This window comes from Exiguobacterium sp. s102 (assembly GCF_018618635.1).
Lineage (GTDB): Bacteria > Bacillota > Bacilli > Exiguobacteriales > Exiguobacteriaceae > Exiguobacterium_A > Exiguobacterium_A oxidotolerans.
The window spans coordinates 683932-737560 of the sequence record NZ_JACSML010000002.1 but is presented as its reverse complement, the minus strand read 5'-3'; the positions used below and the strand labels follow the sequence as shown (position 1 = coordinate 737560).

Sequence of the window (53629 nt, the reverse complement as noted above, 5' to 3'; positions counted from 1 at the left end):
CATCACTTTAATTTTATCCGTCATGCCACTCCTCGCCTGCGTCGAAGAGTTTGCCTATCCGACGCAAACTAAAGCCCTCCCCTTGTTTCTAAAAGAAAAAGAACTGCTGCAAGGAAATTCACTTTTTGCATTTGCTTATCAAGGCGTTGATCTTGTCTTCAATTCATTGGCAGGATTAGCAATTGCCTTCTTTGGTGCCATCACGATGTTTTTCGTCGATTCAGTGACATTCGCACTCGCCGCGATGTTTTTCTCGTTCCTCAACATGGATTTTGTAAAAACGCCAACACCAAAAACGCAACACTCCTTAAAACTTACCTTCATCGACTATATCGATGATTTAAAAGACGGCTTCGCTGTCGTCTTCACGTCATTACTTTGGGTCTTTCTGATTGGTTCGTCTGTCGCAAATTTTGCGATTGGGATGACGGTAGCCGTCCTTCCTGTCTTCGCGGATCAAATCGGCGGTGTACAAACATACGGTATTCTGTTAGCCGCTATGTCAGCGGGTTCGTTGCTCGGTGCACTCCTCGGTTCGACCCTCGGAAAACTTCGCGTCGGAATCGCCACAATCGTTTGCTTTTTAGTCGGATCCATCTGCTGGGTATTTGCCGGGTGGCTCTCAAGTCCATTTGCTACACCGATTTTATTCGGTATCGCCTGGATTCCAATCGGTGCCATAAATGTTTTGTTTGCCGGTGTTACGCAAACCATCATCCCGAACCACTTACTCGGGCGCGTAAATTCAGTCGCGTATAGCTTAGGAATTGCCGCGATGCCGATCGGTTCGTTACTAGGTGGATATGTAGCGACCTTTGTCGATCCTCACTTCATTTTCATGTTCGCCGGACTCGGTATTTCGTTGATTGCATGTGTTTGGTTCTTCCATCCCGAGCTCCGAAAGTTACCACAGGTGGAACAAATGACTGCTTCGACTTTTAAAATCAGTTAAAAACGCCCCCGATCGTCGAGGACGTTCATGATTAACATTGTGCGCGTCACAAATCACCCATGCCGCATCGTCCATTCGGCGACGACCCGCTTCGCCGACCGGAGCGCCCCTTCGACATGGCCGCCAAACGCACTATCCGTTTCCGTCCCGGCAAGATAAAGTCGGCCTTGCCAGTTCGCGTCGACTGCGATGGGCCGATACTGCGGAAATTCCGTTAACGGACGGGCATCTGCAGGCGTCGCCGTATCAAGGTCTTGCGCCCAGTCATAATAGAACACTTCCCGCGGATGACGGGCTGCTTCGCCGTACATCGTGATCAGTTGCTCGAGGATACGGGCTTTAACCGCTTCCGTCCCGAGTGACTGACGCTCTTCTGCCGTCAGCCGTAGGAAACCGAACAAGGCACCCGGTCCGCGCTGCGGTGATGCATCATGAATTTCCTGCATGGCGCCGACCCAGCTCATCCCGAACCCGGACAGACCCGCTTCGCGCCAAAACGGCGTGTCATAGACGACAAGTGTTTTTGCTTGTCCGGCCATCCAGGTCGGGGTCGTTTGCAGTTTCTCCCGCGTCGTCTCGGAAAACGGCGGTTCGATTGCGATCCTCTCGACAAGACGGGGTGGAAGGGCAACCACGACACTGTCATACGTTTCTGAAGTCGTCCGCCCGTCTTTGATTGACGTAACGGTTACTTGCTGTCCCGTCCGCTCAAGTTTCGTGACGCGTGTCTGTAAGCGGAGCGATGCCGCCGGGAGTTGTGACGCAATCGCTGTCACGAGTGCTTCCATTCCTCCCGCTAACCGCTTCGACGGGACGATACTGTCCGGTGCCAGCAGATGATGTTCGATGGCTCCTGCTTGCCGTTCGAGTACCATCGCGCCCGTCGTGTGTTGTTCATATGCCGTCAGGCCGAGTTCGGCGACAAGATCCGTGATGACCGTTTCCGTATCCGGCCAGTACCATGTCGGTCCGAGGTCAAAGCGGTCTGCCTCGTCTCCATGCGTACCCGCCACGCTTACAATACGTCCGCCGATCCGGTCCCGTGCTTCATAGACGGTGACCGCTTGCCCCATCTGTTGTAAAAGCGATGCTGTATAAAGCCCGCTGACGCCTGCTCCGATGATTGCGATGGATTGTGTCATCTTGATTCTCCTTTGCTACGAACGGACGAATTGCTCCTGTCCTTACTTATTGTAGCAAGTGTACCTTGTTCCGACTCAATCCTCCAAACGCTCGAACTCGACTAAACGGACAGGCTTAACATATACTTCCTCGTCGAACGTCGTCAGCGAAACGAATGTCTCGCCTTTGCGATAGAGAATTTTAGCTCCTTCTTGATTCACTTTCTTCCAGCCGTCACGATTCAAGCGTGCTGCATACAGGAGTCCCGGTCCGTCTGTTTCTGAAGCAAGTTGCGTCGCGTAGTGTTGCCCGTTCGCACCCGTTTGCTCCGTCGCAAAGCGCGGAATCGGGAACGAACTGACAGATGTACCTTCTTTGAACAATAGGGATATCACCCCGTAATACGTTCCACCTAGCAAAAAGGCCAGCAAGATGATAGATATTATTCTGTTATTTATACGATCAGCCCCCTGATTGCTCGTTTAACATGACATCCATCATTTCAGATGTCTCTACAAATCAAATCACAAGAATATTCCTAATAATATCCATTGTTGCACCCCCTTTAGTTTTACTCAAGTTATTCTTTGAGGCATTTTCCTGTTCAAGTAGCAAACCAGATGCTACAGTATTTTTATAAACTAACGACCGTTAGGAAGGTGAATGATTTGAAAGCTGCACAATTAATCCCGACCGCTTTGCGCCACTTCGCGAGTCACGGCTACGAAGGGGCCTCCTTAAACGACATCGCCCAGGAAGTCGGTATCAAGAAACCATCCATCTATGCCCACTATTCCGGAAAAGACGATCTCTTTTTGAAGACGATGGCGTACGCGCTCGGTGAACAGAAAAAACACCTCGCGTCCTACTTCGTCGAGACACGGCAGTTGCCGCTCGAAGCATCGCTAAAAGGATTTTTCGACTGGTTCATCGAGGAAAGCAACCAAAACGACCAAATGAAGTTCATCCTTCGCATCGCGTACTTCCCGCCCGTCAAACTGGAGCATGAAGTGACGGCGTTGATCAATCCGTTTTTCGATTCGATCCATCGTCACCTTGCACGCTTATTTCGCGAACGCGACCGGACGGAGCAGATTCTCTACTCCGAAGACTATACGAGCGGCGCACTCGCCTATTTGACGGTTGCGGAAGGAACGATGACAGAACTCGTCTATAACGGGATTGACGCCTACCAACAACGACTCACTGCCGTCTGGCCGATTTTTTGGCGCGGACTCGTCCGTTAAGAAGTCAAATCAGAAACTGAGGTTCAAATCATGCAAAACAACAAACTCATTTTAGGTACACTTTTACTCAATCTGTTTATCGCCTTTTTAGGGATCGGACTCGTCATTCCCGTCACCCCGACGATCATGAATGAATTGAACATCTCCGGCTCGACGGTCGGCTATATGGTGTCGGCGTTCGCCTTTGCCCAACTGATTCTCTCGCCGCTTGCCGGACGCGCCGTCGACAAGTATGGACGAAAGCCGATGATCATCATCGGCTTGTTCATCTTCAGCATGTCGGAACTGTTATTCGGTCTCGGACAGACGGTCGAAGTCCTGTTCGCTTCGCGCATCCTAGGGGGAGTCAGTGCCGCCTTCATCATGCCGGCCGTGACGGCGTTCATCGCCGACATCACGACGAATGAGACGCGTCCGAAGGCGCTCGGCTATATGTCGGCCGCCATTTCGACCGGCTTCATAATCGGACCGGGGATCGGCGGCTTTCTCGCTGACATCGGGACACGGGTTCCGTTTTTCTTTGCCGCGACGTTCGGGATGATTGCGATGATTTTGTCTGTCTTCACGTTACGTGAACCGGAACGTCATTATGCCGATGCGCCGACTATCAAACAAGCGGCCGGCTTCTCAAAAGTCTTTTCCCCCCTCTATTTCGTCGCTTTTTTGGTCCTGTTGATTTCGTCATTCGGTCTCGCCTCGTTCGAATCGCTGTTCGCCCTGTTCGTCGACCGGAAGTTCGGCTTCACGGCGAAGGACATCGCTCTCGCGATTTCCCTCGGAGCGATTGTCGGTGTCGTCGTCCAAGTCGGCCTGTTCGACCGCTTGACGCGGTGGTTCGGTGAAATTCGCCTGATCCGTTACAGCTTAATCGTCTCGACCGCCCTCGTCCTCGTCATGACGTACGTGACGAGTTACTTCGCAATCATCCTTGTGACGATGGTCGTCTTCGTCGGATTCGACTTGATGCGTCCTGCCGTCACGACCTATCTGTCGAAGATTGCCGGCGATGAACAAGGTTTCGTCGGCGGAATGAACTCGATGTTTACGAGTGTCGGGAACATCCTCGGACCGATTGCGGGTGGACTCCTGTTTGATGTCAATCTCAACTACCCGTTTTATTTCGCGACGATCGTCCTGACGGTCGGCATCATCTTGACGTTCTTTTGGCGTCAACCGAAACTGTCGGTCGACTCGGGCGCAACGAAACTGTCATCGTGAACATGAAGAAGCGTTCCCCTGAACTAAGGGAGACGCTTCTTTTTCATGCATTAAGATGATTGCTGATAACTAGTATTCGATAAATTATCTTCGACTGATCTGACCCACTCGACCGGGACATATAATGATTTTGCAATGGCTTCATCCGTTTTTCCAAGCTTCCGTAACGTTTTGACGATGCGCATGCGGCGTGCGAGCTCCCTTTGATCCGGAATACATTCAGGCAACATTTAATTCCCCCCCTTTTTCTGTCCCGATGCCGTCGAAGTGATAAAGTACATATTACCCGAAAGTTGTCAGACTATTCTGTTTTAGTCAGACTCCACGAATTTTCGATAAATGAGACGAAAAAATAAAAAGTATAGTTCACTTTACAAAATGTAAAACAAACTATACAATATGTTTATGAAAGAAAGGAGTGTCCCGATGAAACTTTCGAATCGCGTCAAAGCATTACGGCGCCAAACGGACTGGACGCAAGAACAATTCGCTGACTTGATCGGCGTCACGCGCCAGACCGTCATCTCACTCGAAAAAGGAAGCTATACCCCGTCCTTGTTACTGGCGATGCACATCGCCCGGGTCTTTGACCGACCAATCGAAGACATCTTTTATCTGGAGGAGGAATCACTTTGAAACGTGTCATCATTCAATCGAGCTTAAACATTTGTCTGTTCTATTTGTTAGCTGCTTTCGTCAGTTCTGTACACGATCAACTTGAAGTGTTTAACGATGATCCCGTCCGCGGTACCGGATTCAACATCACATTGGAACTTCCGCTTGTTCTTCCGATGATACTCATCGCTGTTTTACTAACCGTTATGGGGTATCTGACTCGGACCAACAAAAAAAGTACGTTTTCCGAATGGTCCGTCGGGATGACTGAATTTTCCGATCAGGACGAGCGCGAGGAAGTCATCACAGGTAAGGCGACACGTGTTGCCTATTCAACATTTTTGTCCACACTCCCTGTCCTGATGATTCCGTTTTTATTTTACGTCCAACTCGTTGAAGGTTTTCCGAACTTTCCCTTCTACGCCATCGCGACCGTCTTATCGCTCGGCACACTGTCCTATCTGATTGCTTGGATTTATTATTACAAGAAATAAGAATCAACTCATTTAAAGTAATTTTTTGTAGAAGTATTGTGTTATCCCTTCGACCGGATGATCGTCCAAGCGACCGTATTCGACGTACCCGTTTTTTTCATAGAAGCCGGGTGCCTGAAAACTGAACGTGTCGAGGATGACTTTGCTGCAGGCACGTTCGTTGGCATAGGCTTCGACCATGCTCAATAATTTGCTGCCGTATCCGCCGCCTTTGACGGACTCGTCGAGCCACAAGAAAGAGACGTGGACGTGGTTCCAGCTGTATTCACCTGTCAATCCGCCTTTAATCTCGCCACCTTCCTTTAAAAGAAAACAGATTTGTTCCGTCTCATGTTGAACCGCTAGCGGAACTTTCGTTTTGTTGAAGCCGATCAATTGTTCGCGAATGTATTCGCGGTCCTCCGTTGAACCCTGTTGTATCTCTAACATCTCTATCCATCCTTTCCAATCTGTTTCTAGTCTATCATGTGTCGATCTAGACAATCTTCGTTTGTCTTAATGGAAATACTTTACATTTTTAAATTATTTATGGCATTCTTAAGGGGGACGATTTTGATTTTACTAGTTTGGAGGCGAATATGATGGATCCAATTGACGCGAACATTCAATCTGTAACGTACACGATTCGTCCGGTAGAGCCTACGGATGCACGACAGCTTGCTTTACTGCGCGCGAGACTCGATGCAGAAACGGACCACTTTGACCGATTCCCGGGCGAAGACGTGCTGGATGAAAAGGGATTTCTGCAATTGATTCAGCATGAGACCGGTATTCCCCACTCCCTGCTCGTCGCTGAAGTGGATCGTCAACTCGTCGGTTATGCCCGCTGTGTCGGTTTCTCCTTGCGTCGGTTCGCACATAAAGCCGACTTCGGCGTCGGGGTCGTCCGTGACTGTTGGGGGCAAGGCATCGGGCGGGCTCTCTTACAGACGACACTTGACTGGGCACGGACGGTCGAACTGCAAAAGATTCAATTGACCGTCGTCGAGACGAATCAAGGGGCCGTTCGTTTATATCAGACAACCGGGTTTCAAGTCGAAGGACGACTCAAGCACGACCGACTGCTTGCGGACGGCTTGTATTATGATACGATTTTGATGGGCTTACTCCTCGTTTAACAGGCTTCACACTAACTAGCCGGCGACTTCGCTGACTAGTTTTTTCATATTTTTGTTTCGTAAGACATGCCAACTCCTTTTTCATAGCTCCTTGTCATTACTTCTTCATAATTGTTTACATTTTTCTCATATTCCGTTCATATTCCTTCAGTAGGATGATGAATGTAGGCAATACATACTGTTCTTTAAATGACCAAGGAGGAATTATCATGAAACTGAAACGACTAATCCCGATTCTCGCCCTATCGACCTTATCGCTCAGCACGATGGTATCGACACCGGATGCCGATGCCAAAAGCAAATACAAGAAGACGCCGGAAATCCGCAACGTCATCTTTTTAATCGGTGACGGGATGGGTGTTTCCTATACGTCGGCGCACCGCTACTTAAAAAATGATCCGACGACGACCGTCGCCGAAAAAACTGCCTTCGACCAGTATCTCGTCGGTCAGCAAATGACCTATCCGGAAGATCCGGCACAAAACATCACCGACTCTGCCTCTGCCGCAACCGCAATGTCTTCCGGCGTCAAGACGTACAACGCAGCGATTGCCGTCGACAATGATAAGTCTGAAGTCAAGACCGTCCTTGAAGCGGCGAAAGAACGCGGTAAGTCGACGGGACTCGTCGCGACGTCAGAAATCACCCATGCGACACCGGCTTCGTTCGGCGCTCATGACGAAAATCGGAAAAACATGAACGCGATCGCAGATGATTACTTTAAGGAACGGATTAACGGGAAACATAAGATTGATGTTTTACTCGGCGGCGGCAAATCCAACTTCATCCGTCCGGATGTCGATTTGACGAAAGCATTCAAAAAAGACGGTTACGGATACGTGACGGATCTTGACGAATTAAATGCCGACCGCAACAAACAAGTCCTCGGTCTGTTTGCCGATGGCGGTTTAGCAAAACGGATCGACCGTGAAAATAGCGTTCCCTCATTGGAGCAAATGACGAATGCGGCGATTAAACGACTCGATACGAACAAAAAAGGCTTCTTCCTGATGGTCGAAGGGAGTCAAATCGACTGGGCCGGACATGATAATGACATCGTCAGCGCGATGAGTGAAATGGAAGATTTCGAACGGGCGTTTAAAGCGGCAATCGCCTTCGCGAAAAAGGACAAGCATACGCTCGTCGTCGCGACGGCCGATCATTCGACGGGTGGCTATTCAATCGGGGCAGACGGGATTTATAACTGGTTCGCCGAGCCGATTAAAGCAGCAAAGAAAACACCCGACTTCATGGCTGAAAAAATCGTTTCCGGCGCCGATGTCCGCAAGACCTTGACGAAGTACATCGATCAACAAAAATTGGCTTTGACGGAAGAGGAATTCACTTCGGTCGAACGAGCTGCCGCCTCTAAGAACGTGACAGACGTCGATAACGCGATTGAAGAAATCTTCAATCAACGGTCGCACACGGGTTGGACGACGGGCGGACATACGGGAGAAGACGTTCCCGTCTATGCCTATGGACCGGCTAAAGACCGGTTTGCCGGACAAGTCGACAATACGGATCACGCCAAAATCATTTTTGATCTCTTGAAAAAGAATAAATAAGGAGGTCCATCATGAAGCGACTCCTGCTCTCGATCACGCTTGGAACCATCCTCGCCGGATGTAGTGATTCTTCAGCTGATCAACAAGCCGTGCCGGCACCACCCGTCACACATACCTCCGTCGCACTTGAAAAGGCGGACGTCTATGTGCCGAACCCGCAATTGCCGGACGACCGGATGTTGACGAAACGGAATCAGACGGTTCGTGACGATAAAGGTGAATTGACGTTACAACAGATCCAGTCCGTCAAACAAACTCACTCGATTGGACCGATTGACATGACGATCGAGGAAGTAAAAGTTATTCAGACCCGTCCGAGTTACGCGATGATTGATTTCTTTCACGGCTTCACCCATGAAGAAGCATTCGATATGGTGAAGACCCGCGTCACGGTTACGAATACGAGCAAGCAACCGGTCACGTTCAACCCGGTTGCTCATGTAAAAATCAATCAATCGACAGAAAAAACAATTGATGATGACCTGTACCTCGAAGCATTGGCCGGGACATATGAGCCATCGGAACAGCGCAGCGGCAACCTTGGTTTCATCACGGAACGTCCCGTTGAAAAACTCGAGTTTTTGACGAGTGACGTCCTTGATGCGCAGCAGCAGGTCATTAAAAAAGGTCAACCTTTCACAGTGACGCTACACGATTAAATCAATAGACAAGACAAAGAACCACGTTCCGACTAGCGGAGCGTGGTTCTTGCAGACTGTAGACAAAGTGCTATCGGGAGATCGCGCGTCTGTTTTCGTTGCTTTCCTCGGGCGAGGCGCAAGCCGTTGCTCCTTCGTCCTAACGGACAACGAGCAGGGTCTTGCCTGCCTCTGAACGTGCGTTAAAAACGCACTTTTTCCCGTAGGAGTCAACGAAACGTGACGTTTTTAGGGAATATCGTGACGGAAAGCCGGGCATGCAGCTTTGCTGTAGCGGCGCGGAAGATTGCCGCTTTGAAGACGAGGCGAGACAAGGAAGCGCGAACGGATTGCCTCTCGTTATAGCATGTTCACGCTTCATAATAGTTTATCTGCACGCTGAAAGAACCACATTCCGTCAGACGGAGCGTGGTTCCTGTTTATGCGATTTTTGCGCTTATTTCTTAGAAAAACAATGCTTCAGGTGCTGATAGTTCGTATTTCCACCGGACAAGTTACAGACATCCGTAAACCCGAGATTTTTGAGCACGTTTTGCGCTGCATTGCCGGTGACGCCTTTATTACAATAGACGACCGTCGGGATGGATGGATCGAGTTCCGCAGCCCGCGTCCGCAGTTCGCCGAGCGGGATATGAACCGCGCCGTCGACATGATTCTTCTCGAACTGTTTTTTCGACCGCGTATCGATGATTTGAATCGATTCTTCCGTCGCTGTTTGCTCGACCAATGTTTCGGGTGTCACTAAGCGGGCGGTCTTCTTAATCGCATTATCAAGTGCCATCCCCGTGTAGAGGACGGGATCTTTTGTCGTCGAGAACGGCGGGGCATAGGCAAGATCGAGGTGGAACAAGTCTTCCGCTTTCGCCTTGAACGTGATTGCCGTCGCGAGGACATCAATCCGTTTGTCGACGCCTTGCGGTCCAACGATCTGTGCGCCGAGGACCCGTCCTGTTTTTCGATCAGCAATCGCTTTGATGACCATATCCTTTCCGCCCATATACTCAGGACGGTCCGGTTTAATGTTGTGTAAAATCTCAATATCGAATCCGGCGGCAAGGGCTTCTTTTTCCGTCAAGCCAGTTTGGGCGACCGTCAAATCGAATGCCTTGAAAATCCCCGTCCCGAGAATGCCGCGATGTGCCGCCTCTTCCCCGGTGATGACCATCCCGGCAATCCGACCCATCTTGTTCGCTGTAGAACCGAGCGGCCGATAAATCGCTTCGCCCGTAATGACGGAAAAGCTCTCTGCGACGTCACCGACGGCATAGACGTCTTTCACGTTCGTCTGCATTTGCGGATTGACGGCAATCGCCCCCGTCTGACCGAGTGTGACGCCGATTTGCGTCGCCAGTTCCGTGTTCGGTTTGACGCCGACCGAGAGGATGACGAAATCCGTCGCAATTGATTTTCCGCTCGCGAGTTCGACTTGCTCAACGTCGCCTTCGCCCGTCAATGCCGTGACGGATTCATTTAACAACAGCCGGACCCCTTTACTTTCAAGATGATCACCGACACGCGATGCCATATCAAAATCAAGCGGCGGCATGACTTGCGGCAGCCGTTCGACGAGCGTGACGGCAATGCCGCGATACGTCAACTGTTCCGCCATCTCAAGTCCGATGAATCCACCACCGACGATCGTGACCGTCTTCGGATCGTGTTGCTCGATGTACGTACGGATCGCACCGGCGTTCTGGACGTTCCGGACGGAAAAGACGTTTGGTGCATCAACACCGGGAAATGGCGGAATGATGCTTGAGGCACCTGTCGCGAGGACCAGCGTATCGTACGTATCCTCGAAGCGTTCACCCGTTACGCCATTTAAGATGGTCGCCGTCTTCGTCTGATGATTGATTGATTCGACTTCATGTTGGGTCTTGACGTCGATGTTGTAGCGTTTTTTAAAGAATGCCGCGTCCCGTGGTGTCAAGGTATCGATGTCTTCGATCTCACCACCGACGAAGTACGGGATGCCGCAACCCGAGTACGAGATGTCTTGATCGCGGTCGTAAATCGTAATTTGTAATGATTCGTCGTTCCGACGGGCTTTCGCGCCGACCGATGTTCCGGCAGCAACTGAACCGATGATGAGTAGTTTCATGAATAATCCCCCTTAGTAAAGTAACAAGCTGATGTAAAGACCAAGTAAGGTGATCGCAAGCGTCGGAACCGTTAAAATCGTTCCAATCTTAACGTATTGTCCCCACCCGATTTTAACACCTTTCGTCCGTAAGACGTGTAACCAAAGTAACGTCGCAAGACTCCCGATCGGCGTGATTTTCGGACCTAAGTCGGAGCCGATGACGTTGGCATAAATCAAGGCCTCCCGGATCGATCCTGTTGCCTGACTGAGATCGATCGCGAGTGCATCAATCATCACGGTCGGCATGTTGTTCATGATCGATGACAAAATGGCAGCGAGGAAGCCCATCCCGAACGTCGCAGCGGCGAGATTTGTCGCAAACCCATCGATGATGTCCGCTAAAAATTGCGTCAGACCGGCATTTTGCAGACCGTAAACGACGATGTACATCCCGAGTGAGAAGAAGACGATTGCCCATGGTGCACCGGCGATGACTCGTTTCGTCGGGACACTTGGTGAACGGCGGGCCATCAGTAAGAAGAACAAGGCGATGACGCCGGCAACGAGACTGACGGGAATCCCGATGAGATCACTCGTGAAGTAACCGACGACAAGCAGCACGAGGACCACCCATGATAATTTGAACATTCGCTGATCTTTGATCGCCGCGCGTGGTGCGACGAGTTGTGTCACGTCATAAGTCTTCGGAATACTCTTACGGAAGTAAAGATAAAGTACGAGTAAACTCCCGGAAACTGCAAAGACGTTGACGAACACCATCCGTGCCGCATAGTCCGTAAAGCCGATGTCAAAGAAGTCGGCCGAGACGATGTTGACGAGGTTCGAAACGACGAACGGCAGACTTGCCGTATCGGCGATGAAGCCGGACGCGAAGACATACGCGAGGACGACATAATCCGGTAACTTTAAGTGCCGGACCATCGCGAGGACGATCGGTGTCAAAATCAACGCGGCGCCGTCATTTGCGAACAAGGCAGCGACCCCTGCCCCAAGTAGCGTCATGTAGATGAACAATTTCAATCCGCCGCCTTTGGCGATTCGTGCCATATGTAAGGCAGCCCATTCAAAGAAGCCGATCTCGTCTAAAATCAATGAGATGATGATCAGAGCGATGAAGGTAAACGTCGCGTTCCAGATGATGCCCCAGACAGTCGCGACATCGTCCAGATTGACGACCCCGGTCAGTAAAGCAATCAATGCCATCCCCATGGCGGAGTAGCCAATGCCGAGACCCTTTGGTTGTTTGATGATTAAAAATAACGTGACCAGGAAAATCCCGATCGCAAGTAGATGTGTGCCGGTCAATGCGTTCACTTCATTTCTGTATTAAATTTCGATTTACTGTTTAACAGTTGGATGCACCGAGGAGGACGATTTGCGGACCTTGGTCCGTCTCTTCCAGTGCGAGCGTGATGTCATGACTGACATCCGCTAAATTTCCGTCGATCGCCAGCGCCAATCCATCAAAGTCTTTGACTTGATCACCGGTTTCGCCGGCCCCGAATCCGAGTCCGAAACTTGGTCCGCAACAGCCTTGTCCGGCTTGATAGAGACGGATGCCGGGTGCTTGTTCGTGTTCCACTTGTTCTTTCAGGTACATGACTGCTTCAGGTGTGATTTGCATAAAATTCATCCTTTCGAAAGTGCGAGTAGGTGATGATATCCGGAAACCGGTTCGGTCTGCCAGGCGACGACGGTCATCTGCCGGCTCAATCGGTCGACTTCTTCCAACCAAGGACGTTCTGCTTCCGCTTTGTGACCAAGAATCGGATCACGTGTCGCTGTCGCGGCAAACGATTGATTGACAATCCAAGCCATCGGCTCAATCCCGGCACGACGTAAATCTTCCTGCAAGCGTCCGGCTTCAAAGACCGGTGTTGCTTCCGCGAGTGTCGTGATGATGACATGCGTCCGGCTTGCGTCACGCAGTTGCGGTAATAGCGTCTTGACTGCCTCCGGTACATCTCCGGTCGCTCGTTCCATCTCCTGATGATAACTTTCCGTCGCGTCAAGCAACAGTAACGTATGTCCCGTCGGTGCTGTATCCATGACGACGTATCGGTCGTTTGCCCGGGCAACGGTATCGGCAAAGGCGCGGAAAACGGCGATTTCTTCCGTACACGGCGATTTTAAATCTTCTGCAAGTAAAGCATGGGCTTCCTCCGTCAGTTCACCCGCCGCCGCATAGACTTGCGCCGTATAACGGTCAATTTCAACCTTCGGATCAATCCGGCTAATTTCAAGATGCGGGTTTTCGTTCGTCTCAATCGTCAGTTCAAGGTGCGCTGCCGGGTCCGTCGTCGTCAAAACGACATCGTGTCCCCGTTCTGTCAAAGCAATCGCAATCATCGACGCCATCGTCGTCTTGCCGACCCCGCCTTTCCCCATCGTCATGACGACACCCGGTCCTGCTGCATCCAATTGATCAACCAGATGTGACAGAGGCGGAACGTTTTGTTGCTCGCGTTCCATCAATATTTCCGGATGTTCCGTTTCTGTCAACCAATCGCGGAGTTGCGCGACGCCGATTAAACTCGTTGAGGCGTAGGGCAAACTGAACAACGGGACTTCTCGTAAAAAAACTTCAGGTAACGTCGAAAGCGCAGCCTGCTGACGGTGCCAGAAAGCTTGATAATACGTATCCTGACTCGTTGTCTCAGGCAACATGCCGTTGACGATCAAACGGGCATTTTGAATCCCGAGTGCGTGCAGTTCCTGATAAGCGTGGGCTGCTTCCGTCAATGTCGAAGATTCCGCCCGGGCGACCAAAATTAAAGTCGTCTCCGCTGGATTCGCCAACAGCTCCGTCGCTTGTTCGTACTGTGACTTTTTCTCCGTCAATCCTGCTAACGGACCGAGACAAGACGTGCCGGTCGTGTTCTCATCGAGATAGACGTTCCAGGCATTCGGCAGACTGAGCAAGCGTAACGTGTTGCCTGTCGGTGCCGTATCAAAAATGATGTGATCGTAGGTCAGTTTTGCGTCCGGCGCTGCCAATAATCCAGTAAATTGATCAAAGGCGGCAATTTCGACGGTACAGGCACCGGACAATTGTTCTTCCATCGACCGGACGGCCGCATCCGGCAAAATGTCTCGATACGGTCCGACGACCGCTTCCTTGTAGTCCGCCGCTGCTTGTTCCGGATCAAAGTTTGCGACGAACAGGCGCTCGACACCGGGAACCGCAGTCGGTTCTTCTGTCAGGTCCATCTTAAAGATGTCTTGCAAATTACTGGCCGGATCCGTCGAGACAAGCAAAACACGCTTTCCATTGTCTGCCAGTTTGATTGCGAGGAGTGATGCCGTCGACGTCTTACCGACACCGCCTTTTCCGGTCAAAAATAAGTAACGGGTCAATTTTAGTCCATTCAAGGTTAACGGTTCCATCTTCGTCACGTCCTTACTTTAGAGTCAGGCGAATTTTCGGTTTTTGACCATCAACGACCGCGAAACTTTTTTCTTCTACACCGGTCAGCTCCGCAAGTTCCGCATTTGACAAGTAACCGCGACGCCGGACAATCGACCCATTGACAAGAGTGATCGGCAGAGTGTCGACACCGTCCGTGATCGCTTGCTTAATCAATTGATTTTCGACGAATGCATCCGGCTCGTTCACCAAATTAAAGCGCTCGATCGGATAACCATGCTGTTTCAAAACATGAACGACCGTCGCCATCCGGGTCAGCTCCGGATCAATCGAAGGTCCACATAAACCGGTCGGACAACACATCGCTGGATCGTAAATCTCAATTTTCTTCATCTTCATTCAGCTCCTTTTTACATAACCAATTTGTTATATATAACATAACCTTATTGTTATATGAAATACAAGGGAAACTGCCCCCTCATTGCCAACAAATCCTCTCAGCAGCTTTTTTCCGGGATTGTCGGCTGTTCCATCGCGTCCAAGATCGTTAATAGCAAGTCATGATGCGGATGGTCCGGATTGATTCGGAAATGGATCCATTGCCGTTCACGCCGCTCCAAGATAATTTGCGACTGGCGTAATAATTTCAAGTGACGGCTGACGGCGGGTTGTGAGATATCAAACATCTCGACAAAATCACAAACACAATGTTCCCGGACGTATAATCGTCGTAAGATTTCAAGACGTGTGCCATCGCTGAGCAGTTTTAAGAACTGACTCATTTCGTCAACATGGTTCGTTGTCTCAATCATATCTGTTCCTCCTTTCGCTTTTAGTTACTTGCCTCTTTATTAGCGAATCGTTGAATCCGTTCTCCGATTTGATCACGTACACGTTGGAAGACAGACCATTGCTCAGCTTCCGTTCCTGTTGCACGTGCAGGATCATCAAATCCCCAATGTTCTTGACGGACATGTCGAGGAATGACAGGACAGTTATCACGTGCATCCCCACACAAGGTGACAACGATCGTCGCCCACTTCAAAAGATCCGGATCAATCAAATCAGATGTTTGCTTGGAAATATCAATCCCCTGCTCCTGCATCGCCCGGACAGCTTTTGGGTTTAAGCCATGTTTTTCAATTCCGGCTGAATAGACGTCCCAGCCCGGCAAATAGTGTTTCCCAAATCCTTCTGCGATTTGGCTTCGGCACGAATTTCCTGTACAGAGAAAATAAATCAATGGTTTTGTCATGATTAGCCCCCTTTGTTATCTATATAACGATTGTATTATATAACATATATGTTATTCAATAGAATTAACCAATATTTCGGCTTCCACGCGCCAATATTAATGCATCCCGCTATCCGCCGCCGTGCGTCGTAATTTTTAGCGTCTTCCGTCCATCGTGAATTCCGTTCGTTGTTGCACGGTCCATTGACTATGTCTATAGGAAAGACATAGACCGCAACTCCCTCCACCCTCTCGAAGAATCTTTCAAAAACGAATTTCATTTTAATCCGGCCCGCTACGACCGTCGTTTCCTCAATCACGAACACGTCTGCTTTTTCATCTTCCGCCCCTACTTTCATTTATCAATATCCGTTTCAAAAGTAGCATTCCCTTTTTCCGCTCCTTGCAGATATATGTTGCAAAGTTGTCGTCGATCATCTGTCTTCATTTTTCAAATAATCATTATAGGATTTTCTTCATGTGTTACTATTTATTAGTTTGAAGAAATACTTGCAAATTGCAAGTTAATTTATTATAACTAAGGTAATCAATCATAAGACAAAGGAGAAGTTGTTCATGCAAGAACCCCGTGAAGTTTTTCAGACGTTTACACGTCGTTTTGGACTGTTGAATAAAACCTGTTGTTCTGTTCTAGATCAGGAGGTCTCGCTCGTCCAAAGTCATATCCTCTTTGAAATCTCAAAGCGTCCCGGATCGGCAATGCAGGAACTTGCCGACTTGTTAGGTATGGATATCACAACATTTAGTCGGCAAATCCAGACGCTGATCAAACGAGAGCTTGTTTTAAAATCCCCCTCTTCCGAGGACCGCCGGATTCAGTTAATCCATTTAACTCCACTTGGTCAACAGGTGACTGACGGAATCGATACTGAAGTGAACGCTCATCTTGAAGATATCTTTAAACAGATGACGCCGTTTGAGAAAACAGCGGTCTTACAATCTATCACCTTGTTGAACGAAGCCATGCTCAACAGCGATTCCTGCTGTAAAACGTCATCTTAAAGTTTGCAAAATACAAGTAAAAGGAGTGTTTTAAATGTCAAATCAATCTTTTACTCACCCTATTTTCATTATTGGTGCAGGTCCAATCGGACTCGTTGCCGCCGCACATCTTTCTCAAAAAGGTCTTCCCTTTTCTATTATGGAGGCAGGTGCTCATATTGGTACGCATATTAAGAAATGGTCGCATGTGAAAATGTTTTCAAATTGGGAATACAACATCGATCCTGTAGCTGCTGCACAATTAAACGAAAACGGGTGGAATCGCCCAGCAGCTGATGTTTTTCCGACTGGCCATGATTTACTGGAGTACTATTTGCGTCCACTCGCAACGTTGCCGACCATTGCGTCAAATTTGTATCTGCAGCATCAGGTCGTCTCGATTTCGCGTCAAGGCATCGATAAAATGACGACAGCAGATCGGGAGCAGTCGCCATTTGAAATCATCGTTCAAACACCGATGGGCCGCCGCCGTTTTTTAGCCGCTGCTATTTTGGATGCGACAGGTGTATGGGGACAACCCAATTCCATGTACAGTGCGGGACATCCGCACGATTCGCTCATCGAACGCGTCATGCATACGATTCCGAACTTCCGACAAGAAACTGATCGATATGCCAATCAACGTCTTGCGATTATCGGGAGCGGACATTCCGCTCTGACGGCATTAATGGGTGCGGTGGCATTAAAAAAAGACTATCCTGAGACGGACATCCACTGGATTATCCGTAAAACAGACGTAGTCAAAGCGTTTGGTGGAGAAGAGAATGATCAATTGGCCGAACGTGGTCAACTTGGATCAATGGCACGTACGCTTGTCGAGTCCGGTCTCGTCACTGTTCATACCAGCTTTAAAGTCGCGGAAACCGCGCCGACAAATGAGGGCATTTCATTGATTAGTGCTGATAATCGACAGCTGACTGTACAGGAGGTGATTGTCTTAACCGGTAGCCGTCCGGATTTTTCATTCCTTCGCGAAATTCGTATGGACGTGGACTCTATTACCGAAAGCCCACGACTGCTTGCTCCATTAATTGATCCAAACCTGCATAGTTGTGGAACCGTACGTCCACACGGAGAAGCCGAGTTAAGACAGCCGGAGAAGAACTTTTATATCATTGGATCAAAGAGTTATGGACGCGCGCCTACCTTCCTTTTAATGACGGGTTACGAACAAGTCCGGTCGATCATTGCACATTTAACAGGAGATGTACTAAATGCAAAAAACATTCAATTGAAATTGCCAGAAACAGGTGTCTGTAAAGTTTCTTTACCAGACATATCGCCATCTTGTTGTTGACAGCAAAAACACACAATACAGTTACCGATTTCTATCTGGACAACTGTCAATTCTTTTAAAACAAAGGGGGGAAGTGGTTTTCATGACCACTTCCCCCTTTATTCTTTTCAGTTGTTACAGCACGTGATGCGGAAGACTTCAATGTCTGTTTTTTTTATGAAATACGTAGACAAGGAAGACGTATCCGAAAAATGCGAACAAGTAAAAGAAGATGAACATCATAATCTCTTCCCGTACCGGCCAAATCGTTTTGTCATACGTTAATTGTCCTGTCTGCGTGATAAGAACAGGTTGCGTTGCAAGAGTCAAAAAAATCAGTATAAGCAGACATACACCGAGTGTGTAGAGCATGACTTCATTACTGCTCTTTCGATTGCGAAACATGTTTAAGCACCTCTATTCACGAATCATTCTACTAACATTAACATGATATTTTCTTGACGATTAGTGAGGGGAGTGTCAAAAGGTTAGATGCACTACATTTAGATAGATGGACTATAATCTATCCTCACGGTATGAAGACTCGTGATCAGGACGCAGCAAGGAGAACAGCCGCCCGTTATGCGATGTCCCGCCTTGAAACAAATACCCACGCAAGATACCCTCCTCTTCAAATCCGAGCCCCTTTAACAATTGAATTGAAGCGTCATTTTCTAAGAATGTTACAGCACCTATTCGGTACAAACCAAGTGTCTTAAAAGCATAGGTAAGAACAGCTTGAACGGCTTCTGAAGAATAGCCGCGCCGCCAGTGTGCAAAGTCAAGTTCAAATCCGATTTCTGCTTTTTTTCCGTAAAGATTCAAGTGATTCAAACCGAGTGTCCCGATGAACGTTCTGCTGTCGCGGATGACAATCCCCCAACGGATGCCTTGATGACCGTCAAACGTTTGTTTAAATGATTTAATGATGTTCAATGCATCACTTTTTTCTTGTAGTGGATCCATCCCGTAAAAGCGCGTCACTGCCTCGTCCGATAAGATTTCAAATAATGCTTCCGCATGGTCGGGTGTTACTTCGACGAGCTGTAATCGCTCCGTTTGTAAAACGGGAAAAGTCATATTCATTCCTCCGATTTTTCATTTACTGTCCTTAAAAGCATATTACGGCACTCCCATTCAAAATCCCTGCTTTTTCCACAAAAACAATGTTAATTCCTAATAATGAAAGACGAATGGGTTTTTGTTGTGTTATCCTATTTTTGGTCTTTTATTCCCATTTCACAAATTCAATAGTCTAGGAGGTAGATGTGTTTGAATACAAAACTAGCATTCATCTTATGCCTCATGCTTGTAGCTGGATTTCGCGTCATCCATCTGTTTGATTTGCCTTATTGGATGCAGCAATTCTATGGTGTGTTTTATCTTATCACGACAGGAATCATCGCATTCATGTTATGGAAACAAAAAAAAGCGAAACGCGTCCAACCTTAAGGGCGACAATTTATCTATGTAAAGGAGCATCATATGCCATCCATCTCATTTCCCGTTTTCACCCTGCTCGGACTACTCGGATTATTGATGTATGCCGGATTTGATTTCAGAAGACAGGCATTTAATCACTTAGGCAAACGAAGTATCATGTCCAGCTTTCTCGTGTACGCGATTGTCGTCGTCCACTTGACAATTGGTTTCGTTTATTTACCTCCGCAAGCGGGATCAATCGAAATTCAGTTGCGCCCTTTCCACTTTATTAACGATTGGATGCTTGCAGGGCAGCAAGGCCATTGGTTCTTTTGGAATTCAGTAAAGTTGACTGCTTATAACTTCCTTTTGTTCCTGCCGCTCGGCGTCTATCTTGTTGTCCTTTTCAAAATACGGTTCACAACAGGATTGCTGCTCCTTTTCCTTGTGAGTTTTGTGATTGAAACGTTGCAATTCGTCTTCAGTTATGCCGGTCTGCTGTTCCGCCGTACCTTCAACATCGATGATTTATTGCTGAATACACTCGGTGGACTGCTTGGTATGTTCGTCGCTTACATGGCTGTCCGATTCATTCTGACGAAGCCAAACCAGATCCCGAAGCAAACGGATAAAACTAAAATTTCGTAACCAATAAAAACGACGGATGCCTTTCGCTGTAATAGCGTCGCATCCGTCGTTTTTGTATGATCTTATCTTTCACGATCCGAAATCGATTCAAACCTGAAACCGGTCCGCTAGCCCTTTTAAATTCTCTGCCATCGTCGCAAGCGACTGCGAGGCCGATGAGATTTCCTGCATCGATGCCATCTGCTCTTCCGTCGACGCTGAAATATTCTCCGTTCCGGCAGCAGCACTTTCCGTGACGCCCTGGATTTCCCGCATGACGGCCGCAATCTGTTCGCTGCCCGCTGCCATCTCCTGAACGGCACCGGATACTTCTTCGACTTGATCGGTCACGTCGACGATCGAGCGCTCGATTTCCTTGAACGAATCACTCGCTGCTGCGACGACGTGAATCCCGCTCGTCATCTCGCCTGATACCTTCTCCATCGAGACGACGGAATGTTCCGTCTCCCGCTGAATGACTTGAATCAATCCTTCGATTTGCTTCGCCGCAACCGCCGATTGTTCGGCGAGCGCCTTGACTTCTGCTGCGACGACGGCGAATCCGCGCCCTTGCTCCCCGGCACGTGCCGCTTCAATCGCTGCATTTAAGGCAAGTAAATTCGTTTGCGCGGCGATGCCCGTGATCGACGCCGTAATCTGCCCGATTTCTTTTGAGCGACCGCCGAGTCCGACGATGACGTGTCCAAGTTCCGTGACGTCCGTATTGATTTGTTCCATTTGTCGGCCGAGTTTGTCGACGACTTGACTGCCTTGCTCGACTTTCCCCATCGCGTCGCCGGTCACGTCAGACATCTGTTGCGCATTCCGCGCGACTTGGCGGATGCCGGACGTCAATTCCTCGACCGTTCGTGACGCGCCCGAGACTTGACCTAGTTGTTGTGTCGATCCGCTCGCGATTTCTTCCATTGTCACGGCGACGAGTTCCGTTGCTTTCGTCGTCGCTTCCGCGTTCGCACTCAGTTCGTCCGATGCTTTCGCGACGTGGTTCGACGTTCCCGTCATCTCGACGATGACATGATGCAACTGTTCCGTCATCGTATTGAACGATGCCGTCAATTGTCCAAGTTCATCTTTTGAATTGTAATCACCACGTACCGTCAAATCACCATCACCCGACTGTTCCATCCAGCCTTGGAGTGAACGGATCGGTCGCGTGATTAAGCGAATGATGTAGAGCGCTAAAATCGCAAACAGAAGCAACGATCCGATGAAAATTGCCGCCATTAAGTAAAAGGCTGTCTGTTTCTCTGCCTGATTTTGTTCGTTGATCGACTTCGCTTGATTCGTCATCGATTTCATCAAGCTTGCTGCCGTATCGGCGACTTGATCACGAACTTGTTCGAGGCCAGTAGAGTATGTTTGATAGGCTTCTTCTTTATTGCCTTCGATCGCTAAACTTTGAATCGTACTGAGTCCATTGTCGTAGGCGATGACAAGATCATTCAATTCCACGAGTTGTTTTCTTTCACGGGCACCAATGTTCGCCGTCCGCTCAAATTTAGTAATCGATGTCCGGATCTGTGCTTGGCGTTGATCGATTTGTCCCTCCAGTTCTTCGAGTCGTGCCGGATCTTTCGTCAACATCATCTCGGCGAGGAACGAATCGAGCGCCCGGGTATCAATCCGAATCTGTCCGACTTCTTGAACCGGGATTAAGTTTTCTTCGTACATCGCTTCAGATGCATTGGCCATCTGACTTAAAAAGTAGATGCTTGCACTCGTAATCAGGACCATCGCGACGATTGCCGTCGCAACCAACATTTGAATCTTTCTTCGTACCGTCAAATTTTTCATTCATCTTCCCCCTCCCTTTTCTATATCGGTAAAATGAAGCGATATTTAACTCTTTTTACGGAATTTTTCCAATCCATGATGTGTTACCGCCAATGCGTCGGCTACGACTTTTGTTGAGTCGTTCGGTATAATCGGCAGTACGAGAAGCAGAAAGGATGAGTCGTCATGCAACAGGTCGCTAATGAAATCACCCAGTTTCGCGGCACCCACTACGAGTTCGGCCGTGAACAAGGACGGTACGTCAAACAAAATGAATTACTCCATAACCGGGAAGACAACTGGAAGATTCGGGTTCCACGCTTTCAGGTCGACCCGGGCGAAACAAAAGAAATGTTCTTACGGTATGTCCCGCACATGTGGGATGAAATCCTCGGACTCCAGGATGAACTTGAACTGTCGCTTGAAGACACATTGCTTCACTTTGGTCATTACCGCGTCGAAGGTCCGAAAAGCGGCTGTTCGATCATGACGGGCGATAATTTTTTAGTCCGCAATTATGATTATCATCCAATGACCTACGACGGACGGTTTTCCGTTTTCCAACCGACGGACGGCGGGTCTGCCATTATCGGACCCGCGTCCCGCGTGACCGGACGGATGGACGGGATGAACGAACACGGACTGGCGATGGGCTACAACTTCATCAACCGGCGACGCCCCGGAGACGGTTTCGTCAGTTTCATGATTGGCCGGATCATCCTTGAGACATGTACATCGGTCGAAGACGCGATTTCGCTCGTCAAGGAATTGCCGCACCGCGGTTCTTTCACCTACGTCGTCCACGATAAGTCGGCCCGCTCGTTCGTCATCGAAGCGACGGCACGCGACATCGAAGTCCGGGAGACGAATCTCTGTACGAACCATTTTGATTTACTGCAACACGAAAACCGGTTCCATCTCGATGACTCGAAACGACGGATGATGGAAATGAAGTCGCACCAGCACTTGATTCAAGATGCGGAGTCTGCCTTCCGTCTGCTCAACGATACCGATAAAGGGGTCTTTTCCGAGCTCTACTCCCACTGGGCCGGAACGATTCATACCTCGGCATACTTTCCGGAGGACTTAAAGGTCTGGTTCGCGCTCGGTGGTGACCAGGAGCCGGTCGAGTTCGATTTCCGGGACTGGTTGGCCGGGAACGACTTTGCTCTGAAACGCATCGAAGGAGAACTTGAGACCGACATCCAGTTCGCGAACACGTTACAGACGTGGCGCTGAACGAATTCAACTAACAAAAAGCACGAAAGCAGCTGGTACAGTTGCTTTCGTGCTTTCATTTAATCCAACCGTTTTTCCATATGGAGATCCGTCGGCGCGTACCCTGACGATTCATACAGCTTGATCGCCCGCGTATTGTGGGCAAAGACATGAAGTCCGATGATTTTGATGTTCATCCGCCGTGCGACCTGTTCAAGCGCCACCATCGCCTGTCGCCCGTAGCCTTTTCCTTGGTGATGTGCATCAACCGAAAAATCATAGATGAATGCCGTCCGTCCCTGTTTTTTTTCCACGACATGAAACCACATCATGCCGACCGCCTCAGTCGTCGCCTCATCGACTAGCGAGAAAAGATAATTGTCTTTTGACGCGCGTCCGTCCGGTAAGAGTTGACGAAACTCTTCCGTCGACCGGTCGATGGCTTCCGCTTCCACCCACGTTCCGGCTTTCACCTTTTCCGCGGCGTACTCTTCAATTGCCGTCGGTAAATACGTCTGATACGTCGTTTCCGTCATCGGTTCAAAGCGGATTTTCGTCATCGGTTGTCCCCTACTTCCGTTTGTTCGACCTGTATCATGTTCGATTGCCAGTCATCGGCGAGCATCGCGTAGACGATGACATCATGGAAATCTCCGTAAAGACGTTCTGCCGACCGTAACGTCCCTTCTTTGACGAACCCGAGCCGCTCGGGAATCCGTTGACTCCGTGTATTGCCGGCCGCACATTCAATGACGACTCGATTCAAGCCGAGTGTCGTGAAGCAGTATGCTGTGACGAAGCGAACGACTTCAATCATCAAGTTTTTTCCGCGCCCGGCTCCCGTTACGTAATAGCCGATTGATGTCTGGCGTAACGTTTGATTGATTTCGTGCAGGGCGACCGTTCCGACCAGTGCTCCGTCATAATAAATCCCGCAGGCGAAACCGTCCCCGTCCGCATATTGCTTCAGCCAGATCGGAATCACTTCCTCACGGTAGACTTCAGCTCCCGTCGCCCCGTCGACCCAGCCGAGCCACTCCCGTAAGTGGTCCCGGTTGGCGTCGACTAAGGCGAACAGGGCGTCGGCATCTTGCCGTTCAATCAATTTTAATCCGAGTCGTTCTGTGATTTGATGGGTAAACATGTCGTTTCACTCCTTATGTATGTCTAAAGCTATACTTTAGACGTTAAACGTTAAAATACCTGCTTGAGAATCTGTTGCTGTGATGAGTGGGACAGATTTTTGTGAATGACCTGTTTTGGTTTCGTCGTCAGCGCGTTCTCTATGATGCGATCGGCTCCTGGAAACTCAAAGCGAAGGACTTTGCTGCCTTTAACCAAGACAGCGGTGAAGTCCGGTCGTTTTTCGCTTCGCCGTTCGGCATCTTCAACCTGCGGATCAACAACCGCAATCATCGGAAACTTTGTACGATTGATCGGCAAATCGGGTATATCGGCGGTTTTAACGTCGGCTCCGAGTACCTCGGGGAAGACGAACAGTTCGGTTACTGGCGTGATACACATCTGCGGGTCCTCGGCCCCGTCGTCGAAGCACTCGAGTTTCATTTTGAACAGGACTGGGATGCCGCGAGCCGTGAGCGAACCGATTGGTCAACGGCACCGATTCCACCGCTAGCGGATTCGACAGACCGTGTCCCGGCTCAAATCGTGACGTCCGGTCCAACGTCAGAGACGGAATACTTGAAAAACATGTTGATCCAAATGATTCATACGGCGGAAAAATCAATCTATATTCAGTCACCCTACTTTATTCCGGACGCCAGTTTCATGGATGCCTGCCGAATCACCTTAGCGTCCGGTGTCTCCCTGAAGATCATGATTCCGAACCAGCCGGATCACCCGTTCGTCTACTGGGCGACGTATGCGGCGGTCGGCGAAGAACTGGAACTGCTCTTTTTATCGGACGTCGCCGACAGTGCCTTGCTAACTCGGGAAAAATACGCTGCCCGTCCGCGGATGATCCGTTTTAAGGAAAGTATCTCGCGTCTGTTGTCGCCGATCTTATGATGTTAAAAAAAAGTAACAACCAGCATGTAATGGAATAACTAAACAGATGGACGGCAGATCTTGAACTAATTCATTTCTTGCTAAACATACTCATTTTGAGTGATTTTGAGTATGTTTAGCGTATTTGACTATGTTTAATGAGTTCATTTTTCTTCTAAACGGATTCATTTGTTATAAAAATGAGCATGTTTAATGGCATGGAGTGACGTACTGACTAAATTCATGACAGGAGATATAAACGATGAAAAATATAGAAGCTGTCTTTTTGGATCGTGATGGTACCATCGGCGGGGGTACCACCATTCACTACCCAGGAGAATTTGAACTGTTTCCGTATACGGCTTTGGCAATCAATCGATTAAAAAAAGACCGGATTCCATTATTTTCATTCACAAATCAGCCCGGTATTTCTAAAGGGTTAGCAACAATCGAAGACTTTCAACAGGAATTGACTGGATTTGGTTTTGATGAGGTATACATATGTCCACACAATCCTCAAGAAGGTTGCACGTGCCGGAAGCCTGATATCGGCATGTTATCGAAGGCGCAAAAAGCTCATAATTTAACTCTAGAAAATTGTGTCGTCATCGGGGATCGTTGGACGGACATGCTGGCGGCTTCAAAAGCAGGTTGTATTAAAATTTTAGTACGAACAGGTGCGGGGGAAATGTCGTTACGCGACCATCGTGACGAATCAAATAACATCCGTATTGACTACATTGCAAGTGACTTAAAAGATGCCATCAGCTGGTTGTACAGCCAGTATTATTTAACAGACAGAGCATGAGACAAGATATAGTGCCGTTTACAAGTCTTATATTTAAATAAAGATGGAGATTAGATGATGCCAAAACATTCACTCTCAGCAGGTGCCGTCGTTCTTGATGAACACGGAAAAATTCTGCTCATTAAAGGACCAGAGCGAGGCTGGGAATTTCCAGGTGGGGTCATTGAACTAGGAGAAACCATCGAGGACGGAATCATCCGTGAAGTGAAAGAAGAATCCGGAATCGATATTGAGGTGACTCACTTTTGTGGCATCTATCAAAACATAAGCCAACATGTTTGCGCGACCTGTTGGCTGGCAAAAGCAGTCGGTGGGACACCGCAAACGAGCAGCGAAAGTCTGGAAGTCGGCTTTTTCAGTTTAGAAGAAGTTCTAGACATGGTGACCTGGTCAAATTTCAGTAAACGGATTCTTAAAATATTAAACGAAGCGGAACAACCCTTTTATGTCGCTTTTTGAGGCCCCCTTCACTTCACCGTTCCGAGAAGACAGCATATAGACAATGAAGTGCTCCGAATTAGAGCATCCATCGCCCCAAATCATTTGGCCAGATGGATGTACTTTGTTTACGGTACCAGCATTTGCTTTTAATTCGATGATTTTAATAATCGACGGCTTCCCTGACCGCCCATCTCTGATGCGCATGAAATAACTTATCCGTATCTTGAAGACTAAGCCACGTCGGAAGATGATCCATTTCGACTGCCGCTAGTGTCAACTCGAGTAACGTCACTGTGTAAAAAAACGCATCGTTGAGGATTGCTTGTCCGTTTCGTGCTATCAAATACTGTTTGGCCCCTCCTATCGGTGCTTCGATACGAATCGTATAACCCGTCTCTTCTAACAGTTCTCTGTGAAGTGCTTGCTCCGGTGTTTCACCGACTTCTCTCCCACCTCCGGGAAGGAAGAAATGTTGTGAATTAGTCCGAACGCTTAGGTATTTTGTTGTTCCTTATCAACGACAACAGCATATACGCTCGCCTTGTTTTGATAATGCATCCCTTCCTGCTTCAGTCCGAAAATCGGAATCTCTTTTTCAATATTCGTTTTAGACTGTCTCATTGATGATCTCCTTTATACATGTAATGTTATTTCAAATAGAATTCGTGATATACAGCTTTATACTAACTATAGACCATTTAAATCCGTTGAGAGGTGAACTGAAACGTGCATGATTTTTTCGAAGTACTGAATTATGTAAATAAAATCATTTATGAACCCAATCGTTTACCATTAGAGAGGGTTCAAGAAGAACCACAAAATGCGAACTATGGTGCTGGGACTTTTAAAATATTTTCCAAAACCGTTCGTTTTCGGATAGGACATGTAACGCCTACAAAACTAGGGCAGTTTGTGGTCTTTTGGGAAAAAGACGACAACAATAAGAATCAGCCCTATCGATATGACGAAGCCCCTGATTTATTAGTCATCACGACTTTTAAAAATGAGACAGCATTCGGACAATTCATCTTTCCGAAAGAAGTACTTCTTCAACAAAATGTTCTTTCATCTAATGCAACAAAAGGAAAGATGGCGATGCGTGTTTATCCAAGTTGGGATACACCAACAAGTAAACAAGCCATCGCAACTCAAAAATGGCAGGCACCATACTTTATCGATATGTGCGATGCTAGTGATTCGTTAAATGAGGAACTAGTTGAACGTTATTCGCTTTAATTTCCCGAAAACCCTTTTTTCATCGATTCATTTCATTTTAAAAAATCAATTGATTCGGTACTATCCAGACTGTTTAATTAAATTTCAGACATTTTGTGCCATACTAAGGAGATTGAAAAAGGAGGAATTCAATTGTCATCTCTCATGAAAACAATCGCATCCCGGATACAGTTTCCACTTGACCGGCCGATTACGTTTGACGATTTACCATCTCTATTAGAAGCATTCGCCTACCACCTGCCATTTGATAATCAGGCCGTCCTCTCGAAACGGACGTTACCTTTTAACGAAGCACGCCTTGAGCAGACGTTCGTCACCAATCAAGCCGGCGGTGTCTGTTATGATTTAAATCACCTGCTCTATGAAATCTTGCGGATTCAAGGATTTGATGTCGCGCTCATCAAAGCGACCGTCTATGACAATGAACACGAAGTCTGGTCGGCGACCGGTCCGACCCATGTCGCGATTCTCCTCCAGCATGCAGGCGCGACGTACCTCGTCGACAGTGGGTTCGGAATCAATCTCGCCTTACGCCCTGTTCCATTGACAGGTGAGACCGTCCTTTCACCAAGCGGCAGCTTCCGGATTGCCCCGAACGGTGCCGGGTACCAGCTTGAAATGCAGCGGACGGGTCTCGACGGCGCGTTCATCATCGGCTACCATTTTTATACCCAACAGACGCTTTTGCCGGATCAGCTCGCAGCGATCGAACAAATCATCCAGCAACATGCCGCCTCCCCGTTCAATAAACGGAGTTTACTTGCCGTCCGGACGGAAACCGGGCACCGGATTTTGACGGAACAAGCCTTGACGACTTGGGCGGATGGAAAGAAAACGATCCAACCCGTCCCGTCAGACGAACAGTATGCGAGTTGGAAAAAGGAGCTGTTCTGATCGTGCAGGACGTACCCTACCCGTATACGCTTTGTCTGGTCCGTCAAGGCGATCAGTTCCTCTTGCTCAACCGGCAAAAGCAGCCGGCGATGGGAATGTGGAACGGTGTCGGCGGTAAAATCGAGCCTGGTGAAACTCCGTCTGCCGCTGTCATCCGGGAGACGTTCGAAGAGACGGGAATCATGCTGTCACAAGTCCAGTTCGCCGGTACCGCTGTCCTACGCGCCGAACAGACCGTCGGCATCTACCTCTACCTCGCCGACTTACCGGATGGTCAAACGCTTGCGACACCGCGCGCGACGCGCGAAGGGATTCTCGACTGGAAATCGCTAAACTGGATTCTTAATCCGGACAATATCGGGATCATCAGTAACTTAAAACACTATTTACCGAACATCTTAAGCGGTCCACCGCGTCAACACACATTCACCTATAAGCAGCATCAGTTACTCGATTATTCGACGACCGTCTTACCTGCGGACGCGTTGCACCTCACATACTAAAAAAACTGCGTCCTTCATCCCGGAGACAATCGTTGTCAACGGAATGAAGGACGCAGTTTTTTAATTGAACCCGAACAGTTGAAGCCCCGTCACGATCACGGCCACCATCACGATACCGGGCAGGAGATTGGCGACCCGGATTTTTGTGATGCCGGCAAGATTCAACCCGATCGCCAAAATCATCACCCCGCCGGTCGCCGTCATCTCGACGATGAACTGTTGCAGGATCGCATCGGGAATGAATTGTGTAATCGCGACGGCACCGAGCGCAATCGCCCCTTGATACAGAAGTACGGGAATGGCGGAGAAGATGACGCCGATGCCGAGCGTCGAACTGAGGACGAGCGCCGTAAAGCCGTCAATCAGTCCTTTCGTATATAATACGTCGTGATCCTGACGCAATCCGCCGTCAAGCGCCCCGAGCACACCCATCGCGCCGATGACGAAGATCAGCGTCGCCGTGACGAATCCTTCAGCGATGTTTGACGGACGACCCCGGCCGATTCTCAGTTCAAGCCACTCGCCGAGCCGGTTGAGCTTTTCATCGATCCGCAACCATTCGCCAAGCGCCCCACCGATGACGAGACTGCCGATGACGATTAAAAAGTTCTCACTTTTCAACCCCATTTGGACACCGAGCACGACGACGGCGAGACCGATTGCCTGGACGACCGTTTCTTTCGTCCGCTCGGGAATTCTGTGAAACAGGAGACCGAGTAACGTCCCGACGATGATCAGTCCTGTGTTGACAAGTGTTCCTGTAAGTACCATCCTTGTTCCCTCGTTTGCTAAGTTATTTTTAAATTAAGGTAGTTGAAATAAAGTCAATCCGAGATGACGGTTGGACTGGCTTGCCGAAAACTGTGGAGTGTCATCCCAAGCATGACGAGGATGATACCGAGCAGTCCGAGACCTGACGGAAATGCCGCGTGTAAAAAGACGGCTTCTCCGAGGACGGTGAACAAAATTTCGAACGATTGTGTCGCCTCGATTGTCGCGAGCCGGACGGGATCACGATGGACGAGCGATGTCGCGTAAAAGAACAAGGACGTCGCGACGACGCCGGAAAAGATTGCGACGAGTGCCGACTGTGATACTTGTGCCATCGAAGGGAAGCCACTCGAACGGTATGCGAATGCCGTCAAGATGAACCAAAACGGAAGACTCGCAAGCGTCATCCCGAGAATCCGGTCGAACACGTCGAGTTGGTCGCCGTAACGCATGAGCATCTTCCGGTTCCCGAGCGGATAGGCGACCGCTGCAATCAGGACCGGGACGACACCGTACAGCATCGATGACAGGCTGACGTTCTCCGCGACGGCAAGTTGCATGACGATGACGCCGGCGACGATGACAAGGGAAAACCGTAACGCCGTCCAGGGAATCTTCTGGTGAAACAACGGCGCAAGCAAAGGACCAGCAAGGATTGTCAGTTGCCACGTCCCGGCGATCAACCAACCGGGCGCATAATCGGCAGCAAAACAAATCCCGCTGTAAAAAATGCCGAAGCCAATCGTCCCGTAGATGAGCCAAAATTTCGGGTCTTCACGGAGCGCCCGGAAGACGTGTCCGACCCGCCGGCGAAAAGCGACGATTATAAACAACAACGGCAGCATAAAATAAAACCGGAGTGCCGCACTGTAGATCCAGTGCCCCCCACTTCCTTGCATCGATTGGTTCAGGATGAAGGTGACGGCAAAAAACAATGCCGCCAAGGTACCGAGTACGAGCGGACGCATTTTCACTCCTCCTTCAGTGCTGCGATGATATGGCGACCGAGCCCATTCCAGTTCTGCCTCGTCAACCGGACGAGTAAATCGACATCCCGCTGTTCGCACGCTTGAATGATCGCATCGTGGTCATCTGCCGACGAACTGCCGATCCGGCTGAACTGGGCGAACTCCAGCCGGCGGACGAGCGGCGTCAAGCGACTCAACGTTTCAGTCAGTTGCTGATTCTGACTTGCCTGTAAGAAGACATGATGAAACGCATCATCACATTGCATCGCCTCGAGGGCATCCTCCTGACCGATCGCCGTCCGAAATTCGCTATTCAGCTTGCGTAACGTCTCTAACGTCTCCGGCGTAATGTGCGGAAACGCCAGTTGACTCGCGAGTCCATGGAGCGTCGCGACGATCGGAAACGTCTCGCGTGCCTGCACCACATCCAGTGCCGTCACGTTCGTCCGTGAACCGGGTTTAAAGACGACGAGTCCCTCCTCTTCCAGTTTTTTCAGTGCTTCCCGGACCGGCGTCCGGCTGACACCGAATTGTTCCGCCAGTTCCAAATCGTTCAATTTTTCACCCGGCGCCAGATCCAAGATGATGATTTGTTGCTGCAAGTGCTGATACACTTCCTGACTCAAGGAAGTCCGCTTGATTTTAAGAGCCTTTTTTGAGTTATCCATAAAACTAATATATTGCATATCAATACTGATTGCACCTGTTTTTTTCAATTATCAGGAAAATTTAATTCACTACCTTGTATTACAAGTTATTGAGTGATAAACTATATTTACCTTGCAATACAAGATAGTGAAACGAGGAATTCATATGTCATCTACTCAAATGTTAAAGGGCATTCTTGACGGCTGTCTCCTCGCCTTGATTGCCGAAGAAGAGGTCTACGGTTATGAACTGGCGACGAAACTTGCGACCTATGGCTTTGCTGACGTCAGCGAAGGAACGATTTATCCGTTATTGATGCGGATGCAAAAATTGGGTTGGATTGAAGCAACGCAACGGGTCTCACCGAGCGGACCGAAACGAAAGTATTATGCCATCACTTCGGCAGGACGCGACGAACTGACCGCTTTCTCGGCACGTTGGGAGAGACTCTCGACAAGCGTCAACCAAATTTTAAAGGAGGAATGATGAATGCATCCCTTATCCACTGAATCAACTCGTTTTTTAGACGACTTAAAGATCTATTTGTTAGCTTCCGGAAAAAATGAACAGGCGACGCAAGACATCGTCAGCGAACTCGAGGATCACTTGCGCGACGCTGAGACGGACGGCAAATCGGTCAAATCCATTACCGGCGGTAGTCCGGCTGCTTACATCCAGTCGATTTCGAACGAACTGGTCTTTGATTGGAAAGGATTGCTGCAAATCTTCGGGCTTGTGTTAGTAGGTGGATCCAGTTTTTCGTTTTTTCAACAGCTCTTTAATGGTTCCGTCTCCTACAGCGCCATTCTCTTATTGAGTTTTGCGAGCGCAGTTGCATTACTCATCGTCTGCCTCGCGCTGATTTTGCGGTACCTGTCGACGCATCCGGTCAGTCCTGTCCGTCAAAAGGTGTTGTCCGGACTGTTCGGCGGCTTATTTTCAGTCAGTATCTTGGTGACCGTTTTTGCCGACCGCTTCATCGATTCGCCGACCGTGACGTTTTCGCTCCCTGTCAGTTATGCGATCGGGTTGCTTTATCTCGTCGTCATCGTCTGGTTATCAGTTTCGTCAGGGACATGGGTCATCGCCATCGGACTCGCTGCTTATTTTTTACCACAATTTGTCTTACATCAGACTGGAGTCAATGGAATCATCGTCATTTTGAGCAGTTATCTCATTTCGATGATCAGTATGAATCTGTACTTTTTCTTACCGATGCTGCTAGCGAAACGACAGATCTAGAAGTGATTTAGTTCACAAAAAAATGGATTTTATTAAAAAGGAACCCTTCATTCTTTTACACACTTTTTTGATTGGAGATGAAAAATGAACATAATGAACATTTGGGATAAAGAAGACGATTATGGTATTCTCGCACCTTTATCGGAAAATGAGGTCCATCAAATTGAAACTGAACTACAGGTGACATTCCCGGAAATTTTTCTCACCTTGTTAAGAGATCAAAACGGAGGTACCATCCTGTATAACACTGTTTCGGTAGATTTTGAAAACACATGGTCTGAGCCTGGAGATGCGAGTTATTTACCAATCCGTTATCTCGAAGGGCTCAGCTACGAATCGTTCGTCAAATCGACGAAGCATATATTACCGGAATGGGATGTCGTAGGCAAACATGTCATTATTGGTGACGGCGAAGGGATTTATTTTTACTACTTAAACTTTGATCATGATGATAAAAATCCATCCATCTGGTACCTAGACATTTCAGATGCATCCACACGCGAAGTCGCTCCAACCTTTCAAGATTTTCTATCCCGCTGGCTGATCCAAGAACCAGACTTAGAACCACTAGATCTTGATGCGTTTTATGCGAGTTATCCTTCAGTTGAAGAAATTAATCAATATATTCAAAGTGAGGATACTGACACCGTTTTGGATGCATTCGCTTCTTGGATGACCATTGGTCTAGAACAAGAACAATTAGTTCATGAACTGATGAAACATATTGATAAAACGAAAGATTCCGACATCCTTGACTCTCTTTCCCAATACTTGACGCATTTAGTTTTGAATACAAGTGCAAGCTTTTACATTTCAAAAGAACAAGTTGCACGACTATTAGAATCAAAAGGGGTTAATACTAATTTAAATATCTATATTAGCTGTTTACGATCTGAAGATTAAAGTGAATTGAAGGAGGACTGACTGATGCCTGAAGATTTTTTATTTTTAGTGATCATCGTTTCTTTAGTCATTTGGATGACACTTTCAAAAGAAGTATTTAAACCTTCACAAGAAATCAATCGCCCGAAGATGTTGATCTTATTGTCTGCTGGATCTTTTTCTACTTTTATCCTGATCATTGTACTTTTGCAGTCATAAATACATCGCGATAGAGGTGAGTTAGCTTGAAAATCAAAACGTTTCTCCTTTCCTTCATCATTGTCTATCTAGTACTTAGCCTGCCGGCACTGTTCGGGATCGGATTTGTCATCGACTGGGTCCCTGAAGCGACCTTACTTCAAAAAATCAACGGTTACGTCCTCATTGGATTAACGGATAACTACTTGTTCAAATTTGTCATAGCAGGCCTGATTAGCATCGTCCTGCAACTGGTTATGTCTAAACGTCAGCGAAATTAAATCAGGTAGCAAACAATGCATCGGGGGAATTATATGAAACTTTATCGATTCACAAAAGAGACCGGGAAAAAAATCACAAAATTAGACTCTGATTTTGTAATGTCGCGGATCACGCAGACAGAGAAGCCCGTTCATATAGGGTGTGTCCATTTAGATGTCGCCGGGTTAATTGGTTATCATCAAGCGGTTGTTCCCCAGTTGCTTTTACTTGTGAGCGGGGAAGGCTGGGTTAGAAGTGAAGACGATACATCCGTTAAAGTCCAGAGCGGTGATGCCGTGTTTTGGGATAGCGGCGAATGGCACGAAACCAGAACTGACAGCGGATTGACTGCAATCGTTATCGAAAGCGAAGAGTTGATCACGTCTTCCTTGACACCGTTAGAGCGATTACAGGTATGAAACAAACATGAGCATTGATTAAAAGAAGGCTGTCTGACAGGGAGAAAAAAGTTCCACTTCCCCTCCGTCAAACAGCCCTATTTATTAAAAGTCACTTTCTTCAATGCCGATTTTTTCGAATTAACGTTCCATAACCTGTTCCTGCTGTTGGATATGGCTTATGTCTGCTTCTAGCACAATTTTAAGCTGATTCTCAACGCATTCAATAACCGACAAGGATGTATCCTTTATGAATGGAGGTGTTGACCATAACTTTTCTAGCGGTTGCTTTTTTAAAGTAGCCAACAACATTTTAATGACGACTGTGTGCGTGACAATTAGAACCTCTCCTGTTTGATGTCGACTTTTCAGTTTCTCAAAAAATGCAAGAACACGTCGTTTCAGCTCAAAGAAGTTTTCACCCGTTTCTGATATATACAGATGTGGCGCATTCCAAAAGTTGAAATAGGCTTGCGGATAGTTCTCACTTAACACCTGTCTGTTTTGCCCTTCCCAGTCCCCAAAATGTATCTCTTTTAAATCCTCCTCGATCACAAACGGACACGTCCGTCCCTGCATCATCAATCGAGCCGTACATAAACTTCTTTCACTCGGACTGGAATAGACCGTTTGAAATGCGATAGACTTCAGCCTTTCACCTAACTGACAGGCATTTCTTTTTCCTTTTTCAGTTAACGGTGAATCCGACCAGCCTTGCAGCTTCTGTTCTATGTTCCATTCGGTTTCGCCATGCCGCGTCAGATAAATCGTCAGCATGTTAGATCCTCCGGTACGTTTCGCTTGCGTTCCGCTTCATACCGCTCCCGCGTCCATTGATACAACCGGCTCGTCACCGTCCGCCCGTCAATCCGCTCCATGACGAACGGTCGGTCGAGCACGTGGCGGAAGCCCATCTTTTCGATGACGCGTTGCGATTGTCCGTTAAAATCAAAATGGGCAGACCAGACGATCTCCATCTCAAGCTCCACAAAAGCGACAGCAAGTGCCGCGTCGACAATCTCAGGCATCCGTCCCTGTCCCCAGTAATCAGGGTGCAGGACGAATCCGAACTCGACTTGTTTTTTGCCAGCCAGCGCCTCGACTGGTCGGCGCGTATGCATCCCGAAGCTGCCGATGACCTGGTCCGTCGCCCGGTCGACGATTGCATAACCATCATTCGCTTCCTGAAACATCGTAATGACGGCGCGGCTTTCGTCGATGGACGCGTGCGGTGCCCAGCCGGCGTTCGGTCCGACACGCGGATCTTTCGCATAGGCATATAAATCTTCAGCGTCACTCATGCGCCAGCGTCGTAACCGGTGCCGCTCCGTTGTCAATTCCTCCATTTTATCCACTCCTTTTGGATTACGAGACGTTTCGTTTCGTCTCGACGACTTCTTTCATGTAAAGACCCGAATACGCTAAGACCAATCCGAGGAAGACAATCAATCCGATATAGACACTCATCATGAACGGGGCTAGGACCGCTCCGAGGATGATCGTCGAGCGTGAAATCAAGTCGGCCCCGGCGTGGGACGTGCCGGCAAAGGCCGAATAGGCGCCGCGTTTATCTTCCGGCATCATGTTCGCTTTTTCAGCGTTTAACGTCGGGGAATACAACAATTCCCCGATCGTCGCGATGAAGATGAACGTCAACAGGACGGTCATCGAATTCGCACTCGTGACGGTCATGTAGCCGATCAGGTATAACGTTAGTCCGGCGACAAGTGCCTTCCGGCTTGAAAAACGGTTTGCGAGCCGTTGGATGAAAAACGTCAGACAAACAACGAGAATCGTATTCTCGATGCTGATCAGGCTGACCATCCGGACGCCGTTGACGAGGAGATTGCCGACTTCGACGGTCTTGAACTCGTCCGCCAGCCGGACAGCGACGTAACTGCCCATCGAAAATTCGGCGGCGAGGATACACATCGAACCGAGCACGACCTTGACGAACGGGCGGTCGCGCCAGGCGATCCGGTAACTGTTCGTGATGTCGGTCAGGACGGAACGGAACGGCTGCTTCCGCCAGACGTGTTTCGATTCGTCGAGCAGGAAGTGATACGCGACCGGCAAGAGGAGCGACGTACACGTCAATAAGCTGAACAGGAACAGTCGGTTGCTGACGTAGAGCCAGCCTCCGAGTGCCGTCCCGAGTGCAATCGAGAGATTGATCAACCAGTAATCGATCGCATAGACCGCCCGCCGATTGTCCGGCGTCGTCGCGTCAATGATGATCGCCCCCATCGCCGGTCGCCCGATGTTACTCGTGACGGTAAAGATGGCGTAGGCAATCGTGAAGGCAATCATCTGATTGACGGCAAGACTGATCGTCATCGCAAGGAACATCAAGCCGGTCGCTGTCGTCGAGAGGACGAGCAACCGTTTTCTCGGGAAACGATCGGCGAGGTACCCGCCGATCAATCCGATGAAGAAACTTAAGAAGACGGTACTGATTAAAAACAATCCGGCGACGACAGCATTAAACGCGTCGACGAACAATAAGGCCATGAACGGCATGATGGCGAATGACACCGTCCGGTTAAAAAAGGATGTTACGAGTCTGACTTTAATTGGTTTAGGTATATCTTTCCATTTCATATTGTCACCTTCCATTCTCTACCTGTATGATAAACAAGACAGATTGATTGAAAAATGGACATCTTCATAAATTAATGTCCCCTTTTAAAGGAAGGAGCAACTGATGGAAACTTATCTCTTTACGTTATGGAAAACCTGTCGCGACGGACACTATACGATCCAGCACCTCGCCGATACGGTTCATTTGAGTCCGAAACAATTCAAACGTTATTTGAAGCGCTGGCAAGACGACGGTTGGCTTGATTATACGAGTGGTCAAGGGCGGGGACATTTGTCGGAGCTCGTCTGGTTGCGGCACGTCGAGCGCGAACTGGCCCGTCAGCTGCTCGAGCGGATCGACCGGGAATCGATTGACGCCGTGACGGAACAGCTCAGTTGGGACTGGTCCCCTGCTCAGACCGGGCGGTTCATGCGGCGGCTCGAACAAAAATTTGGTTATGTCCAAACGGCATCCGACGCTTTACTCATTCCGCGGAAACGCCCCTTCTTGACGGCACATCCGCTCGAAGCAGCCGATATCCATAGTGCCCACCTGGTCCAAAATGTCTTTAACCGCTTGTTTTGGATTGATGAAGACGGTCTGCTTAAAGGGGAACTTGCCCATCACTATGCTTGGCAAGGCAACACCTTGTCGCTTTATTTACGAAAAGACGTCCGCTTCCACGACGGTTCACTGATGACGAGTAAAGATGTCACAAAAAGTTTACGGGAACTGATCGCCTTTCCTGCTTACGCCTGGTCGTATCGCCACATTGAACAGATTAAATCGAACGGACCGTACCGGGTCGACCTGATCCTTGACCAGCAACGGAACTCGATTTTACCGAAGCTTGCGACACTTCACACGAGCGTTCATAAAGAAGGAATCGGGACCGGTCCGTTTCAACTGACGCAACAGGATGATAAAAAAACCGTCTTACAGGCGTTCGCGAATTTTTACGGTGTCCGTGCGTTACTCGACCGAATCGAGTTCATCCAGATGCCGGACGCCTACGATCCGGTTTACCGGACGTCGTTATCGGAATCGAGCGCAACCGGGACGATTGCCACCCAGTCCGGATTCGGCTTGATTTTCTTGAATCCCCGTCCGGGCGGCGCCTTCGAAAGCGTGGAGGCGCGGCACTACATCCACCGTCTGATTGCTTCCGTCCGCCCCTTCATCACCGAGTGCAACGAGCGCGGTACACCGAACGTCCGTGGGTTTCTCGGCGAGTTTAGTCAAGAATATGTTGTTCCCGATGGACCACCCGTCACGTTCGACCGGCCGATCCGGATTAAACTGACGGACTTCACGGAAAACGTGACGTACTGGTTATGTGAGATGTTCGACCGCCAACGCATTCCTTATGAATTCGTTCCGGTCGGATTCAAAGAAAGTATTACCAATCTGCATGCCTTCGCTGACATCGATCTCGCGATCCACGCGGAAGTGTTTGAGCGCAACTTGACGGTCGCGTTCCATCAGTTCTTAACAAATGAATATTCTCCGCCGGCCAAGCTGTACCGCCAGATGCCGGAGATGGAACGGCGTATCCAACAGTACGACGACACGCCGTTCGAAGACTGGATGCCGCTCCACCAGTCGTTCGAGCGCTACGTCATCGACGCCTCCTATTTCATCCCGCTGTTTGATGATACGCGGCTGATTCCTTATCCGATCGAGCTGCAGAACCTCGTCATCGATTCGTTCGGTTACCTTGATTTCTCAAAACTTTGGATTCCGACTTGACCGCTGACACTAGTCAGTGGTTTTTGTCCGTTTCTTGACGAATCGATGGCACATTTGTGACAAGATTCACTTTCTTTTTTTAATCTAGTATTTAATATGTTGTATTTACGGGCGAAAGCTCTAATACTGTGGGAGAATGAACTGAAAAGGAAGTGGTCTTATGTTAAACGCAACAACGATTCAACTCATCAAGTCAACTGTCCCTGTTCTCGCGGAACACGGACCAGCGATCACCCGTGTCTTTTATCAACGTTTATTTGAACGGCACCCGGAGATGACGCACATCTTTAATCAGACGAACCAAAAAACAAACCGTCAGTCGCAAGCCCTCGCTCACGCCGTCTATGCGGCAGCTGCGAACATCGATCAACTCGACGTCTTAAAACCAACGCTCCTGCCCGTCCTACATAAACACCGGAGCCTGCAAATCAAACCGGAGATGTACCCGATCGTCGGGACAGAACTGTTGCGCGCGATTGAAGAAGTCCTAGGTGACGCCGCAACTCCGGCAATCATCGACGCGTGGGGACTCGCCTATCAGGAAATCGCTGATTTGTTCATGACGCTTGAAGCCGAACTTTATGCACAAGACGAACAGGCAAAAGGCTTCACTGGATATCAGACCTTCACGGTGACTGCAATCACTGAAGAAGCGTCGGATATCAAATCGTTTACCTTGCAGCCAACACATGCCTTGACGTTACCGGCCTTTACACCGGGACAATACGTGACGCTCCGAATCAAAACGCCGGCAGGACTGTGGCAAAACCGGCAGTACAGCTTAATCAATCGCCCTGGTGATGCGTTTTACACGATTGCCGTCAAACGCGACGGAAGCGTGTCGAAGCAATTGCATGACGCAACAAACATCGGCGATACGGTCCTGCTCAGTGCACCGGCTGGCAATTTTGCGTTACCGGCTGGTCAAGCACCCGTCGTCCTGTTCGCTGGCGGGATTGGTCTGACACCCTTGCTCGCGATTGCCGATGCAGCACTTGCGGCAAGTCGGTCCGTCACGCTCCACGTCGCGATTCAAGATGACCGCGACCGCGCCTTTTCGACGCGTCTCGCAAGCCTGGAAACAGCCGGTGCAACGGTCATCCGTTATGCGGAACGGCATGCGCAAACAGGGACGACTTCCGGTCGATTGACGGAAGAAGTCATTCAAAACGTCGACAAGTCTGCGATCGCCTTCGTCTGCGGACCGGAAGCGATGATTCGGTTCGTCGCGTCGAACTGGCAAGGAGCGACGGAGCAACTGCATTACGAAGTATTCGGACCAGTGCTTGCGTTTGAGGCGGAAGCCATCGGAGCAAACTAATCGAATAATCGACTGAAAAAAGACCGTTTCGACTGTGATTTTCGCAGTCAAAACGGTCTTTTTCCTTTCAAATTCAGTTATCTTAATAGTAATAGCGCTATGTCCGCTGAAGAATTTAATTTTTATGTTTGTTTCTGGCTACGCAGCTAAAATAAGAAGGAGACGAGTACAGTATGCGTGATAAACGGTTCGTGTTGAAAACAAAACAACACCTCAGTGGAGGGATTATCAAAATCGTCGTCGATACGCAGACCGGCGTAAATTATTTGATGACAAGCGGTCTCGGGGTGAGCGGAATGACCCCCTTGCTAGATCAGGATGGTAAGGTAGTCGTCGATAAACGTTAAGCTTGTACCTATCACAAAACAAATTTCATCAAAGCCGCTTTAAAAACTTCCGTACGTCACGCTTCGACGACAAAATGACGACGTTTTTCTCATGTCGCACTTCGTCAAGCTGGCGTAAGACACCCGGTCGCCGCGCTTTCGGATACTGCCAGACCCACTTCAGGAACTGCCAGCTGAATTGTTCGATGCAGCCTTCCCCCATGTCCGGCCGTGTCCGGTTGCGGTACTTCAGATTACGTTTGACGACCCGGTACGCACAAACGGTCCGTGGCATGTCGAGAAAGATGATCGTATCGGCGGCGTCAAGCCGCATCCCGAGTGTTCCGCCGTAGTTTCCGTCAAGGATCCATTCCGGTTGTTCCATCAACTGCCGTTGCACCTCTATTTGCTCGTCCCGTGGGATGGCAACCCAATTCGGTTTCCAGAACAACGCATCGAGATGTGACACCTTAATCCCGGTTTGTTCATGCAATTGACGTCCGAACGTCGATTTCCCCGAACCGCCGGAACCGATGATGATAATTTTCTTCATGATTCTCCCCCTAAAATTTCGCATAAAAACAGACTGCCGGCTTACGGCAGTCCGTTCATTTCTTCATATTATTCTACTTCAATTCGTCGCCATAACAGATTCAACAACACCGTCATCCCACTAATCGGAATTAAAAATAACAATGCTATCATCATCAGACCATCCATCGTCGCTATCCCCTTTTGTTCTTCTTTTATCAAGTGTACTGCGAAAGAAAGCGCTCGCCCTCCACCTTAAGACCGATTTCCTTATCCTGCCTTGTCCTGACTGATATTACTAGCTGCGTGACGTGATGTAAGCATCAAGAATACGGCACCGACCAGTCCTGAACCGCCGAAAAACAGAAAAACGTGTTCGATTGACAGGAAGGTCGTCATATAACCGGATAAGACGTAACAGACCGCAGAACAAAGTGTCGAGACGGCGACCATCGCCGAGCGGACCCGTCCGAGCAGTAAATCCGGCGTTGTCTGCTGGAGCAGCGTCGAAAATGGAATCCCGAATAGACTGAGGGCAGCACCCAGTAAAAAGAGCGCGATGAAAGCGAGCGACACGGTATCCGTCCAGCTGAGGGTGATGATAAAGAGGCCTTGTAATAACACGGACAGCCGGAACAGTCGACTGTGGGCGACTTGTTTCGCGAACCGGGCATAGAGCAGCGACATGAGAATGCCACCGATGACGAGGGCGAGTTCCAGTACCGAAAAGGTTTTTGCTCCGCCAGCGACGACGTCTTTCGCGAACGGCGCGAGTAACGTATTCGCGGGTGTAATCATCCAGTTGGCGATGACGGCGAATCCTAAGATTTGCATCAGTTGCCGGTCTTGTTTTAAGTACGTCAGTCCTTCTGTCAAGGCGTCGATGTACCGGTTCTGTTTCCCTTCTCCCCCGGGTGCAGCAGGCTTGATGGACAGGAGCAACAGCCATGCTGCGCCATGCAGGACGGCTTCCATCAGTAAAATCGTCTCGATGGAAAAGCTCGCAATCAGCACGCCGCCAATCAAGAGTCCGCTTAACGTCCCGATTCGGTCGAGTGTACTCAAGTAGGCATTCGCGACCGGTAGACGGTCTGCTTCGACAAGTCGGACCACGACTTTGAATGCCGTATTTCCGCCAATCGTCTGTAAAACCGTCTGAGCAATCAATAATGCAATCAACAGGACGATTGAACCGGAAAACAGTTGCAAGCCGATTGCTGTCAAAACTAATAATCCCGTCCGGACGGCAACCGTCCCCTTGAGTAAGCGGACCGGGTCGACACGATCAATCCACGGACCACTAAAGGTCGCGACGACGAACCGTGTCAAAAAGACGGCGCCAATCAACAGGGCAAGCTGAAATGCCGTCAACCTTTCTGCACTCGTCCAGTAGATGGCGATATAGGAAATGCTCGCACCGACGACGGCCAACAAATCAGACAGATAAAAATGGCGAAACACCTTAGGCACGTCGTTCCCTCCTTGATGAGATGTAACTCGATGCTTTATTTTACACTTATTTACATATCCTGTCGAAATGTTTTTTGACTTTTACAAATTCAAGACGGGGCGACATCTGGATGTCATCTAGAAGTCAAATTGTTATGTAGTTCTTACGGGACTGTAACGAGGTTTCACCATCCCTTCCTTTATACTGAAATAGAAGGAGGTGACGATCCATGAAAATGTACACACGTATCGATCCGAACGACGAAGCAACTGAAGTTCCATCAGAAACACGGCTTGGTTTCTATTTTTTACTGATTGTTTTACCGCTTGGTTTAGCCCACTTGGTTCAATCGCTCGTTCCTTCAACGGATCAACGCCACTTGTTGTCGTTATCACTACTTACGTTTTTAGCAGTTCTGTTGTTTGCGATTCTCGGACATAAACATGATCGAAACGCAAAAGCGACGTTTTTCAGCTATGCCTTATTCTTAGGTGTCAGCTTACTTTCGACGCTTGCGATTCCAATCATTTAACTTTAAAAAAACGCCATTCCTAGTTTTAGGAATGGCGTTTTCAGACTGTAGACAATCTCTGTGGAAAACGAGGAATTCATACGGGGAAGATTGCGTGTCGCGCTTTCCTGTCTCGCCTCGTCCCCCCCTGCGCCACTGCCTAAAAAGCGTCACGTTTCGTTGACTCCTACGGGGAAAAGTGCGTGTTTAACGCGACTTGCAAGAGGCAGGCAAGACCCTGCTCATTGTCCGTAAGGATCAAGGAGCAACGGCTTGCGCCTCGCCCGAGGAAAGCAACGAAAAAAACGCTTTTGTCTTCCGATAGCACGTTGTCTACAGCCTGACCATTCCTAGTTTTAGGGATGGCGTTTAAGCTGTTCATTAAGATATTATGGTTGCAACCGTTCATCGCTTTGAAAGCAGCGTAGCTCTATCTAAAAAAAATTCGCTACAGCGACGAAAATACACTTTGATTTTTTTCAGATTGAGACATTACAATCAGTAGATACTGATAGATTCACAAGAAAGGATGCGCATCCCGTTGCATGAAAGTACTCTAAAAGAACTTATGCCAAAAGGAATCGATTATATCGACAAGATGATGGTCAAGCGGTTTCAGGCCATTCCCATCGATAAAGACGACGAAAAAATTGTCAATGTAATGGACGACCCTTTTATACCGCCTTATGAGACGATTTGTGGTGTTTACTGCATCTATCGGCGATCCATCCTGGATGTATTGCGTGGGCGTATTATGTCGTTCGAAAGCTACGAATTTAAAACGGCATTTACTGCCGATAAATTAATTGAAGAACAGCATGTGGAAGATGTTCTCGATTTTGCAACATTTGTCGTGATCGCTTCCGCGGATAAGGAAGTGATGTCACATTACTTTATCGGCGGCGACTGCGAAAAACTCAACAGCATCTTAAACGTGTGCTCCGGTTATCCTAAAGGAACGAATATAAAAACCTTCTCTCATGCGATTCAACGCTTCAAGAAGGATATTACGATAGTCGAAAACATGGGGTATCTGGAAAATATAGTGCACGAAAAGGCATAGGCATTTGACTGACTGTCAAATGTGAGTGTAAAACGAACCCGCTTCAACAATTAAACGCAAAAACCAAGCCTCCGCATTAAAAGCGAAGGCTTGGTTTTTTACAATTAGTTCGAGTTCGCGCCACCGACGTACGTAAAGAGTGGTCCGCGTAGCTGGAAGGAATAATCTTCCGCATTGACGATTCCGACGATTGCATCACTTTCGAGCAATTGATCGAGGAACGTCGCCATTTCTGCCGCTGTATGATACTGCGGGACGTTTTTGCTGTAGTCGAATCCTGCCTCCCCGCGTGAGCGATCGGCGAATTCGGTTTCCGTCGCTGCCGGTGCAAGAACTTTCGCCCGCAACTTCGCACCGGATTGTTGCAATTCCTGCGCGAGACCTTCTGTGTAGGCACTGACATAGAACTTCGTCGCACAATATGTGACCGCATTCGGAACGATCCGGTAGCCGCCGCCTGACGAGACGTTGAGGACGGTTGTCCCTTCGACGTTATGATGGTCACGGACGTAGAGACTCGTCAGGACCGTCAACGCTTCGATGTTCAAACGAAGCATCTTCTCGATTTTTCCGATTTCGATGTCTTTGACGTTGTCGAAGTCTCCGAATCCGGCGTTGTTGATCCACGTCTCGATTTCAAGGTGCTTGACGTCGTCATACAACTGATGCACGTTCGCCATCTCCGTCAAGTCGACTGAATGAAGGATGATATCAAGTTCCGGATAGGTCTTCAGTAAATCGTCCCGCAACGCTTCGAGCTGATCGCTCCGCCGGGCGACGAGGACAAGCGATTTTCCTTTTGCAGCGAGAACTTTTGCCGTCTCAAACCCAATCCCTGAACTTGCTCCTGTAATGACCGTATACTTCATCTGTTTTTCCCCATTTCGTTTTGGTATAGTGAGAGTCTACTCCTTCGAGTGAACTCTAAGTCAAGCAGAAAAGGTGATGTTGATGTATTCCATCTCAGAAGTCAGTCGATTGACTGATACGAGTGCCCACACGATTCGTTATTACGAAAAGGAAGGACTGCTGTTCCCGGACCGGACGGCAAGCGGCGTCCGGCAGTACGATGACAAGCACATCGACTGGCTCCGGTTCGTCCTCCGCCTGCGGGCGACACACATGCCGATTGACCAAATCCGACAGTATGTCGCGTTGTTCCGCGCTTCTTCAGACGATCACGATACGACGCTTGATCGGCTCGCCCTGCTCGAACAGCACCAAACCCTTGTCAGGGCGCAGCTTGCCGAATTACAACTGACGGAACAAATGATCACTGAAAAAATCAGCAGCTACCATCGCCTACATCCGTCCATTCCCGGGAAACAGCCTTCTCAATCCCGGTAAGCTGAAAATTCTGCCGTCAAGCGGGTGATCAACTGTTCGAACGCCTCGTTTGAGACGGCGTCGAAGGCGTCACCGAAACTGATTTCCGTCGAACAGTATCCGTCGTGTTCGACGAGGTATCCGACGAGGCCAAGCCCAAGTTGATCCTGGATTCGCGTCAATCGTGCAGCGACGTCTGCCACCTCACCATTAAAGTGGAGGTGGAACATGTTTAAGACCGGAACGCGCGGTGTCGTGAAAATGTTATCGATCGCATTCAACCGCTCGGCGACGTGTTTTGCCTGCTCATAATAGTGCCCCATCCGGTCGTTGCGTTGCTCATAATAATAGTCGGACGAAATGACATAGGGATAGAGACTGATCAAGTCGCCGCCATAACGTCGTTTCCAAATCCGTGCTTCTGTCGTAAACGCCTTCGGGCCGGCAAGGATCGCACCGGCAATCCCGCCGAGCCCTTTATAAAATGATAAGTAGACGCTGTCGAACAAGCTCGCGACGTCGCTTGCCGGTTTGTCATAATACGGCAACAGTTCCAGCAGACGGGCACCGTCAAGATGAAGACGGATTCCCTGCTCCCGGCAGTAGGCGACAATCGCTTCTAACTCGCTGAATGATGGCGCGACACCACCGAGTTCGCGGTTCGGCAGTTCGAGTAGCAGGCAGGCAATCTCCGGTAAGGCTTTGATGTCGTCTAGCGTCATTATCATGTCCCGTTCACCGACGAGGATCGGCTCGATCGGATGAAGCTGCCGCAAGCCATCCTGTTCATGCAGCTCTAAGTGACAGAGCGGGTGGTAGGCGACGTGCCGGTTGTCCCGGTCATCGGACCAAATCCGTAACGCGATTTGCTGGGCCATTGTTCCGCTCGGGAAAAAGACGGCCGATTCATGCCCGAGCAACGCCGCGATTTTTTGTTCGAAGTCGTTGATGACCGCCCCGTTCCCGTAAATGTCACTTCCCGTATCGTCGGCGACGTTCAGCAAGGCTTCTTTTAGGACACCGACGTTCCGCTTGCCGTGTCCACTGACCTGCTGCCGCGCTGCTTGAAAACTTCTTCGTAATTCTTCCATCACAAAAAGCCCCCTATTATTTTTGTAAATAATGACTATATTTTGAAAAAACAAATAACAGACTGTACTTCTTTTGCTATACTCTTCCTAAAGATTCATCCCATTCAGGTTGAGAGAAAGGAGTAAACCGGTGCCACAGTCATTTCGTTTAAAAGTTTTTTTGTACATCAGTCTGACGTGTTTCCTTGTTTTATTTGCCCAATCCGTCCTCCCGTCCGTATATTTTTCGGCCTTATCACTTTTACATAAAACAGCTGATTCTTCGTGCGTAGCGCGTTGCGGCAATCAAGGCGATTCGTCCATCATTTCCAGTATCGAATCGTTCAACGTCGACCGTGGTGCCGTCGTCGACATCGAATCGATCACGCCGGAAAAACCGCTCTTTCGGACGAGTTTCGACTCTTCCATTTCGGCTCCACCTTATATTCTCATCTTAATCGTTCTAAGCTTCGCGACGCTCGCCTTTTTTTATTATTATATCAAGATTTACCGACCAAACCGGTTCCAACTCGCGGGGTTCGATTATGAGCATCACGTCACCGTCATCATCCAGCCGGATCATGATGTATCTTCCGAGCTGATTCGCGAACATATTCAATTTTTTAATTTTCGGCTACCGAAACATTTACAACGTTATGGTCATGAAACAATCACGGAATGGTTCAAACGAATCGGTTTCCCTTCCCCCGTCGATCCAGGTTATTTCGAGGTCCGTTACGGCAACAAATGCCAACTCAAAGTTCATCAATTTACGTTTTTCAAGCAAGCGACCGATGATTTTTTACGTAAACAACACCTCTAAACATTAATTTAAACGAAGCAAGGCGTGAGCACGACTCCTGCCGCTTCGTTTTTTTAATTTCCCAATCCTCATCAATTTTCATTTTCTGTCGCTTTTCTGATATTTTCCGATAAAACTGGGTAATAACTACTATATAAGGCAAGCCGATATTTTTATTCAGGTTTGGACAGGTTTTTTCGCAAGAGAGCGAGGTGAAACGGGATGATTTCAGCACAGGAAGCATACTTTATTAAAAATGGATTGAATGAGCAATTTGAGGACCCCCGAATCGACTGCGACTTTTCTATTTTCTCGCTCGAACCATTCCAACTCCTGTTACACGTACATGATGCAGACATGGATGAACTGAGTACCGAGATTCGTTATGGGCTAAGTCGTAAAATCCGTTCACAGCTCCATCAACTCGATGCTAAACTGGGTGGAACACCGATCAACGTCGTGTTTGTGGTTTCTGCACCGTTAATCTCTGACAATTCGTACTGTGTGATTTTACATTGAATTCATTCAAAAAAGGCAACAGCTTCTGCGGAAGCTGTTGCCTTTTACGATTACGATCCATATTCAACTCGCATCGTGACGGACGAGCTGATTTTTCCCCGCTGCTTTTGCCGCATACAGTGCCATGTCGGCGCGATCAATTAAATGAATCTCCGTTAGCGCATCATCCGGCTGAACGGTTGCCATCCCTAAACTGACACTGACTTGGTACAGGGGCGCATACCGTTCATGGGGTAACTTCAAGTCGAGAATCCCTGTCCGAATCCGCTCGGCGACAAGCTCTCCTTGTGCCGATTGATCCGAGAGAACGACTGCAAATTCCTCACCGCCGTACCGGGCGACGTGTCCGAATGGTCCAGCCTGTTTCTTCAGGACACTCGCGACCTGTTTCAGACAAGCATCTCCTTGTAAGTGCCCATACGTATCGTTATAGAGTTTAAAGGCATCGACGTCGAGCAGGATGAGCGTCACTTCTGAAGCGGAAAGCCGCGCCTCTTCAAAGACACGCTCAAGGTGTTCGTCGAACGCCCGCCGGTTCGGGATCCCCGTCAAACTATCGTGCAGCGACCGGCGAATCAACGCACGTTTACTGCGTTCGAGCCGAAACGTCTGCAAAAAGGCGAACAAAATCAAGACGGCGACACTTAACACGATGACGATGACCCATTTTGCAGAGGATGAGGCCGCTTTTGACCGGTTCGTCGCTGCCATGACAATCTGTTCGATTTCAGCCCGGATTTTAATGTCGATCTGGCGAAATTGATTGATGTACGCCATGCCGTCATAACGATTCCGCTCGGCTTCGATCAGATTGTCTTGTTGAATATACGTAAGCTGCCGTTGATAAAAGGCATCGGTCTGTTGCAGGAGCGGCACCGCCTCCTCTTGTAAAATCCGGCGCATCGTCAGGTCAAGATCGTCGAGCTGCTCTAACGCTTCAAGCGACGCCTGCAGGTTCGCGCGCGTCGTCTGGAATTGTTCGAAGTCTTGCTGACGTCGTTCCAGGTAATAGCTCCGCACCGTTAATTCTTGATCGAGCAGTAAAGGAAACAATTGGGATGCTGTATTCGAAATCGGAATCGCTTCTGCAAGAATCCGGTCGTTCTCCCGCTCGATATTAGAAAACGCAGTGTAACTCCAAATACTTGTAAACATCAATGAAAACAAAGCCGTCATTAAGAACCATTGCAATGCGGAAAATTTCACGTCCAGTCAGACCTCTCTCTTTATACGCTCTCGCAAGAATCGAGAACGATTCAATTCATCACCTCTTTATCGGCATCTCGACTTCAAAGTATTAGTGTTCATCGCACATTCAGTCCGTCGGAACACTGCGCTTGAGTTCGTCAAGCAACGCTTGCGCCTCTTTTGCGGCCCGGGTGACGTTATTGTTTTTCCACCAAGCGACGAGTGTACCCAAAATGCCGACGAGCGTCGTCACTGCAAGATCGACGGCTGTCTCTGCAAATGGTAGCGGATCATACCCGCTCGCAAGAAGCGTCAAATTGACAATCGAATAGAGGGGGACGATCAGTCGCAGGGCTGCTGCATATCGCTTCGTCATCCGCGTCCCTCCTGAAACAAATGACGCCATGTTACAGGGCCAACGATTCCGTCGACTGTGATTTTCACCTGTCGCTGAAAGTCTTTGACGGCACGCGTCAGACCGTCATCAAACCGGCCGCTCGCCGGAAGACGTAACTTCATTTGAATCAAGCGAATCGTCTCCTTGTCCTGACTCCCTTTCGCTAGAGCACGTCCTAGATAAAGCGGGGCAAGGTGCGGCTTCTTCTTCCCGTTGACGGCGTCGAACAGTTGAAAGTGCGGATAATCCCGAAATGGTGTCCAGTCCCCGCCCCATTCCATCTGTCGCTGCTTCATCGCCGCGACAATCCGTGACAACCGTTTGTCCGGTGGTGCTAAAAATTCAGCGCGTGTTCCGTCAGATGAATAACAAAAGAGATCGACGGCGACACCGAAGTTATGATTCGACTGTCCCCCGCGCGCGTAGGTGACGATTTTTCCGGGGCGTGTCCGTCCTACAGCATACAAGGCATCCTGTTCCTGTTTCGTCCGGTAGCTTTGCGCGACGCCGACGTAAATCTGTTGTTGTGCGAGTTCTTTGATGACGCTCCGCGTAATCGTGACGACATCCGCGTCCATTCCCTTGACGGATAATTTCCGATCGGCGCGTTCGAGTAACCATGCTGTGCTGATAGTCATCTGTGTATCCTCCTTTATTTTTTAAATCAATTGGGCGAGCAAGTCCGTCAGTTCGGCTTCTTCCGGGACTGACGCCGTCCAAGCCGCTCGTCGCTTTTCTTCGAACAGCCGCTGCTCTGTCCGCTCCATTTCGACCCAAGCCGGTAATACGGCTGACGAACGGTGCTTCGTCGGCTTCGTCCGTGCCGGTCGTTCCGCCCGTCTCGATTCATGACGGTTGATTTGTTCACCTGACGTGATCTGACGCGCGTGTAACTGATCGATGACGGCTTTGACGTATTGCCACTTGCGGACATTCGCCGCTGCCGCTTGCTCAATTGCATGGACGACGACGTCATGACTCGTCTTTATCACGGCTTGCGCCAGTTGCTGCTTGATCCAAGGGGAGGTGCAGCCAATTTCTGCTTCGAACAACGTGAAGACCGATGACGCCGTTGAGGATGGTTCTTTTTTTAAAGACTGTTTCTTCAAGACAGGTTCTTCGTCGTCACCTCGCGCCGCCCCGGTAGTCGGCTCCTGCTCCCCCGGTAGTCGTACCGCGTCCGGAACTGGTCGGACGTGATATTCATTTGATGTTTGTCCACCGTGTTGATTGGAGCGTTCCTCCTTTTCAATCAACCCTTTTTCAAGTAACGATGCAAGACACGCTTTGACGGTCGTCTTGCCGCACGGGACGGCGTCCGCAATCGTCTGGTGCGACGGAAAGGCACTCCCGGATGCTCCGGCATAACTCGCCAAAATCAAATAAATCATTTTTTCATGAACCGATGAAAACTGTTGTCCGTCGCGCAGGACACGGTGCTCGACTTGTACATAAGGGTGCATCGCTCGTTCCTCCTTTGATATGCAAAGGAGGTTCGCCTCCTTTCTCTTAAGGATTAACAGGACCGTTTCGACAATTGTTCGAAAAAAAATAAAAAAACGTGCGTCAGCTGATTAAAAAATCAGTGACACACGTTTCGTTAGTCTTCACTCGAACCAGAGACTAAACAATAAGGGCAGCAGTCCCGCGAGTAACACGGCCCCGATCGACGATGAGACGGTCGCGAACACGAACAGTCCTTTTGAGATTTGTTGCCGGCGGTAAGCGATTGATCCCGCCCGGATGATCGTAAAGAGCATCCCACCCGCAATTAAAAATGAACCGATAAGAATGATGAGTTGTTCCAAGACACTACCTCCACGTTACTTAAATATCGTTAGGATAAACGGTAAGGCGAGCAGCAGAATCGCTGTCGTGAAAACGATTTTGTAAGTTGCTTCCCGATCCGTATTCCGCTTCTTTTTTTGTATGTAGACGACGCCATAAATGATTGTGACGAGCATAATCAATATGGCGAGTAATGAACCGATTGTCGTACTCATCTGTCTCCCCCTTTTTCAACTAGTATTACGAAAAGGAGGAAGAAAAGGTTTCAGGTTGAATTATATTGAATAAAATAATCTGGTGTATGAAAAATGTACATATCCAATGGTTATCTTTTATTGACAACTTTTGTCAAAGTGGTAATGTGAAAGTATCATGTGCAAGGATGTGAAAACCATGTTCATCGTCGAACTGCTCGTGAATGCCTGCATTGCCTTCACAGGGTTTTATATCATCTCGAAAATTATCCATTCCACCCATTTTGAATCTTATGTCGTCAAGTCAATCATCGTCGGCCTTTTGACTGGGGCACTAGGTGTTTTATTAATGTTCAAGGGAATCGCCGTCAATGAGACGCTTCGGATGGATTTGCGTCACCTCCCACTCGTCTTGCTCGCGTTTTACGGGGGGCGCTTCCCGCTCGTTATCGCAACACTGATCATTGCCTGTTCCCGCTTCTTGTTCGGGGTGACGGAACAAGCTATCGTCGGCTTCACCGCCGTCCTTTGCATCAGTTTCGGGATGCTTGCGCTTCACCGGAAACTGCTCAATCGGCCGTTTTTTCAAAATGTCTCGATGAACGTCTGGGCATTATCAATGATCACCATCGCCGTCTTGATTAATTTAGGTTGGGGTCAACCTGCCCTCACCCTCCTGCTATCGACATGGACAATCGGTTTGGTAGTCGGTATTCTGTCCAGTCTGCTGACGCTCGATTTTCAACTGTTGAACCGGCAAGTCGACATTTATAAAAAGTCAGCCGAAGTCGATCATTTGACCGGTCTCTACAATCGCCGGGTTTGGGATACTCGGACGGCAGGACTTGAACAGGAAGGTCGGATTTACAATATTCTCGCGCTCGATATCGACCACTTTAAGCACGTCAATGATACATACGGGCATGGCAATGGTGACCTCGTCCTACAACAGTTCGCGAACATTCTGAAAGAAGAAACGCGTCCGCATGATTTTACGGCGCGGATTGGCGGCGAGGAGTTCATGGTCTTAATCTATGATTTAGCACCGGAAAAAGCGACCAAAGTCGCAAACCGGATTCGTCAACGAATTGCTGCTGAGCACTTCCAAATCGATGGATTCCCGGCAATCGATGTGACGACATCGATCGGTGTCGCCCACGGGAAGAACATTCATATTCAGCGGATGAGTGTCATCGCCGACGAAGCGTTGTATACCGCTAAGCAGCAAGGGCGTAACCGGACGATTTTGTTGGATAGCGAAAGTGAACAACATGTCGCAGCAACTGCGAGCCGGGAGACGGTTCGCTCTTGATTGGAGGTAAAGTATGCAAGAGAAGAAACTTGATTTCATTACGGCGGCAGAAGCGATTCTATTCGTCAGTTCACTGTTCATGTGGATTTACGTCGCTCATACGTTTGTTTTCATCGATTCCTTTGCCTCGTTGTTTTTCATGCAATCGTGGTGGCTTCTGTTACCAGTCATGACATTCCTGATGTTTTTGACATCGTTCATCAGTCGTCGGACAGCGTGGCGCTGGAGTAATCCGGAAACGGAAGAGTTGAACGAAAAAAGAAAAGCCTGATTGAAACAGAAAAAGAGCACGAGCATGTCCGATTACTTTGGACGACGCTTGTGCTCCTTTTCGCACGCCCCGACGGACTAGTCGCGGGATTTATGAGCGTTTCGAATAACGAAGTATTCAATCGTTATCAAGACGAACGCAAAACCGGTTAAGAGGACGAACGCCAGCAAGGAATGGAGTAGCTTTTTATCGACAGTAACGTACATTGACAAATAATAATTGATCGTGACAATCAATCCGAAGTAAATCAGGTAACGTATGTATTTCATGATGGTTCCTCACTCTCTTACTAACTGATTTCTTCATTTTACTCGATAAGTGTGAATCATTCATTGTATATTAGGAAACTTCTCCCATTTTGAAACGTAGGTATGATTAGTCGATTGTCAAAGGAGGTAGCTTCATGTTCGAATACAAGTTCGTGCGGATTGATTTTAAGCGATTATCTGGTAATCCGAAGGAAGATTACCGGGAAGTAATCACGACACATGCCGCAGACGGCTGGCGCTTCGTACAAATTTTCGCACCAGATTTCGTCACATCCGGTGTTGCCGTCGGTTCTTACTATGAATTGATTTTTGAACGAACAAAACGGTTCGAAATTACGGACACGAAAACATCTTAAGGAGACTCAAACGCATGCACATCGAGACAGCTCGATTACGACTTATTCCATGTACACAGGAACAGCTTCCGGTTATTACCCGTCAAAACTATCAGAACGGTCCCGAAATTACGAATCATTTAAAGGCATTGGAACAGGATCCGTCCTTATTATTCTGGGGGAGTTGGTTAATCATCCGGCAGGCAGATGATGTCATTATCGGTGATGCCGGCTTTAAAGGGAAACCGGATCGAGACGGAGAGGTGGAAATCGGTTACGGTTTGCTCGAGCACTACTGGCAGAATGGATAC

General features: G+C 48.8%; 71 protein-coding genes and 1 pseudogene (2 of these 72 running past the window's edge). 38 read left to right on the top strand and 34 right to left on the bottom strand.

What is annotated here, in order from left to right:
* On the top strand, window positions 1–952 hold the 3' portion of the coding sequence (locus tag KNQ02_RS08915) for an MFS transporter (protein WP_214808323.1). 293 nt of this gene lie to the left of the window's left edge; the window shows 952 of its 1245 coding nt (coding positions 294–1245); its start codon lies beyond the left edge, outside the window; its stop codon occupies window positions 950–952.
* Between the two features lie 53 nt (window positions 953–1005).
* Here KNQ02_RS08915 and KNQ02_RS08910 read toward each other — a convergent pair whose 3' ends face one another.
* Window positions 1006–2094 (bottom strand): flavin monoamine oxidase family protein, encoded by a 1089-nt coding sequence (locus tag KNQ02_RS08910; RefSeq protein ID WP_214808079.1) that lies wholly within the window; start codon window positions 2092–2094, stop codon window positions 1006–1008.
* Window positions 2095–2169: 75 nt separating this feature from the next.
* Window positions 2170–2457, bottom strand: coding sequence for a hypothetical protein (locus tag KNQ02_RS08905; protein ID WP_214765914.1), 288 nt, complete (start codon window positions 2455–2457; stop codon window positions 2170–2172).
* Window positions 2458–2742: 285 nt separating this feature from the next.
* Between KNQ02_RS08905 and KNQ02_RS08900 the strand changes: the two genes are divergently transcribed.
* Window positions 2743–3321, top strand: coding sequence for a TetR/AcrR family transcriptional regulator (locus tag KNQ02_RS08900; protein WP_214765913.1), 579 nt, complete (start codon window positions 2743–2745; stop codon window positions 3319–3321).
* A gap of 30 nt (window positions 3322–3351) precedes the next feature.
* Window positions 3352–4539, top strand: coding sequence for an MFS transporter (locus KNQ02_RS08895; RefSeq protein ID WP_214808077.1), 1188 nt, complete (start codon window positions 3352–3354; stop codon window positions 4537–4539).
* Between the two features lie 50 nt (window positions 4540–4589).
* Here KNQ02_RS08895 and KNQ02_RS08890 read toward each other — a convergent pair whose 3' ends face one another.
* Window positions 4590–4769, bottom strand: coding sequence for a DUF2171 domain-containing protein (locus KNQ02_RS08890; RefSeq protein WP_214765909.1), 180 nt, complete (start codon window positions 4767–4769; stop codon window positions 4590–4592).
* Between the two features lie 196 nt (window positions 4770–4965).
* On the opposite strand from KNQ02_RS08890, the gene KNQ02_RS08885 reads away from it, so the two are divergent.
* Both KNQ02_RS08885 and KNQ02_RS08880 read left to right on the top strand, forming a co-directional pair.
* A complete protein-coding gene (locus KNQ02_RS08885) occupies window positions 4966–5175 on the top strand; it encodes a helix-turn-helix transcriptional regulator (RefSeq protein ID WP_088837009.1) in 210 nt (69 codons plus the stop codon).
* Window positions 5172–5648, top strand: coding sequence for a DUF2178 domain-containing protein (locus KNQ02_RS08880; RefSeq protein ID WP_088837008.1), 477 nt, complete (start codon window positions 5172–5174; stop codon window positions 5646–5648). Before KNQ02_RS08885 ends, KNQ02_RS08880 begins: the two co-directional genes overlap by 4 nt.
* Window positions 5649–5660: 12 nt before the next feature.
* On the opposite strand, the gene KNQ02_RS08875 is transcribed toward KNQ02_RS08880, so the two are convergent.
* Complete coding sequence (locus KNQ02_RS08875; protein ID WP_088837007.1) at window positions 5661–6077, bottom strand: GNAT family N-acetyltransferase; 417 nt, start codon at window positions 6075–6077, stop codon at window positions 5661–5663.
* Window positions 6078–6229: 152 nt separating this feature from the next.
* On the opposite strand from KNQ02_RS08875, the gene KNQ02_RS08870 reads away from it, so the two are divergent.
* From KNQ02_RS08870 to KNQ02_RS15725, 4 genes are all read left to right on the top strand, one after another.
* On the top strand, window positions 6230–6766 hold the full coding sequence (locus KNQ02_RS08870) for a GNAT family N-acetyltransferase (protein WP_239456883.1): 537 nt from the start codon (window positions 6230–6232) through the stop codon (window positions 6764–6766).
* A gap of 209 nt (window positions 6767–6975) precedes the next feature.
* Window positions 6976–8334 carry an alkaline phosphatase gene (locus tag KNQ02_RS08865; protein ID WP_088837005.1) on the top strand — a complete coding sequence of 453 codons (1359 nt, stop codon included), beginning with the start codon at window positions 6976–6978 and terminating at the stop codon, window positions 8332–8334.
* Window positions 8335–8345: 11 nt separating this feature from the next.
* On the top strand, window positions 8346–8993 hold the full coding sequence (locus KNQ02_RS08860; protein ID WP_214808074.1) for a DUF4352 domain-containing protein: 648 nt from the start codon (window positions 8346–8348) through the stop codon (window positions 8991–8993).
* Between the two features lie 219 nt (window positions 8994–9212).
* Window positions 9213–9338 (top strand): hypothetical protein, encoded by a 126-nt coding sequence (locus KNQ02_RS15725; protein ID WP_256441644.1) that lies wholly within the window; start codon window positions 9213–9215, stop codon window positions 9336–9338.
* 91 nt (window positions 9339–9429) lie between these two features.
* Here the strand turns inward: KNQ02_RS15725 and KNQ02_RS08855 are convergent, their stop codons facing one another.
* The 7 genes from KNQ02_RS08855 to arsC form a co-directional block, all read right to left on the bottom strand.
* A complete protein-coding gene (locus tag KNQ02_RS08855) occupies window positions 9430–11094 on the bottom strand; it encodes an FAD-dependent oxidoreductase (RefSeq protein WP_214808071.1) in 1665 nt (554 codons plus the stop codon).
* A gap of 12 nt (window positions 11095–11106) precedes the next feature.
* A complete protein-coding gene (locus KNQ02_RS08850; RefSeq protein ID WP_214808069.1) occupies window positions 11107–12411 on the bottom strand; it encodes an arsenic transporter in 1305 nt (434 codons plus the stop codon).
* A gap of 31 nt (window positions 12412–12442) precedes the next feature.
* The gene (locus KNQ02_RS08845; RefSeq protein ID WP_214808066.1) at window positions 12443–12721 is read right to left on the bottom strand and encodes a hypothetical protein; all 279 of its coding nucleotides are present in this window, start codon (window positions 12719–12721) and stop codon (window positions 12443–12445) included.
* 5 nt (window positions 12722–12726) lie between these two features.
* Window positions 12727–14484, bottom strand: a complete 1758-nt coding sequence (gene arsA / locus KNQ02_RS08840; protein WP_214808063.1) for an arsenical pump-driving ATPase — start codon at window positions 14482–14484, stop codon at window positions 12727–12729.
* A gap of 13 nt (window positions 14485–14497) precedes the next feature.
* The gene (gene arsD, locus KNQ02_RS08835) at window positions 14498–14857 is read right to left on the bottom strand and encodes an arsenite efflux transporter metallochaperone ArsD (protein ID WP_214808060.1); all 360 of its coding nucleotides are present in this window, start codon (window positions 14855–14857) and stop codon (window positions 14498–14500) included.
* 104 nt (window positions 14858–14961) lie between these two features.
* Window positions 14962–15276 (bottom strand): ArsR/SmtB family transcription factor, encoded by a 315-nt coding sequence (locus KNQ02_RS08830; RefSeq protein ID WP_214808057.1) that lies wholly within the window; start codon window positions 15274–15276, stop codon window positions 14962–14964.
* A gap of 20 nt (window positions 15277–15296) precedes the next feature.
* Window positions 15297–15719 carry an arsenate reductase (thioredoxin) gene (arsC, locus tag KNQ02_RS08825; RefSeq protein ID WP_214808054.1) on the bottom strand — a complete coding sequence of 141 codons (423 nt, stop codon included), beginning with the start codon at window positions 15717–15719 and terminating at the stop codon, window positions 15297–15299.
* A gap of 555 nt (window positions 15720–16274) precedes the next feature.
* Between arsC and KNQ02_RS08820 the strand changes: the two genes are divergently transcribed.
* Together KNQ02_RS08820 and KNQ02_RS08815 are read left to right on the top strand one after the other, a co-directional pair.
* On the top strand, window positions 16275–16721 hold the full coding sequence (locus KNQ02_RS08820) for a MarR family winged helix-turn-helix transcriptional regulator (protein ID WP_214808051.1): 447 nt from the start codon (window positions 16275–16277) through the stop codon (window positions 16719–16721).
* A gap of 34 nt (window positions 16722–16755) precedes the next feature.
* Window positions 16756–18018: an NAD(P)-binding domain-containing protein gene (locus tag KNQ02_RS08815; protein WP_214808048.1), complete on the top strand. Its 1263-nt coding sequence runs from the start codon at window positions 16756–16758 to the stop codon at window positions 18016–18018.
* Between the two features lie 495 nt (window positions 18019–18513).
* Here the strand turns inward: KNQ02_RS08815 and KNQ02_RS08810 are convergent, their stop codons facing one another.
* Window positions 18514–19077 carry a GNAT family N-acetyltransferase gene (locus KNQ02_RS08810; protein WP_214808045.1) on the bottom strand — a complete coding sequence of 188 codons (564 nt, stop codon included), beginning with the start codon at window positions 19075–19077 and terminating at the stop codon, window positions 18514–18516.
* Between the two features lie 192 nt (window positions 19078–19269).
* Here KNQ02_RS08810 and KNQ02_RS08805 point away from each other — a divergent pair, with 192 nt between their 5' ends.
* Together KNQ02_RS08805 and KNQ02_RS08800 are read left to right on the top strand one after the other, a co-directional pair.
* The gene (locus KNQ02_RS08805) at window positions 19270–19449 is read left to right on the top strand and encodes a hypothetical protein (protein ID WP_214808043.1); all 180 of its coding nucleotides are present in this window, start codon (window positions 19270–19272) and stop codon (window positions 19447–19449) included.
* A 33-nt stretch (window positions 19450–19482) separates the two neighbouring features.
* On the top strand, window positions 19483–20067 hold the full coding sequence (locus tag KNQ02_RS08800; protein WP_214808041.1) for a VanZ family protein: 585 nt from the start codon (window positions 19483–19485) through the stop codon (window positions 20065–20067).
* An 87-nt stretch (window positions 20068–20154) separates the two neighbouring features.
* On the opposite strand, the gene KNQ02_RS08795 is transcribed toward KNQ02_RS08800, so the two are convergent.
* Window positions 20155–21861: a methyl-accepting chemotaxis protein gene (locus KNQ02_RS08795; RefSeq protein WP_214808039.1), complete on the bottom strand. Its 1707-nt coding sequence runs from the start codon at window positions 21859–21861 to the stop codon at window positions 20155–20157.
* A 165-nt stretch (window positions 21862–22026) separates the two neighbouring features.
* On the opposite strand from KNQ02_RS08795, the gene KNQ02_RS08790 reads away from it, so the two are divergent.
* Window positions 22027–23079 carry a C45 family autoproteolytic acyltransferase/hydrolase gene (locus KNQ02_RS08790; RefSeq protein WP_088836998.1) on the top strand — a complete coding sequence of 351 codons (1053 nt, stop codon included), beginning with the start codon at window positions 22027–22029 and terminating at the stop codon, window positions 23077–23079.
* A gap of 59 nt (window positions 23080–23138) precedes the next feature.
* Here KNQ02_RS08790 and KNQ02_RS08785 read toward each other — a convergent pair whose 3' ends face one another.
* Together KNQ02_RS08785 and KNQ02_RS08780 are read right to left on the bottom strand one after the other, a co-directional pair.
* On the bottom strand, window positions 23139–23618 hold the full coding sequence (locus KNQ02_RS08785; RefSeq protein ID WP_088836997.1) for a GNAT family N-acetyltransferase: 480 nt from the start codon (window positions 23616–23618) through the stop codon (window positions 23139–23141).
* Entirely contained in the window at window positions 23615–24202 is a 588-nt protein-coding gene (locus KNQ02_RS08780) for a GNAT family N-acetyltransferase (protein ID WP_214808037.1), read from the bottom strand. Before KNQ02_RS08780 ends, KNQ02_RS08785 begins: the two co-directional genes overlap by 4 nt.
* Before the next feature lie 101 nt (window positions 24203–24303).
* On the opposite strand from KNQ02_RS08780, the gene KNQ02_RS08775 reads away from it, so the two are divergent.
* From KNQ02_RS08775 to KNQ02_RS08765, 3 genes are all read left to right on the top strand, one after another.
* Entirely contained in the window at window positions 24304–25086 is a 783-nt protein-coding gene (locus KNQ02_RS08775; protein WP_251135046.1) for a phospholipase D-like domain-containing protein, read from the top strand.
* Window positions 25087–25327: 241 nt separating this feature from the next.
* The gene (locus KNQ02_RS08770; protein ID WP_214808035.1) at window positions 25328–25873 is read left to right on the top strand and encodes an HAD-IIIA family hydrolase; all 546 of its coding nucleotides are present in this window, start codon (window positions 25328–25330) and stop codon (window positions 25871–25873) included.
* Between the two features lie 54 nt (window positions 25874–25927).
* A complete protein-coding gene (locus KNQ02_RS08765; RefSeq protein WP_214808033.1) occupies window positions 25928–26332 on the top strand; it encodes an NUDIX hydrolase in 405 nt (134 codons plus the stop codon).
* A gap of 142 nt (window positions 26333–26474) precedes the next feature.
* Here KNQ02_RS08765 and KNQ02_RS08760 read toward each other — a convergent pair.
* Together KNQ02_RS08760 and KNQ02_RS15720 are read right to left on the bottom strand one after the other, a co-directional pair.
* A pseudogene (locus KNQ02_RS08760) lies at window positions 26475–26777 on the bottom strand (NUDIX domain-containing protein); the annotation flags it as partial.
* Window positions 26778–26806: 29 nt separating this feature from the next.
* Window positions 26807–26935 (bottom strand): hypothetical protein, encoded by a 129-nt coding sequence (locus KNQ02_RS15720; protein WP_256441643.1) that lies wholly within the window; start codon window positions 26933–26935, stop codon window positions 26807–26809.
* 105 nt (window positions 26936–27040) lie between these two features.
* On the opposite strand from KNQ02_RS15720, the gene KNQ02_RS08755 reads away from it, so the two are divergent.
* The 3 genes from KNQ02_RS08755 (at window position 27041) to KNQ02_RS08745 (ending at window position 28947) form a co-directional block, all read left to right on the top strand.
* Window positions 27041–27550, top strand: coding sequence for a MepB family protein (locus tag KNQ02_RS08755; RefSeq protein WP_088836992.1), 510 nt, complete (start codon window positions 27041–27043; stop codon window positions 27548–27550).
* A gap of 132 nt (window positions 27551–27682) precedes the next feature.
* Window positions 27683–28444: an arylamine N-acetyltransferase family protein gene (locus KNQ02_RS08750; protein WP_251135045.1), complete on the top strand. Its 762-nt coding sequence runs from the start codon at window positions 27683–27685 to the stop codon at window positions 28442–28444.
* Between the two features lie 2 nt (window positions 28445–28446).
* Window positions 28447–28947 carry an NUDIX hydrolase gene (locus KNQ02_RS08745; protein WP_214808031.1) on the top strand — a complete coding sequence of 167 codons (501 nt, stop codon included), beginning with the start codon at window positions 28447–28449 and terminating at the stop codon, window positions 28945–28947.
* Between the two features lie 60 nt (window positions 28948–29007).
* Here the strand turns inward: KNQ02_RS08745 and KNQ02_RS08740 are convergent, their stop codons facing one another.
* The 3 genes from KNQ02_RS08740 to KNQ02_RS08730 are packed head-to-tail and all read right to left on the bottom strand — an operon-like array spanning window position 29008 to window position 31354.
* On the bottom strand, window positions 29008–29718 hold the full coding sequence (locus tag KNQ02_RS08740) for a DUF554 domain-containing protein (protein WP_088836990.1): 711 nt from the start codon (window positions 29716–29718) through the stop codon (window positions 29008–29010).
* 53 nt (window positions 29719–29771) lie between these two features.
* Window positions 29772–30686, bottom strand: coding sequence for a DMT family transporter (locus tag KNQ02_RS08735; protein ID WP_214808030.1), 915 nt, complete (start codon window positions 30684–30686; stop codon window positions 29772–29774).
* Window positions 30687–30688: 2 nt separating this feature from the next.
* Window positions 30689–31354 (bottom strand): GntR family transcriptional regulator, encoded by a 666-nt coding sequence (locus KNQ02_RS08730; protein ID WP_214808318.1) that lies wholly within the window; start codon window positions 31352–31354, stop codon window positions 30689–30691.
* Window positions 31355–31499: 145 nt separating this feature from the next.
* Here KNQ02_RS08730 and KNQ02_RS08725 point away from each other — a divergent pair, with 145 nt between their 5' ends.
* From KNQ02_RS08725 to KNQ02_RS08700, 6 genes are all read left to right on the top strand, one after another.
* Window positions 31500–31820: a PadR family transcriptional regulator gene (locus KNQ02_RS08725; RefSeq protein ID WP_214769383.1), complete on the top strand. Its 321-nt coding sequence runs from the start codon at window positions 31500–31502 to the stop codon at window positions 31818–31820.
* Window positions 31821–31823: 3 nt separating this feature from the next.
* The gene (locus KNQ02_RS08720; protein ID WP_214804735.1) at window positions 31824–32576 is read left to right on the top strand and encodes a hypothetical protein; all 753 of its coding nucleotides are present in this window, start codon (window positions 31824–31826) and stop codon (window positions 32574–32576) included.
* Window positions 32577–32660: 84 nt separating this feature from the next.
* Window positions 32661–33479 carry an SMI1/KNR4 family protein gene (locus tag KNQ02_RS08715; protein ID WP_214808028.1) on the top strand — a complete coding sequence of 273 codons (819 nt, stop codon included), beginning with the start codon at window positions 32661–32663 and terminating at the stop codon, window positions 33477–33479.
* A 24-nt stretch (window positions 33480–33503) separates the two neighbouring features.
* Window positions 33504–33677 carry a hypothetical protein gene (locus tag KNQ02_RS08710; RefSeq protein WP_214769391.1) on the top strand — a complete coding sequence of 58 codons (174 nt, stop codon included), beginning with the start codon at window positions 33504–33506 and terminating at the stop codon, window positions 33675–33677.
* Between the two features lie 26 nt (window positions 33678–33703).
* A complete protein-coding gene (locus KNQ02_RS08705; protein ID WP_214804737.1) occupies window positions 33704–33937 on the top strand; it encodes a hypothetical protein in 234 nt (77 codons plus the stop codon).
* 33 nt (window positions 33938–33970) lie between these two features.
* Entirely contained in the window at window positions 33971–34336 is a 366-nt protein-coding gene (locus KNQ02_RS08700) for a cupin domain-containing protein (protein ID WP_214808026.1), read from the top strand.
* A gap of 120 nt (window positions 34337–34456) precedes the next feature.
* Here KNQ02_RS08700 and KNQ02_RS08695 read toward each other — a convergent pair whose 3' ends face one another.
* Genes KNQ02_RS08695 through KNQ02_RS08685 form a run of 3 tightly spaced genes read right to left on the bottom strand, consistent with a single transcriptional unit; the run spans window position 34457 to window position 36916 of the window.
* The gene (locus KNQ02_RS08695) at window positions 34457–35092 is read right to left on the bottom strand and encodes a histidine phosphatase family protein (protein WP_214804739.1); all 636 of its coding nucleotides are present in this window, start codon (window positions 35090–35092) and stop codon (window positions 34457–34459) included.
* Window positions 35086–35661 (bottom strand): GNAT family N-acetyltransferase, encoded by a 576-nt coding sequence (locus tag KNQ02_RS08690; protein ID WP_214769399.1) that lies wholly within the window; start codon window positions 35659–35661, stop codon window positions 35086–35088. The genes KNQ02_RS08695 and KNQ02_RS08690 overlap by 7 nt, the downstream gene beginning before the upstream one ends.
* Before the next feature lie 19 nt (window positions 35662–35680).
* On the bottom strand, window positions 35681–36916 hold the full coding sequence (locus tag KNQ02_RS08685; RefSeq protein WP_214808024.1) for an MDR family MFS transporter: 1236 nt from the start codon (window positions 36914–36916) through the stop codon (window positions 35681–35683).
* A gap of 103 nt (window positions 36917–37019) precedes the next feature.
* Here KNQ02_RS08685 and KNQ02_RS08680 point away from each other — a divergent pair, with 103 nt between their 5' ends.
* The 3 genes from KNQ02_RS08680 to KNQ02_RS08670 all read left to right on the top strand — a co-directional run bounded on the left by KNQ02_RS08680 (window position 37020) and on the right by KNQ02_RS08670 (window position 40313).
* Window positions 37020–38645: an ABC transporter substrate-binding protein gene (locus KNQ02_RS08680; RefSeq protein WP_214765834.1), complete on the top strand. Its 1626-nt coding sequence runs from the start codon at window positions 37020–37022 to the stop codon at window positions 38643–38645.
* Window positions 38646–38805: 160 nt separating this feature from the next.
* The gene (locus tag KNQ02_RS08675) at window positions 38806–39966 is read left to right on the top strand and encodes a globin domain-containing protein (protein ID WP_214808021.1); all 1161 of its coding nucleotides are present in this window, start codon (window positions 38806–38808) and stop codon (window positions 39964–39966) included.
* A 173-nt stretch (window positions 39967–40139) separates the two neighbouring features.
* On the top strand, window positions 40140–40313 hold the full coding sequence (locus KNQ02_RS08670; protein WP_214804747.1) for a DUF6440 family protein: 174 nt from the start codon (window positions 40140–40142) through the stop codon (window positions 40311–40313).
* Between the two features lie 28 nt (window positions 40314–40341).
* On the opposite strand, the gene KNQ02_RS08665 is transcribed toward KNQ02_RS08670, so the two are convergent.
* Together KNQ02_RS08665 and KNQ02_RS08660 are read right to left on the bottom strand one after the other, a co-directional pair.
* Complete coding sequence (locus KNQ02_RS08665; RefSeq protein WP_214765830.1) at window positions 40342–40845, bottom strand: DNA topology modulation protein; 504 nt, start codon at window positions 40843–40845, stop codon at window positions 40342–40344.
* Window positions 40846–41093: 248 nt separating this feature from the next.
* Window positions 41094–42293, bottom strand: a complete 1200-nt coding sequence (locus tag KNQ02_RS08660; protein ID WP_214808018.1) for an MFS transporter — start codon at window positions 42291–42293, stop codon at window positions 41094–41096.
* Between the two features lie 209 nt (window positions 42294–42502).
* Between KNQ02_RS08660 and KNQ02_RS08655 the strand changes: the two genes are divergently transcribed.
* Both KNQ02_RS08655 and KNQ02_RS08650 read left to right on the top strand, forming a co-directional pair.
* Window positions 42503–42805: a hypothetical protein gene (locus KNQ02_RS08655; RefSeq protein ID WP_214808015.1), complete on the top strand. Its 303-nt coding sequence runs from the start codon at window positions 42503–42505 to the stop codon at window positions 42803–42805.
* A gap of 520 nt (window positions 42806–43325) precedes the next feature.
* The gene (locus KNQ02_RS08650; protein ID WP_214808012.1) at window positions 43326–43847 is read left to right on the top strand and encodes a hypothetical protein; all 522 of its coding nucleotides are present in this window, start codon (window positions 43326–43328) and stop codon (window positions 43845–43847) included.
* A 104-nt stretch (window positions 43848–43951) separates the two neighbouring features.
* On the opposite strand, the gene KNQ02_RS08645 is transcribed toward KNQ02_RS08650, so the two are convergent.
* On the bottom strand, window positions 43952–44716 hold the full coding sequence (locus tag KNQ02_RS08645; RefSeq protein ID WP_214769420.1) for an SDR family NAD(P)-dependent oxidoreductase: 765 nt from the start codon (window positions 44714–44716) through the stop codon (window positions 43952–43954).
* An 82-nt stretch (window positions 44717–44798) separates the two neighbouring features.
* Here KNQ02_RS08645 and KNQ02_RS08640 point away from each other — a divergent pair, with 82 nt between their 5' ends.
* Window positions 44799–45194 (top strand): MerR family transcriptional regulator, encoded by a 396-nt coding sequence (locus tag KNQ02_RS08640; protein WP_214808007.1) that lies wholly within the window; start codon window positions 44799–44801, stop codon window positions 45192–45194.
* On the opposite strand, the gene KNQ02_RS08635 is transcribed toward KNQ02_RS08640, so the two are convergent.
* Window positions 45182–46267, bottom strand: a complete 1086-nt coding sequence (locus KNQ02_RS08635) for a threonine aldolase family protein (RefSeq protein ID WP_371816411.1) — start codon at window positions 46265–46267, stop codon at window positions 45182–45184. The genes KNQ02_RS08640 and KNQ02_RS08635 overlap by 13 nt on opposite strands.
* Before the next feature lie 127 nt (window positions 46268–46394).
* On the opposite strand from KNQ02_RS08635, the gene KNQ02_RS08630 reads away from it, so the two are divergent.
* Window positions 46395–47066: a hypothetical protein gene (locus KNQ02_RS08630; protein WP_088836970.1), complete on the top strand. Its 672-nt coding sequence runs from the start codon at window positions 46395–46397 to the stop codon at window positions 47064–47066.
* Window positions 47067–47267: 201 nt separating this feature from the next.
* On the top strand, window positions 47268–47564 hold the full coding sequence (locus tag KNQ02_RS08625) for a hypothetical protein (RefSeq protein ID WP_088836969.1): 297 nt from the start codon (window positions 47268–47270) through the stop codon (window positions 47562–47564).
* Between the two features lie 63 nt (window positions 47565–47627).
* Here the strand turns inward: KNQ02_RS08625 and KNQ02_RS08620 are convergent, their stop codons facing one another.
* From KNQ02_RS08620 to KNQ02_RS08595, 6 genes are all read right to left on the bottom strand, one after another.
* Window positions 47628–48770, bottom strand: coding sequence for a GGDEF domain-containing protein (locus tag KNQ02_RS08620; RefSeq protein ID WP_214808001.1), 1143 nt, complete (start codon window positions 48768–48770; stop codon window positions 47628–47630).
* A 109-nt stretch (window positions 48771–48879) separates the two neighbouring features.
* The gene (locus KNQ02_RS08615; RefSeq protein ID WP_214769812.1) at window positions 48880–49128 is read right to left on the bottom strand and encodes an SPP1 phage holin family protein; all 249 of its coding nucleotides are present in this window, start codon (window positions 49126–49128) and stop codon (window positions 48880–48882) included.
* Window positions 49125–49787, bottom strand: a complete 663-nt coding sequence (locus KNQ02_RS08610; protein ID WP_214801432.1) for a M15 family metallopeptidase — start codon at window positions 49785–49787, stop codon at window positions 49125–49127. The genes KNQ02_RS08615 and KNQ02_RS08610 overlap by 4 nt, the downstream gene beginning before the upstream one ends.
* 21 nt (window positions 49788–49808) lie before the next feature.
* Window positions 49809–50612: a helix-turn-helix domain-containing protein gene (locus KNQ02_RS08605; RefSeq protein WP_214807998.1), complete on the bottom strand. Its 804-nt coding sequence runs from the start codon at window positions 50610–50612 to the stop codon at window positions 49809–49811.
* A gap of 144 nt (window positions 50613–50756) precedes the next feature.
* Complete coding sequence (locus KNQ02_RS08600; protein ID WP_088836965.1) at window positions 50757–50957, bottom strand: hypothetical protein; 201 nt, start codon at window positions 50955–50957, stop codon at window positions 50757–50759.
* Window positions 50958–50972: 15 nt separating this feature from the next.
* Window positions 50973–51152, bottom strand: a complete 180-nt coding sequence (locus KNQ02_RS08595; protein WP_214801429.1) for a hypothetical protein — start codon at window positions 51150–51152, stop codon at window positions 50973–50975.
* A 178-nt stretch (window positions 51153–51330) separates the two neighbouring features.
* On the opposite strand from KNQ02_RS08595, the gene KNQ02_RS08590 reads away from it, so the two are divergent.
* Window positions 51331–52443, top strand: a complete 1113-nt coding sequence (locus KNQ02_RS08590) for a GGDEF domain-containing protein (RefSeq protein WP_088836963.1) — start codon at window positions 51331–51333, stop codon at window positions 52441–52443.
* A gap of 13 nt (window positions 52444–52456) precedes the next feature.
* Window positions 52457–52714, top strand: a complete 258-nt coding sequence (locus KNQ02_RS08585; protein WP_214765810.1) for a hypothetical protein — start codon at window positions 52457–52459, stop codon at window positions 52712–52714.
* Window positions 52715–52791: 77 nt separating this feature from the next.
* Here the strand turns inward: KNQ02_RS08585 and KNQ02_RS08580 are convergent, their stop codons facing one another.
* Window positions 52792–52983: a hypothetical protein gene (locus KNQ02_RS08580; protein ID WP_214765808.1), complete on the bottom strand. Its 192-nt coding sequence runs from the start codon at window positions 52981–52983 to the stop codon at window positions 52792–52794.
* A 134-nt stretch (window positions 52984–53117) separates the two neighbouring features.
* Here KNQ02_RS08580 and KNQ02_RS08575 point away from each other — a divergent pair, with 134 nt between their 5' ends.
* Complete coding sequence (locus KNQ02_RS08575; protein WP_214765805.1) at window positions 53118–53339, top strand: DUF4177 domain-containing protein; 222 nt, start codon at window positions 53118–53120, stop codon at window positions 53337–53339.
* 14 nt (window positions 53340–53353) lie between these two features.
* Window positions 53354–53629 carry the 5' portion of a GNAT family N-acetyltransferase gene (locus KNQ02_RS08570; protein WP_214765802.1) on the top strand. Its footprint extends 186 nt past the window's final position, so 276 of the gene's 462 nt are visible here — the first part of the coding sequence; it begins with the start codon at window positions 53354–53356; its stop codon lies off the right edge, out of view.

What these genes read in the sequence shown, in the direction of transcription:
- KNQ02_RS08910 (WP_214808079.1), bottom strand. Translation starts at nt 2,094, where the DNA reads ATGACACAATCCATCGCAATCATCGGAGCAGGCGTCAGCGGGCTTTAT.
- KNQ02_RS08895 (WP_214808077.1), top strand. Translation starts at nt 3,352, where the DNA reads ATGCAAAACAACAAACTCATTTTAGGTACACTTTTACTCAATCTGTTT.
- KNQ02_RS08890 (WP_214765909.1), bottom strand. Translation starts at nt 4,769, where the DNA reads ATGTTGCCTGAATGTATTCCGGATCAAAGGGAGCTCGCACGCCGCATG.
- KNQ02_RS08885 (WP_088837009.1), top strand. Translation starts at nt 4,966, where the DNA reads ATGAAACTTTCGAATCGCGTCAAAGCATTACGGCGCCAAACGGACTGG.
- KNQ02_RS08875 (WP_088837007.1), bottom strand. Translation starts at nt 6,077, where the DNA reads ATGTTAGAGATACAACAGGGTTCAACGGAGGACCGCGAATACATTCGC.
- KNQ02_RS08870 (WP_239456883.1), top strand. Translation starts at nt 6,230, where the DNA reads ATGGATCCAATTGACGCGAACATTCAATCTGTAACGTACACGATTCGT.
- KNQ02_RS08865 (WP_088837005.1), top strand. Translation starts at nt 6,976, where the DNA reads ATGAAACTGAAACGACTAATCCCGATTCTCGCCCTATCGACCTTATCG.
- KNQ02_RS08860 (WP_214808074.1), top strand. Translation starts at nt 8,346, where the DNA reads ATGAAGCGACTCCTGCTCTCGATCACGCTTGGAACCATCCTCGCCGGA.
- KNQ02_RS08855 (WP_214808071.1), bottom strand. Translation starts at nt 11,094, where the DNA reads ATGAAACTACTCATCATCGGTTCAGTTGCTGCCGGAACATCGGTCGGC.
- KNQ02_RS08845 (WP_214808066.1), bottom strand. Translation starts at nt 12,721, where the DNA reads ATGCAAATCACACCTGAAGCAGTCATGTACCTGAAAGAACAAGTGGAA.
- arsA (WP_214808063.1), bottom strand. Translation starts at nt 14,484, where the DNA reads ATGGAACCGTTAACCTTGAATGGACTAAAATTGACCCGTTACTTATTT.
- arsD (WP_214808060.1), bottom strand. Translation starts at nt 14,857, where the DNA reads ATGAAGAAAATTGAGATTTACGATCCAGCGATGTGTTGTCCGACCGGT.
- KNQ02_RS08830 (WP_214808057.1), bottom strand. Translation starts at nt 15,276, where the DNA reads ATGATTGAGACAACGAACCATGTTGACGAAATGAGTCAGTTCTTAAAA.
- arsC (WP_214808054.1), bottom strand. Translation starts at nt 15,719, where the DNA reads ATGACAAAACCATTGATTTATTTTCTCTGTACAGGAAATTCGTGCCGA.
- KNQ02_RS08820 (WP_214808051.1), top strand. Translation starts at nt 16,275, where the DNA reads ATGCAAGAACCCCGTGAAGTTTTTCAGACGTTTACACGTCGTTTTGGA.
- KNQ02_RS08815 (WP_214808048.1), top strand. Translation starts at nt 16,756, where the DNA reads ATGTCAAATCAATCTTTTACTCACCCTATTTTCATTATTGGTGCAGGT.
- KNQ02_RS08810 (WP_214808045.1), bottom strand. Translation starts at nt 19,077, where the DNA reads ATGACTTTTCCCGTTTTACAAACGGAGCGATTACAGCTCGTCGAAGTA.
- KNQ02_RS08800 (WP_214808041.1), top strand. Translation starts at nt 19,483, where the DNA reads ATGCCATCCATCTCATTTCCCGTTTTCACCCTGCTCGGACTACTCGGA.
- KNQ02_RS08795 (WP_214808039.1), bottom strand. Translation starts at nt 21,861, where the DNA reads ATGAAAAATTTGACGGTACGAAGAAAGATTCAAATGTTGGTTGCGACG.
- KNQ02_RS08790 (WP_088836998.1), top strand. Translation starts at nt 22,027, where the DNA reads ATGCAACAGGTCGCTAATGAAATCACCCAGTTTCGCGGCACCCACTAC.
- KNQ02_RS08785 (WP_088836997.1), bottom strand. Translation starts at nt 23,618, where the DNA reads ATGACGAAAATCCGCTTTGAACCGATGACGGAAACGACGTATCAGACG.
- KNQ02_RS08780 (WP_214808037.1), bottom strand. Translation starts at nt 24,202, where the DNA reads ATGTTTACCCATCAAATCACAGAACGACTCGGATTAAAATTGATTGAA.
- KNQ02_RS08770 (WP_214808035.1), top strand. Translation starts at nt 25,328, where the DNA reads ATGAAAAATATAGAAGCTGTCTTTTTGGATCGTGATGGTACCATCGGC.
- KNQ02_RS08765 (WP_214808033.1), top strand. Translation starts at nt 25,928, where the DNA reads ATGATGCCAAAACATTCACTCTCAGCAGGTGCCGTCGTTCTTGATGAA.
- KNQ02_RS15720 (WP_256441643.1), bottom strand. Translation starts at nt 26,935, where the DNA reads ATGAGACAGTCTAAAACGAATATTGAAAAAGAGATTCCGATTTTCGGA.
- KNQ02_RS08740 (WP_088836990.1), bottom strand. Translation starts at nt 29,718, where the DNA reads ATGGTACTTACAGGAACACTTGTCAACACAGGACTGATCATCGTCGGG.
- KNQ02_RS08735 (WP_214808030.1), bottom strand. Translation starts at nt 30,686, where the DNA reads ATGCGTCCGCTCGTACTCGGTACCTTGGCGGCATTGTTTTTTGCCGTC.
- KNQ02_RS08730 (WP_214808318.1), bottom strand. Translation starts at nt 31,354, where the DNA reads ATGGATAACTCAAAAAAGGCTCTTAAAATCAAGCGGACTTCCTTGAGT.
- KNQ02_RS08725 (WP_214769383.1), top strand. Translation starts at nt 31,500, where the DNA reads ATGTCATCTACTCAAATGTTAAAGGGCATTCTTGACGGCTGTCTCCTC.
- KNQ02_RS08720 (WP_214804735.1), top strand. Translation starts at nt 31,824, where the DNA reads ATGCATCCCTTATCCACTGAATCAACTCGTTTTTTAGACGACTTAAAG.
- KNQ02_RS08715 (WP_214808028.1), top strand. Translation starts at nt 32,661, where the DNA reads ATGAACATAATGAACATTTGGGATAAAGAAGACGATTATGGTATTCTC.
- KNQ02_RS08710 (WP_214769391.1), top strand. Translation starts at nt 33,504, where the DNA reads ATGCCTGAAGATTTTTTATTTTTAGTGATCATCGTTTCTTTAGTCATT.
- KNQ02_RS08700 (WP_214808026.1), top strand. Translation starts at nt 33,971, where the DNA reads ATGAAACTTTATCGATTCACAAAAGAGACCGGGAAAAAAATCACAAAA.
- KNQ02_RS08695 (WP_214804739.1), bottom strand. Translation starts at nt 35,092, where the DNA reads ATGCTGACGATTTATCTGACGCGGCATGGCGAAACCGAATGGAACATA.
- KNQ02_RS08690 (WP_214769399.1), bottom strand. Translation starts at nt 35,661, where the DNA reads ATGGAGGAATTGACAACGGAGCGGCACCGGTTACGACGCTGGCGCATG.
- KNQ02_RS08685 (WP_214808024.1), bottom strand. Translation starts at nt 36,916, where the DNA reads ATGAAATGGAAAGATATACCTAAACCAATTAAAGTCAGACTCGTAACA.
- KNQ02_RS08680 (WP_214765834.1), top strand. Translation starts at nt 37,020, where the DNA reads ATGGAAACTTATCTCTTTACGTTATGGAAAACCTGTCGCGACGGACAC.
- KNQ02_RS08675 (WP_214808021.1), top strand. Translation starts at nt 38,806, where the DNA reads ATGTTAAACGCAACAACGATTCAACTCATCAAGTCAACTGTCCCTGTT.
- KNQ02_RS08670 (WP_214804747.1), top strand. Translation starts at nt 40,140, where the DNA reads ATGCGTGATAAACGGTTCGTGTTGAAAACAAAACAACACCTCAGTGGA.
- KNQ02_RS08665 (WP_214765830.1), bottom strand. Translation starts at nt 40,845, where the DNA reads ATGAAGAAAATTATCATCATCGGTTCCGGCGGTTCGGGGAAATCGACG.
- KNQ02_RS08655 (WP_214808015.1), top strand. Translation starts at nt 42,503, where the DNA reads ATGAAAATGTACACACGTATCGATCCGAACGACGAAGCAACTGAAGTT.
- KNQ02_RS08645 (WP_214769420.1), bottom strand. Translation starts at nt 44,716, where the DNA reads ATGAAGTATACGGTCATTACAGGAGCAAGTTCAGGGATTGGGTTTGAG.
- KNQ02_RS08640 (WP_214808007.1), top strand. Translation starts at nt 44,799, where the DNA reads ATGTATTCCATCTCAGAAGTCAGTCGATTGACTGATACGAGTGCCCAC.
- KNQ02_RS08625 (WP_088836969.1), top strand. Translation starts at nt 47,268, where the DNA reads ATGATTTCAGCACAGGAAGCATACTTTATTAAAAATGGATTGAATGAG.
- KNQ02_RS08615 (WP_214769812.1), bottom strand. Translation starts at nt 49,128, where the DNA reads ATGACGAAGCGATATGCAGCAGCCCTGCGACTGATCGTCCCCCTCTAT.
- KNQ02_RS08610 (WP_214801432.1), bottom strand. Translation starts at nt 49,787, where the DNA reads ATGACTATCAGCACAGCATGGTTACTCGAACGCGCCGATCGGAAATTA.
- KNQ02_RS08605 (WP_214807998.1), bottom strand. Translation starts at nt 50,612, where the DNA reads ATGCACCCTTATGTACAAGTCGAGCACCGTGTCCTGCGCGACGGACAA.
- KNQ02_RS08595 (WP_214801429.1), bottom strand. Translation starts at nt 51,152, where the DNA reads ATGAGTACGACAATCGGTTCATTACTCGCCATATTGATTATGCTCGTC.
- KNQ02_RS08590 (WP_088836963.1), top strand. Translation starts at nt 51,331, where the DNA reads ATGTTCATCGTCGAACTGCTCGTGAATGCCTGCATTGCCTTCACAGGG.
- KNQ02_RS08585 (WP_214765810.1), top strand. Translation starts at nt 52,457, where the DNA reads ATGCAAGAGAAGAAACTTGATTTCATTACGGCGGCAGAAGCGATTCTA.
- KNQ02_RS08580 (WP_214765808.1), bottom strand. Translation starts at nt 52,983, where the DNA reads ATGAAATACATACGTTACCTGATTTACTTCGGATTGATTGTCACGATC.
- KNQ02_RS08575 (WP_214765805.1), top strand. Translation starts at nt 53,118, where the DNA reads ATGTTCGAATACAAGTTCGTGCGGATTGATTTTAAGCGATTATCTGGT.